This is a genomic window from Kiritimatiellia bacterium, from assembly GCA_026417735.1.
In the GTDB taxonomy this organism is placed as follows: Bacteria; Verrucomicrobiota; Kiritimatiellia; order PWTM01; family PWTM01; genus CAACVY01.
This window is the reverse complement of the sequence record JAOACR010000017.1, coordinates 57,672-115,342: the sequence shown is the minus strand read 5'-3', so window position 1 is coordinate 115,342 and position 57,671 is coordinate 57,672. Positions and strand designations below refer to the sequence as shown.

44 protein-coding genes (2 of these 44 cut by a window edge) are annotated in these 57,671 nt (G+C 69.1%); 31 read left to right on the top strand and 13 right to left on the bottom strand.

Annotated features, from left to right (window positions below):
• The 3 genes in view from thiD to N2652_08790 are tightly spaced (each overlapping or abutting the next) and all read left to right on the top strand, a layout consistent with a single transcriptional unit that may run on beyond the window.
• A protein-coding gene (gene thiD, locus N2652_08800; GenBank protein MCX7819292.1) for a bifunctional hydroxymethylpyrimidine kinase/phosphomethylpyrimidine kinase crosses the window boundary here: on the top strand, positions 1–234 show its final stretch. 735 nt of this gene lie to the left of the window's left edge; only the last 234 of its 969 coding nucleotides appear in the window; its start codon lies beyond the left edge, outside the window; its stop codon occupies positions 232–234.
• Positions 231–1,214 carry a class I mannose-6-phosphate isomerase gene (locus N2652_08795; GenBank protein ID MCX7819291.1) on the top strand — a complete coding sequence of 328 codons (984 nt, stop codon included), beginning with the start codon at positions 231–233 and terminating at the stop codon, positions 1,212–1,214. Before thiD ends, N2652_08795 begins: the two co-directional genes overlap by 4 nt.
• Positions 1,211–2,035: a TIGR02757 family protein gene (locus tag N2652_08790; protein ID MCX7819290.1), complete on the top strand. Its 825-nt coding sequence runs from the start codon at positions 1,211–1,213 to the stop codon at positions 2,033–2,035. Before N2652_08795 ends, N2652_08790 begins: the two co-directional genes overlap by 4 nt.
• Here N2652_08790 and N2652_08785 read toward each other — a convergent pair.
• The gene (locus tag N2652_08785; protein MCX7819289.1) at positions 2,002–2,511 is read right to left on the bottom strand and encodes a hypothetical protein; all 510 of its coding nucleotides are present in this window, start codon (positions 2,509–2,511) and stop codon (positions 2,002–2,004) included. The two genes, N2652_08790 and N2652_08785, sit on opposite strands and share 34 nt — an antisense overlap.
• A gap of 116 nt (positions 2,512–2,627) precedes the next feature.
• Between N2652_08785 and N2652_08780 the strand changes: the two genes are divergently transcribed.
• Positions 2,628–3,857 carry a M23 family metallopeptidase gene (locus tag N2652_08780; GenBank protein ID MCX7819288.1) on the top strand — a complete coding sequence of 410 codons (1,230 nt, stop codon included), beginning with the start codon at positions 2,628–2,630 and terminating at the stop codon, positions 3,855–3,857.
• On the opposite strand, the gene N2652_08775 is transcribed toward N2652_08780, so the two are convergent.
• From N2652_08775 to N2652_08765, 3 genes are read right to left on the bottom strand one after another with little or no spacing between them, the layout of a single operon-like run.
• Entirely contained in the window at positions 3,835–6,222 is a 2,388-nt protein-coding gene (locus N2652_08775; protein MCX7819287.1) for a discoidin domain-containing protein, read from the bottom strand. The genes N2652_08780 and N2652_08775 overlap by 23 nt on opposite strands.
• A complete protein-coding gene (locus N2652_08770) occupies positions 6,219–8,423 on the bottom strand; it encodes a hypothetical protein (protein MCX7819286.1) in 2,205 nt (734 codons plus the stop codon). The genes N2652_08775 and N2652_08770 overlap by 4 nt, the downstream gene beginning before the upstream one ends.
• Positions 8,387–9,430 carry a flippase-like domain-containing protein gene (locus N2652_08765; GenBank protein ID MCX7819285.1) on the bottom strand — a complete coding sequence of 348 codons (1,044 nt, stop codon included), beginning with the start codon at positions 9,428–9,430 and terminating at the stop codon, positions 8,387–8,389. Before N2652_08765 ends, N2652_08770 begins: the two co-directional genes overlap by 37 nt.
• Before the next feature lie 105 nt (positions 9,431–9,535).
• Here N2652_08765 and N2652_08760 point away from each other — a divergent pair, with 105 nt between their 5' ends.
• The 3 genes from N2652_08760 to N2652_08750 are packed head-to-tail and all read left to right on the top strand — an operon-like array spanning position 9,536 to position 13,260.
• On the top strand, positions 9,536–10,468 hold the full coding sequence (locus N2652_08760) for a hypothetical protein (protein ID MCX7819284.1): 933 nt from the start codon (positions 9,536–9,538) through the stop codon (positions 10,466–10,468).
• Positions 10,465–11,538, top strand: coding sequence for a hypothetical protein (locus N2652_08755; GenBank protein ID MCX7819283.1), 1,074 nt, complete (start codon positions 10,465–10,467; stop codon positions 11,536–11,538). Before N2652_08760 ends, N2652_08755 begins: the two co-directional genes overlap by 4 nt.
• A gap of 60 nt (positions 11,539–11,598) precedes the next feature.
• Entirely contained in the window at positions 11,599–13,260 is a 1,662-nt protein-coding gene (locus N2652_08750) for a sulfatase (protein MCX7819282.1), read from the top strand.
• Here the strand turns inward: N2652_08750 and N2652_08745 are convergent.
• Positions 13,254–13,937, bottom strand: a complete 684-nt coding sequence (locus tag N2652_08745) for a hypothetical protein (GenBank protein MCX7819281.1) — start codon at positions 13,935–13,937, stop codon at positions 13,254–13,256. The genes N2652_08750 and N2652_08745 overlap by 7 nt on opposite strands.
• 24 nt (positions 13,938–13,961) lie before the next feature.
• Entirely contained in the window at positions 13,962–14,996 is a 1,035-nt protein-coding gene (floA, locus tag N2652_08740; protein MCX7819280.1) for a flotillin-like protein FloA, read from the bottom strand.
• A 138-nt stretch (positions 14,997–15,134) separates the two neighbouring features.
• On the opposite strand from floA, the gene N2652_08735 reads away from it, so the two are divergent.
• The 3 genes from N2652_08735 to N2652_08725 all read left to right on the top strand — a co-directional run bounded on the left by N2652_08735 (position 15,135) and on the right by N2652_08725 (position 17,672).
• The gene (locus N2652_08735) at positions 15,135–16,277 is read left to right on the top strand and encodes a type III PLP-dependent enzyme (GenBank protein ID MCX7819279.1); all 1,143 of its coding nucleotides are present in this window, start codon (positions 15,135–15,137) and stop codon (positions 16,275–16,277) included.
• Positions 16,278–16,639: 362 nt separating this feature from the next.
• On the top strand, positions 16,640–16,819 hold the full coding sequence (locus N2652_08730; GenBank protein MCX7819278.1) for a hypothetical protein: 180 nt from the start codon (positions 16,640–16,642) through the stop codon (positions 16,817–16,819).
• Between the two features lie 16 nt (positions 16,820–16,835).
• Positions 16,836–17,672: a TatD family hydrolase gene (locus tag N2652_08725; GenBank protein MCX7819277.1), complete on the top strand. Its 837-nt coding sequence runs from the start codon at positions 16,836–16,838 to the stop codon at positions 17,670–17,672.
• An 18-nt stretch (positions 17,673–17,690) separates the two neighbouring features.
• Here the strand turns inward: N2652_08725 and N2652_08720 are convergent, their stop codons facing one another.
• The gene (locus tag N2652_08720) at positions 17,691–19,079 is read right to left on the bottom strand and encodes a Gfo/Idh/MocA family oxidoreductase (protein MCX7819276.1); all 1,389 of its coding nucleotides are present in this window, start codon (positions 19,077–19,079) and stop codon (positions 17,691–17,693) included.
• Between the two features lie 98 nt (positions 19,080–19,177).
• On the bottom strand, positions 19,178–21,076 hold the full coding sequence (locus N2652_08715) for a sugar phosphate isomerase (GenBank protein ID MCX7819275.1): 1,899 nt from the start codon (positions 21,074–21,076) through the stop codon (positions 19,178–19,180).
• Between the two features lie 219 nt (positions 21,077–21,295).
• On the opposite strand from N2652_08715, the gene N2652_08710 reads away from it, so the two are divergent.
• The 7 genes from N2652_08710 to N2652_08680 all read left to right on the top strand — a co-directional run bounded on the left by N2652_08710 (position 21,296) and on the right by N2652_08680 (position 35,474).
• Positions 21,296–24,961, top strand: a complete 3,666-nt coding sequence (locus tag N2652_08710) for a DUF5060 domain-containing protein (protein MCX7819274.1) — start codon at positions 21,296–21,298, stop codon at positions 24,959–24,961.
• The gene (locus N2652_08705) at positions 24,958–27,165 is read left to right on the top strand and encodes a PQQ-binding-like beta-propeller repeat protein (protein MCX7819273.1); all 2,208 of its coding nucleotides are present in this window, start codon (positions 24,958–24,960) and stop codon (positions 27,163–27,165) included. The genes N2652_08710 and N2652_08705 overlap by 4 nt, the downstream gene beginning before the upstream one ends.
• A complete protein-coding gene (locus N2652_08700) occupies positions 27,162–29,957 on the top strand; it encodes a PQQ-like beta-propeller repeat protein (protein MCX7819272.1) in 2,796 nt (931 codons plus the stop codon). Before N2652_08705 ends, N2652_08700 begins: the two co-directional genes overlap by 4 nt.
• 97 nt (positions 29,958–30,054) lie before the next feature.
• Positions 30,055–31,629, top strand: coding sequence for an SPFH domain-containing protein (locus N2652_08695; protein ID MCX7819271.1), 1,575 nt, complete (start codon positions 30,055–30,057; stop codon positions 31,627–31,629).
• Positions 31,626–33,371 carry an SPFH domain-containing protein gene (locus tag N2652_08690; protein MCX7819270.1) on the top strand — a complete coding sequence of 582 codons (1,746 nt, stop codon included), beginning with the start codon at positions 31,626–31,628 and terminating at the stop codon, positions 33,369–33,371. Before N2652_08695 ends, N2652_08690 begins: the two co-directional genes overlap by 4 nt.
• Before the next feature lie 50 nt (positions 33,372–33,421).
• Positions 33,422–34,114: a hypothetical protein gene (locus tag N2652_08685; GenBank protein ID MCX7819269.1), complete on the top strand. Its 693-nt coding sequence runs from the start codon at positions 33,422–33,424 to the stop codon at positions 34,112–34,114.
• Positions 34,115–34,253: 139 nt separating this feature from the next.
• Complete coding sequence (locus N2652_08680) at positions 34,254–35,474, top strand: Gfo/Idh/MocA family oxidoreductase (GenBank protein MCX7819268.1); 1,221 nt, start codon at positions 34,254–34,256, stop codon at positions 35,472–35,474.
• A gap of 191 nt (positions 35,475–35,665) precedes the next feature.
• Here N2652_08680 and N2652_08675 read toward each other — a convergent pair whose 3' ends face one another.
• Positions 35,666–36,649 (bottom strand): CsgG/HfaB family protein, encoded by a 984-nt coding sequence (locus tag N2652_08675; protein MCX7819267.1) that lies wholly within the window; start codon positions 36,647–36,649, stop codon positions 35,666–35,668.
• A 130-nt stretch (positions 36,650–36,779) separates the two neighbouring features.
• Here N2652_08675 and N2652_08670 point away from each other — a divergent pair, with 130 nt between their 5' ends.
• Both N2652_08670 and N2652_08665 read left to right on the top strand, forming a co-directional pair.
• A complete protein-coding gene (locus tag N2652_08670) occupies positions 36,780–38,327 on the top strand; it encodes a sodium-dependent transporter (protein MCX7819266.1) in 1,548 nt (515 codons plus the stop codon).
• Positions 38,324–38,518 carry a hypothetical protein gene (locus tag N2652_08665; GenBank protein MCX7819265.1) on the top strand — a complete coding sequence of 65 codons (195 nt, stop codon included), beginning with the start codon at positions 38,324–38,326 and terminating at the stop codon, positions 38,516–38,518. Before N2652_08670 ends, N2652_08665 begins: the two co-directional genes overlap by 4 nt.
• Here the strand turns inward: N2652_08665 and queG are convergent.
• Entirely contained in the window at positions 38,515–39,603 is a 1,089-nt protein-coding gene (queG, locus tag N2652_08660; protein ID MCX7819264.1) for a tRNA epoxyqueuosine(34) reductase QueG, read from the bottom strand. The genes N2652_08665 and queG overlap by 4 nt on opposite strands.
• 86 nt (positions 39,604–39,689) lie before the next feature.
• Here queG and N2652_08655 point away from each other — a divergent pair, with 86 nt between their 5' ends.
• The 5 genes from N2652_08655 to N2652_08635 all read left to right on the top strand — a co-directional run bounded on the left by N2652_08655 (position 39,690) and on the right by N2652_08635 (position 46,043).
• Positions 39,690–40,988, top strand: a complete 1,299-nt coding sequence (locus N2652_08655; protein MCX7819263.1) for a YdjY domain-containing protein — start codon at positions 39,690–39,692, stop codon at positions 40,986–40,988.
• Positions 40,972–42,297 (top strand): MiaB/RimO family radical SAM methylthiotransferase, encoded by a 1,326-nt coding sequence (locus N2652_08650; protein ID MCX7819262.1) that lies wholly within the window; start codon positions 40,972–40,974, stop codon positions 42,295–42,297. Before N2652_08655 ends, N2652_08650 begins: the two co-directional genes overlap by 17 nt.
• 88 nt (positions 42,298–42,385) lie before the next feature.
• Entirely contained in the window at positions 42,386–43,747 is a 1,362-nt protein-coding gene (gene gcvPA, locus N2652_08645) for an aminomethyl-transferring glycine dehydrogenase subunit GcvPA (protein ID MCX7819261.1), read from the top strand.
• Complete coding sequence (locus N2652_08640) at positions 43,744–44,811, top strand: Gfo/Idh/MocA family oxidoreductase (protein MCX7819260.1); 1,068 nt, start codon at positions 43,744–43,746, stop codon at positions 44,809–44,811. Before gcvPA ends, N2652_08640 begins: the two co-directional genes overlap by 4 nt.
• Positions 44,808–46,043, top strand: a complete 1,236-nt coding sequence (locus tag N2652_08635) for a hypothetical protein (GenBank protein ID MCX7819259.1) — start codon at positions 44,808–44,810, stop codon at positions 46,041–46,043. Before N2652_08640 ends, N2652_08635 begins: the two co-directional genes overlap by 4 nt.
• Positions 46,044–46,122: 79 nt before the next feature.
• Here the strand turns inward: N2652_08635 and N2652_08630 are convergent, their stop codons facing one another.
• From N2652_08630 to N2652_08620, 3 genes are read right to left on the bottom strand one after another with little or no spacing between them, the layout of a single operon-like run.
• A complete protein-coding gene (locus tag N2652_08630) occupies positions 46,123–46,884 on the bottom strand; it encodes a hypothetical protein (GenBank protein MCX7819258.1) in 762 nt (253 codons plus the stop codon).
• Positions 46,881–47,639 (bottom strand): phosphatase PAP2 family protein, encoded by a 759-nt coding sequence (locus N2652_08625; protein MCX7819257.1) that lies wholly within the window; start codon positions 47,637–47,639, stop codon positions 46,881–46,883. The genes N2652_08630 and N2652_08625 overlap by 4 nt, the downstream gene beginning before the upstream one ends.
• Positions 47,636–48,508, bottom strand: a complete 873-nt coding sequence (locus N2652_08620) for a class I SAM-dependent methyltransferase (protein ID MCX7819256.1) — start codon at positions 48,506–48,508, stop codon at positions 47,636–47,638. Before N2652_08620 ends, N2652_08625 begins: the two co-directional genes overlap by 4 nt.
• A gap of 130 nt (positions 48,509–48,638) precedes the next feature.
• On the opposite strand from N2652_08620, the gene N2652_08615 reads away from it, so the two are divergent.
• From N2652_08615 to N2652_08585, 7 genes are all read left to right on the top strand, one after another.
• On the top strand, positions 48,639–49,439 hold the full coding sequence (locus N2652_08615; GenBank protein MCX7819255.1) for a transporter: 801 nt from the start codon (positions 48,639–48,641) through the stop codon (positions 49,437–49,439).
• A gap of 18 nt (positions 49,440–49,457) precedes the next feature.
• Entirely contained in the window at positions 49,458–49,751 is a 294-nt protein-coding gene (locus tag N2652_08610) for a (2Fe-2S) ferredoxin domain-containing protein (GenBank protein ID MCX7819254.1), read from the top strand.
• 2 nt (positions 49,752–49,753) lie between these two features.
• Positions 49,754–52,492 carry an FAD-dependent oxidoreductase gene (locus tag N2652_08605; protein MCX7819253.1) on the top strand — a complete coding sequence of 913 codons (2,739 nt, stop codon included), beginning with the start codon at positions 49,754–49,756 and terminating at the stop codon, positions 52,490–52,492.
• Positions 52,493–52,641: 149 nt separating this feature from the next.
• Positions 52,642–55,116: a tetratricopeptide repeat protein gene (locus N2652_08600; protein MCX7819252.1), complete on the top strand. Its 2,475-nt coding sequence runs from the start codon at positions 52,642–52,644 to the stop codon at positions 55,114–55,116.
• A gap of 123 nt (positions 55,117–55,239) precedes the next feature.
• A complete protein-coding gene (locus tag N2652_08595; GenBank protein ID MCX7819251.1) occupies positions 55,240–55,914 on the top strand; it encodes a CerR family C-terminal domain-containing protein in 675 nt (224 codons plus the stop codon).
• On the top strand, positions 55,911–57,323 hold the full coding sequence (locus N2652_08590; GenBank protein ID MCX7819250.1) for a TolC family protein: 1,413 nt from the start codon (positions 55,911–55,913) through the stop codon (positions 57,321–57,323). The genes N2652_08595 and N2652_08590 overlap by 4 nt, the downstream gene beginning before the upstream one ends.
• Positions 57,320–57,671, top strand: partial view of an efflux RND transporter periplasmic adaptor subunit gene (locus tag N2652_08585; protein ID MCX7819249.1) — the start only. It continues 830 nt past the right edge of the window; only the first 352 of its 1,182 coding nucleotides appear in the window; its start codon is at positions 57,320–57,322; the stop codon falls past the right edge of the window. Before N2652_08590 ends, N2652_08585 begins: the two co-directional genes overlap by 4 nt.

Genomic DNA, 57,671 nt, shown 5'->3' with positions numbered 1-57,671 from the left:
CACACGCATGGCACCGGCTGCACGTTGTCGTCCGCGATCGCGGCGTTTCTTGCGCACGGGCAGTCGCTGGGGCCTGCGGTGGTGCTTGGCAAGGCTTATGTGAACCAGGGGCTGCGGCTCGGCGGCGGGATTGGCCGCGGACGGGGGCCACTCGCGCATCTCGGCTGGCCGCACGATCCCGCCGACCTGCCGGTGGAGGAGGTTTGGGGCGGCGGGGAGGGGCAGGGATCATGAGCGATCGCTTGTGCGAACCGCTGCGATTCCAACCGGTGTATCAGAGCTACATCTGGGGTGGCGACCGAATTGCGCACAAGTACGGGCGCGATCTGCCGCCGGGAATCTATGCGGAATCGTGGGAAGTGTCGGACCGGAGCGAAGGCATGAGCGTGGTCGCCGCCGGCCCGCTGGCGGGGCGGACGCTTCGGGAGCTGATGGAGGCGGATCCGATCGCGATGATCGGGCGCGAAGCGCCGGGTGCACGGTTTCCGCTGCTGGTGAAGCTGATTGACGCGCGCGAGCGGCTGAGTGTGCAGGTGCACCCGGACGACGCGACGGCCGCCCGTTGGGGCGGGGAGCCAAAGACGGAGGCGTGGTACGTGCTCGAGGCGGCGCCCGGCGCCGTCTTGTATGCGGGGTTGCGGCCGGGCACCGACCGGGCAGCATTGGAAGAGGCAGTGCGAACGGGCCGGATCGAGGATTTGCTCAACGTGGTGCCGGTTCGTGCCGGCGATGCGTTGTTCATCCCGGCTGGCCGGGTGCATGCGCTGGGTGCGGGCATTCTGCTGCTGGAGGTGCAGCAGAACTCGAACACCACGTACCGGCTCTATGACTGGGGCCGCGTCGGACATGATGGGCGGCCGCGGGAGACGCACGTCGCGCAGGCCATCCGTGCGATCCGATGGCACGACACGGCCGGCCCGCTGTGCGCCGGCGTGCCGATCGGCGGGCCGCCGGGATGGCAAGGGGTTCGCCTGGTCGCCTGCCCGTACTTTCGGATGGAGCGATGGCGGATCACCGCGCCGGCCCCGGAGCCGGCGGAGCCGATGCGGAGCGCGCGCGTGCTCTTCGTGGAAGCGGGGGCGGTGGAGCTGGCAGGCTCATTTGGGTCGGTGAGTGTGACGGCCGGCGGGACGGTCTTGTGCCCCGCGGCGCTCGAGGGGCTGACGATCGAACCCCGCCCGGCCGCGACGCTGGTGCGCATTGTGGTTGCGTGACTGCACGCCGCGCAGCGTGGCGGGAACGGCGCGGTGGGTGGCGGAGGGAGCTTGAGCGCCATGTGCGGCAGTTCCACCGGCCGGAGCGAGCCGCGTTGGACCCGGTGGGGGTGGTCCGAAGGTATTCGGAGCTTGCGGACCGCGAGGTTGCCGGGCTGCTGGCGGCGTCGCTGGCGTATGGTTCGCTGGCGCAGATCCGGCGTTCCGTTCTCAATGCGCTGGCGCGTCTGGGTGGACGACCTGCCGCGACGCTCGACGCCTGCGCAGACCGGTCGGAGCTGGACGTGCGGTTTGCCGGGTTCCGTCACCGCTGGACCACCGCAGCGGATGTGGTGGAACTGCTCTGGGCGATTCGCGGCGCACGGCGGCGGTGGGGAAGCTTGGAGGCGGCGATGTGCGAGGGAGGAGCCTGTCGCACGCTGCGGGATGCGCTCACACGTTTTCGGGACCGGCTGGTGGTAGAAACCGGCGGCGCGGCGCTGCGTTTGCTTCCGGACCCGCGGCGGGGCTCGCCGTGCAAGCGGCTGCTGTTGTTTCTGCGGTGGATGGTCCGCTGCGATGCAGTGGATCCGGGGGGCTGGTCGCGGCTGTCTCCCGCGCAACTGCTGATTCCGCTCGACGTGCACACCTTTCGCGCCGCGCGCCGGTGGAGACTGACGAGCCGCCGCACCGCCAGCTGGCGCGCTGCGGAAGAGATCACTGCCCGGCTGGCGGACCTGTGTGCGGAAGATCCGGTGCGCTACGACTTCGCGCTCGCGCACGCCGGGGCGGTGGCGCGCCGCACGCGCTACAGGGCCAGGCGGAGCGCCGCGCCCAGATAGACCGTGTCGGAGTCGATCTCCAGATTCTCGTCCTTCAGATCCGCAGTGTCGTGGAAGCGGTACTGAACGGCAACGTCGAGGTGCAGCCCACGCAGCACCTCGATGTCCACGCCCGCACGCAGGCTGAAGAACGGGTCCTCCTGCACCTCGCCGTCCACCATCGTCAGGCCGACGCCGGCGCCCGCGTAGAGACCGCGACCGAGCACGACGTAGGCCTGGCCGCAGTACGCGTCTTCTCCGAAACGTTCCGGCATCAGTTCGGCGTCCACGCCGATGCCGGCCATCGGATTGCGCAGCTGCAGCGAGACGAGATAGGAGAACCCGTTCTCGTCAATCTGCTCGACCTCGATCTCGTCGAGTGCGACCCAGTAGGTGGCGCCGCCGCCGATGCGCAGCTCTGCCCGCTCCTGGGCGGGGAGGACGCTGGCGGCAGCAAGAACGGTGGTGGCGGTGAGGGTGATCAGGTGCCTGCGCATGGTCGATGGTTCCTCCGATTGATGGGCGACACTAAAGATGAGCGCGTCAGTTGTAAAGCACGGTTCGATGAGCGCATTTGACATCGGAAGCCGGCCACGATGACACTGCTGCGCTCATGATGACGATCGAGAAGGGGTGGCGACGCACGAAGGTGGCCGCGCGAAGCCAGGGATGCCTGCCGCTGGAGGTTGCCCGGCGTTGTGCGGGGCGGTGGGAGGTGGCGTGGGGGCAGGACGGAACAGGGCGCCGGATGGGCCGCTGGGCGTTGCTCGGCGTGGTCGGACTGATTGCGGCCGCGGTGCTGGCGCTGGCGTTCGCGCGGCGGGGGCGGCCCCGGCCTGAGTCCGTGCCCGCGCCGTCGCCCGCCGCCGAGGAGGCGGCGATTCCACCGCTCGAATTCGGCCCGCCCTCTCCGCAGACTCGGCTGCTCGAGACGAACGCTCCGGGCGTGTACATGCCGACGGCGTCGGGTCGGTGGGAATCAGCGATGTACGGCTCGGTACGGACGGTTCAGGCGGGCCGGTCGGTGGTGCCCTCGTTCCATGAGGGCGTGGACATTGCGCCGCTGGCGCGGGGGCGCGACGGGCGCGCGCTGGATGATGTGGTGGCGGCGGCGGACGGAACGGTGGCCTACGTGAACCGCCGCGCCGGCAACTCTGATTATGGCCTTTACATTGTGCTGAAGCATCGCGATCCGATCGGGCCGCTGTTCACGCTCTACGCGCATCTTGATGAGATCTCGGAGAATGTGATCGCGGGGCGGTCCGTCGCGCGAGGCGACCGGCTTGGCCGAATGGGGCGGACGCCCGCCACGGTGATCCCCGTGGAGCGATCGCACCTGCATTTCGAGGTGGGCGTGATGTTGAATCCGGAATTTCGTTCGTGGTTTCTGCATCGGCGGCTGACGCCGGACCACGGCGCATTCAACGGCTGGAATCTCGCCGGCATTCCTCCACTGGCCCCGTACGTCGCACAGGCGGAAGGGCGGGCGTTCCGGTTGTTCGACTGGATGGAAGGAGAGAGCCCGGCGTTTGAGGTTGTGGTGCGCGTGCGGCGGCGGCCGTTGTATTTTGACCAATATCCTACGCTCTGGCGCGGTGAGCCTCACCAGGATGGTCCCGTTGTGATTTCCGCCTCGGAGAGCGGTGTGCCGTTGGCCGGTCGGAACGCGACGGCACCCGAGGTGATGCGGCTGGGCGTTCAGCCCTGCCAGGTGCTGTCGGTGGATCCGGAGCGTCTCGGTCGCAATGGGCGGCGGCTCGTGGTGCGGGACAATGGCGACTGGCGGCTCGGTAGCGCGGGGCGACAGTGGCTGGAGATTCTCATCTGGCCGTCGCGGCTGTAGCGGCAGGTGCTGCGCGCAGCAAGAACGTGCCCTGCCAGAACAAGGTTTTGGAGGACGGCGAAGTGGGCCTTGCGCGAAGCCCGAAGATCGCGTACCCCCCTGCGTCGCGCTCCGCGGAGATCTCCAGGCCTTCGGCTTCGAGCAGATGTCGGGTCTCATCCGCCCACGGGGCGGCGACCGCGACGGCACACGGTCGGCGCAGATCAAGATAGCGGTCGAAACCAGCGGGGCGGTAGCGGGGATTCGGTCGGGGGTACACCCGCGGCGCGCCGGGTGCATCAGCCAACTTTGCGCTGAGCCAGCGGTCCGCGGCGAGGAACTCCGGTGGCGGCCGGATGGTGCGGCACGCGGCGATGACTGCAGAGGGGTCCGGCCAACGGATGGCGTTCGGCGAGGTTGGGGCCTCGCGCAAACGGAGTTCCGAGAGCGACCAGGGGGTGCGTGAGCTGGAGGGGGTGGGAAGAATGGTCAGGCGGAGGCGGCGCGTCACCACCGCGGGCCAGCGGCATTCGAGGTGGCCGCGGTATCCGAGCAGGAAGACGCGCGGACCACTCGTCCATGCCGGGACCACGCGGATCGCCGGCTGCCGGACCATCACCCAGTCGGAGCCGTTGGTCGAGATTTCCACGGTGAAGTCACGCGGCAGGTCGATGCCGTGGGGGTCGGTGCCGACGAGGTGGAGGGCCTCCACCGGGCGGGGCTCCGTCAGTTCTATTTCCAGCGAGGCTGCTGCAGCGGAGTTTTCCCGCAGCGAAGTGCCGAGTTGGCCGTCGGTCAGCGCGTCGGTCGCCACGCCGTCGGGGCCGCGGACGGTGATCGAGCTGGCCGGAACGGCCCGACCGGCCGCAGGTGTGGCGTGGATTCGGTGGAACAACACTTGCCGGTGTGCGGGGATTTCGGACCAACTGGCGCCGAGATCACGCAACGCGGCGCGCACGCGCTCCGCGTGCGTCTGCTCCACGAGATAGCCGGACGCATCGTCCGCCTCCGCGAACTCGGCGGAGCGGCGATGGCGTTCGTCCCATGGGTTCACGAAGGCGATCTCGCACTGTGCGGCGAACGTAAAGATCTCGCCGCGATGGCCGACGATGGGCGATCCCAGCACGGTCGCCGAGCGAAGTCCGGCCGCCCGCGCCGCGGCGACAACGGCGTTTCGTTCCGCGATGTGGTCCCGACGCTTCGCGGAGGCGAGCGGCAGTTCGAGGATGAAGCCGAGCGTGTGGTAGGCGGCCCACAGCGCGGCGAGCGCGACCCCCGCGATCCGTTGCGATCGGCGCGAGGCGGCGCAGGGCAGTGCCACGCCCCAGCCGAGCGCGATCGTCCAGAGGGGGATCACATAGCGGGGCACCCTCAGCGCGGCCAGCGTGTGGGGCAGGTACATGACCAAAAATAAGCCGAGCGCCACGGCCGGTGACACGAGACGCCGCCGCTGGCGGGGATCGGGCTCCGTGGCGATGGTGAGGGCGGCCGCGGTGACGGTGGCCGCCAGCATCAGCCCCGCGCCTAACCGCAGCCCGAACGGGGCGTGTGGAAAGAACAGATGGTCCCGTAACGGCCGTCCGAACAGCCCTGCAACGTTCTGCAGGATCCGGCCGGGCGATGGCCGCCATCCAGCCACGTCGGTCAACTTCGCGATGTCGGTGCCCAGAAACAGCGGCGCGGCCGTCGCGAGCGCCAGAGGTGTCGCGGCCAGCCATGGCCAGAGCCATGACCAACGGAATCGGCGGCGAGCGCCGCTGATGGCCAGCACGACCGCAGCCGGCAGCAACCACGCGGCGGAGATGAAATGCGTCCAGGCCGCCAGACCGGCGATCGCGCCCAGCGCGAAGGCGCAGGGCAAAAGGCGCCGGCCATCCAGATCGCGTTCGGCGGCATGCAGCGCCAGTGCGAGGCCGAGCGTGCCCAGCGCAAATGCGATCGGGTAACCGCCGTAGGTGCCCACCGAATAGTGCAGCACGACCCAGCCGGGCAACGCCAGGGGCCAGATTGCCGCGGCGGCGGCGCGGGGACCGGCCCAGAGCCGCAACGCCCACCACGTCGCCGCGATCCATCCGAGGGAAGGCAGAATCGCGGCGAGCGTGAGTGTGACCTCTCCGACGCCGGCCAGCGCGAAGATGACCGCCGCCAGCCACGCCTCGAGGCTTCCGAAGTAGTGCTGGCCATAGAAAAAGAGGGGCCGTTCACCGTCCCGCAGAATGCGGATCGCCATGCAGCCGACGACGGCGCTGTCGAAGGTCGAAGCGTAGGCGAGGGCGCTGTACAGCAACCGGACCGCAAGCGCGGCGGCCAGCGCGGCGATGAGGTGCCACCCTTCCCACCGAGCCCGTGGCTCTCCCGCGCAGGCCGTGGGCGCACCCGCGGTCATCGCGCCCCCTCCTGATCGGGTTTCCGCCCCAACGGCGACCATCTCACGCGGACCCTCCGCACGCCATTCGGTTCGATGCCGAGCCAATCCAGTCCGCCTGGTCCCTGCACTGCGTGCGCACGCGCCGGCGGCTCCGCGATGAGCCCCTCGGACCAACGATATCGCAAGAGCGCCGGTTCCGCTGGCTTGTCCAGCGTGATGTTCAGTCCGTTGACAAGCTCTTCGACCTGGCCGGAATTGCGAAAGAACAAGCCCGGCGGCGGCCGGCGGAGCAGGAATGCGATTTTGCGGCCGTCGCGTCCAAACGAGGCGGCCTCGATAAAGCGGTCCGGATGGCGTCGGAAAAATCGGATCCAGTGGCTGTGGTAGGTGATCACCGCGGCGACGTTGTGCAGGTCCAGAAACTCGAACACCTGGTCATCGGTGCGGCGAAAGGCTTTTGGGGGGTACTCATATTCGCGCTGAGCGGGCGAAAAGTGATAGAAGTCGCAGGCGAGCATCGAGCGGCCGCTGAGAACGGGGAGGTAGGCGACGTGACCGCCGCCGTAGGCGTGGACGGTGGGCCCGGCGAACATCACGCGGGCGCCCGGCGGAACGTGATCTGCGATCCAGCTGGCGAGCGCAGGGAGTTCTTCCCCCATCGCCGCATAGGGTGTGTTGGTGCGGTTGCGGTAGAGCTGCACCGCCTCGTAACCGCCCAGGGTCAGGAGTCCGATCGCCGCGGCGGCGACGATGGTGGCGGTCGGATCGGTGCGGGCGCCCAGCGCGCGGTCGAGCAGCCAGGAGGCCGGTAGCACCGCGAGCATCAGCAGTGGCAGCTCTGCGCGGTGGAGTTGCAGTTGAGGCGAAATCACATCGCCCCATCCGGTCAGCAGGGCCAGCCCGGCCATGCCAATCCACAGCAAACGGCGGGAGGAGCGGTCCGGCCAGAGTGCGGCGCCGGCCAGGCCCAGCGCGACCAGGAGCGGATGGCTCTGGGTCGCGAGTGAAGCGAGTCGGCGCGTGCCGCGGACCAGTTCCGCTGCGATGTTGCGGGTGGTGTGCGTACGTTCGAGGAACTCCCCTACGCCCGCGTGCGCATGGAGCGTCCACGCGAACGGTGCCAGGCAGAGCGCGGCGGCCAGCGTTCCACCGAGAAAGAGGAGAAAGCGCCGGCGGGTGCGCAGTGCCGGCTCCAGCAACAGACCGACCGCGGCCGGCACCGTCATCACGGCGCCCAGTGGCCAGATCATCATGGTCACGAGGGTGCCTGTCCAGGCGGCGGCCAGTGCCGGTCCCGGTCGCGGCGTTCCCAGGATCCGCGCTGCGACGCCGGCCGCCAGCGGAAACGCGGCGGCGGAAATGCCCGCGGGCACAGTGCCGAAGCGCAGCATCCACACATACCAACCGCGGCTCACGCCCAGCGCCAGCAGACCCGCGGATGCGGCACCGAGGGGGCCGGCACCGGCGAGGCGCGCGCCGAGCGCCGCGAACAGCGAAGGCAGAACGATCACCGTGATCGCGACCAGCAGCGTGTAGAACTCGTGCGGCGCGGCGCGAACGCCCGCCAGCCAGAGTGGCAAACCCAGCAAGGCGGCGCCGGTGGAAGCGGGGGAGGTATCCACGTGACCAGCTTCCCAGAAGGGGACCCAGGCGGCCGGCACGGGGAGCGAGCGACGCAGCAGCCAGAGGCGGAACAGAAAAGACGGATGGTCGTCGCGATAGAGCGGGCGGCCCTCCGTCGCCTGGAGCAGACCTGCGGCGGAGAGGGCAACCGCGAGAGCAAGGCCGGTCCAGAGCACGGCGGGGCGCACACGAGCTGGCAGTCGTGGCCAGAGGAGGACGGCCACCAGCGTGATCGCCAGCCAGCGAACCGCGCCGCTGCGCATTGCGCCAGTGAGCGACAACGCCGGGGGCCACCATCGCTGGAAGTATGCGTTCGGCAGGCCGGCGGCCGGCATGGCCAACAGTACGGCGGCGGCGGTCATCAGCCAGGCGAGGCCAACCTCGGCAGGCTCTGCCGCGGCACTGCGTGCGCGGCGGGCGGCGGCCACCGCCAGCGCGACCGCGATCGCACCGGAAACGGCAGCCGAAATTGCGGCGGAACGCGGTGGTTGGCGCGGCTGCGCTGCGGCGACGATCGCGGCCAAAGCGACCGCCGCCGCGAACGCCGGCCTCGTGAAGCTTACGAGGCGCCGGAAGATGGTTCCGAGTGACCCCATCGGTTCGCCTCATCTGCGCGGATCGGCTGATCCCGCGCCAGATACACCGTGCCGCCGATCACGCCGAGCAGGATGAGTTTCAGCCGCAGAAACAACGCCATCACACCCGTGTGCGCGGGCGAGATACCCAGCAGCCCGAAATAAAATACGTACGAGGTTTCCGCGATGCCAAGGCTCCCCAACGTGATCGGTATCATCGCGACGGCGAGCGCGGTGGGCAGCACCGCGAGGATTTCGGCGGGCGACGGAGCCGGCCCGAACGACCGGAACGCCAGCCAGACGTTGAGCGCAGCCAGCCCATAGAAGAGAAGCGTTAGCGCGACCACCTGGGCCAGCACACGGCGGTCGCGGCGCAGCACGCCGAACCCGATCTCGAGCTTCGCGAGGAAGCGGTCCGCACCATTCGCGAAGCGGGCGATGAGGGAAGGCTTGTGGCCGGGCCGGGCCGTCGTCTGCGCCGAGCGCTCGCACCAGTGGCGGAGCTCGGCGCGGAGGCGGCGCGCGCCCACCGATGCGATGGCGACGCCCGCCAGCACGGCCGCCGCACCGGCCGACGGAATCCACACCGCGGGGGTTCGGTAGAGCGCAGGACGCAAACCCGGCGCCGCGACGACCAGTGCCAGCAGCAACAGAATGCCGGTGAAACGCTCCAGAAACACCGCCGCCGCAGCGTGGCCGAAACTGCCGATGCGGCGGCCGGAGTACACCACGCGCACCGCATCGCCCCCCACCATCGATGGCAGCAGGTTGCTGAAGTAATACCCGACCAAATAGTCGCCCAGCAGGGTTCGAAACGGCACCGGCCGGCCCTGGGCTCGGAGGAGCACCCACCATTTCGCGCAACTGGACCCGAGCATCACCGGCACGATCAGCAGCGACAGCAGCACGTAGAGGGGGTCGGTTGCCCGCAGCGCGGCCAGCCAATCGTGACGGCGCATCCAGCGGAACAAAACGATAAAAAATGCGATCGTGACGATCGCCTTCAGCGCACGGGAGAGTGTCTGCATTGCGATTCCGAAAAAAGCTTTTTTATCATAGCCCTTTTTGCAGTGAAAGGGTGCCTTCTCTCGTGTGCGCGTGTGGCGCGCGGATTGCGGCCCATTGGGATCGCCGTGGCGCTGGTCCTTGCGGTCGCGATCGGGCGGCTGGAGCCGTGGCGGGTGGAGCGGCTAGGGTTGTCGCGCGCGGAGCGGCGCCGCGCCGAACAGCTGGCGGGCGAATGTGGGGGCTGGCTGGTGTTTCAGCGGGAGAGCGAGCGGCGTCCCGAATCGATCTGCGTCGCCCGTGTGGGGAGTGGCTTTTCGGTGCAGCTCTCGCCGGGTCGATATCCGCGCTGGTCTGCGGACGGCCGGCAGATTGCGTTTTTCATCGGCTCGACGGTGTGCGTGATGACCGCGGAGGGCCGGTGGCGCCGGGCGGTGGCGGTGGCGCAGGATCCCGAGCCACGGGCGCTTGTGTTTCATCCGTCGGGGCAGGAGATCTGGTTCACGGACGGTGACCGTTTGTGCGCGGCGGAGCTCCGAGAGGGGCGGGTGCGGACGGTGCTGACCAACGTCGTGGTACGCGGGCTGGCATTTTCGCTGGACGGGCGCCGGTTGGCGGTGTCGGTTAGTGGCCATCGGATGTATGCGTTTTCGGTGAACGACGGTGTCGTGGTGACGCCGGGGCGGCCACTGGGACGCGGATGTTCCGCCGCGGTCGCGCCCGAGGGCGACCTCTACACTGATCTTGACGGTCGGCATGTGTGCATCCGATTGCGGCGTTGGGAAAACGACGAGGTGGTGAGGGAGCTGCCTGGCCCCAGCGGCTGGCCGGTGGACAACGAGAGCTGGTCCAACCGCCGCCGGTGGCTGGTCGCTCGCACGGAGGTGCCGGGACCGGTGGACATCTGGGTGTACGACACGACGTCGGGAGCGGCGGTGCGGTTGACGGCGACCGGTGATGCGAACCGCCCGCATCTGTGGGTGGCGCCGTCGGGCGCGGCGCACGGGTGGCTGCGCTGGTGGTGGCGGCGATGGGTGGGGAGCGGCGTGGCGAAGCCATGAGCATGGGGTGGGGGCGGCGGCTGCGGAGCGGGTTCACAGCGGCCGCGGTGGCGCTCGGCGCGCTGGCGGTGGGCGCAGAGCTTGCGTTACGGTGGTGTCTGCCACCGGGGGCAGACCTGATCCCGTTCGACCGCAGCCGGCGGATTTTGGGCGTGGACGATGCGCGGGAGCATCCCTGGGCCCAGGGGGCCTCCAATGTCTGGACGGCGGCGATCATCGGCGATTCGATCGCGATGGGGGTGGGCAATCAGAAATGTCATCGGCTCGCGTTTGTGCTGGAGTGGTTTCTGAACGTCGGCACGTCGGCGCCACCGGCGCGGGTGCGGCTGTACGCGAAGCCGAGCGCAACGTACCAGCAGGTGGATCAAGTCCGCCGCGCCATCGAGGAGGGCGCGTCGCTGGTGGTGCTGGCACTTTCGCTGAATGACACCGAGGACTGGAGCAACCCGGCGGAACTGATGGAACGGCGGGCGGACCTCCGCGGCTGGACGCTGCCGGCCTGGCTGCAACCGGTGGCCCGCCACAGCCGGCTGGTCGGCACTGTCGCTCGCGCCATCGAGCGCCACTGTCGTCTCCGCCAGTATGTGGCCTATTATCGGTTTCTCTATCGCGCCGACTATTCGGGCCTGGCCAAGTTTCGGACGTCTCTGCGGGAGATTCGCGCGGTGGCGGACGCCCGCGGCGTCCCGGTGGTGGCGATGCTGTTTCCGCTGTGGATCACGGATCTGCGACCGGGGCGGTATCCGTTTGCGCCGATGCACGAGGAGGTCACCTCCGCTTGTCGCCAGGCGGGCATTCCGCTGTTGGATCTGTGGCCGGCGATGGCGGCGACCGTGCCCGACCGGCTGGAAGCGATCCCGCTGGTGGATGCGCACGGCAGCGAAGTCGCACACCGGATCGCTGCGGAGGAGCTCTTCTATTTTCTGCTGGAGCGACGGCTGGTGGATACCGCCCGGCGGCCAACCCATGTTCGCGAGCTCGAGCGCCTGCGCGCGTGGGAAAAGAAGCTGCGGGCGCTGGGCCAGCCGTTGGAGAGCCCGTCGGCGTCGCCCCGCGGCGCAGCGCAATAAGACCGCGGATTGTGGAGCCTCGGACGATGCAGTATTAGGAAGCGTCGAGGAGACCGACCAATGAAAAGTCCGACCGCAGGGATCTGGATGTTGAGCGTCGCGGCGGCGGTGGCGGCCCCGGAGCCCCGGCCGAACATTGTCTTCTGTTTCGCCGACGATTGGGGACGGCACGCGGGCTGTTACGCTGCGCTCGACAGCCGGCCGACGTTCAACGAGCTGCTGAAAACGCCGGTGATCGACCGGTTGGCCCGGGAGGGTGTGATCTTCCGCAACGCGTTTGTGAATTCGCCCAGTTGCACACCGTGCCGGAGTGCGCTGCTGGCGGGGCGGTATTTCTGGCAGACCGGCCGCGGTGCGATTCTGCAGGGTGCGGTGTGGGACGCCTCGATCCCGTCGTATCCGCTGCTGCTGCGGGAGGCGGGCTACCACATCGGACAGACGTACAAGGTTTGGTCGCCGGGTACGCCGAACGATGCGCCGTACGGCGGCACCGCCCACGAGTACGAACGGGCGGGCAGCCGATACAACCGCTTCTCGCAGAACGCGACGCGGCTGGTGAAGGCGGGCAAGACCTTCGACGAGGCGAAGGCGGAGCTGTTGGCAGAGGTGCGGGAGAATTTTCGGCAGTATCTCGCCGACCGGAAACCGGGTCAGCCGCTATGCTACTGGTTTGGGCCGACGCTCACGCACCGCGAGTTCGAGCGCGACTCCGGTCGTGCGCTGTGGGGAATTGATCCCGACCGGTTGCGCGGCCGGCTGCCGGCGTTTCTGCCCGACGTGCCCGAGGTCCGCATGGACGTTGCCGACTACATGGGCGAGATCCAAGCGTGGGATGCAGGGGTTGGCGTGATCGTGGAGGAGCTTGAGCGAATCGGTGAGCTCGACCGCACGGTGATCGTGCTCAGCGGCGATCACGGCATGCCCGGCGTGCCGCGCGGTAAATGCAATCTCTACGACTTCGGCTGCGCGGTGGCGCTGATCGCGCGCGGACCGGGCATTCCGGGGGGGCGAGTGGTGGACGACTTTGTGAACCTGATGGACCTGGCGCCGACGTTCCTCGAAATTGGCGGCCTGCCGCCTCCGACGGGAATGACCGCTCGAAGCATTTGGCCGGTGATGACCTCGTCGAAGACGGGGCTGGTGGATGCGACGCGCACCTGGGTCGTCACCGGCCGGGAGCGGCACGTTGCGGGCGCGCGCGAGGGCAACCTGCCGTATCCCCATCGGGCGCTTCGCACGAAAGATTTCCTGTATGTCCGAAACTTTGCGCCCGACCGCTGGCCGATGGGGATGCCGGGCCACGCCCTGGACGAGGGGCGCACGCCGACACTCGAGGAGCTCGAACATGACACGTTCGTGTGTTATGCGGACATGGATGCGAGTCCAACAAAGGCGTGGTTGGTGCTGCACCGGGCGGATCCTGCTTGGTCGCCGTATCTGGAGCTGGCGTTCGGCCGCCGCCCCGCGGAGGAGCTCTATGACCTGCGTGGCGATGCGGATCAGATCCGCAACGTCGCGTCGGAGCCGGCCTACGCGGCGGTGAAGGCGGACATGGCCCGGCGACTGATGGAGATCCTGCGCGAGCAAAACGATCCTCGCGTGACGGAGGATGGCGGGATGTTCGAGCGCCCGCCGTTTACCGACCCGGTGCCGACAACTCGCCCGCGCGCCGCTCGGCAGCGGGAGAACGCATCTCGCCCGGCTGCGAGCACGACTCAGTGATCGGACAACGCGCGGGGCGGTCCCAACACTTCGGCGAGCACGATCGCGTCCTGCCGCGAGCGCGGTTCGCGCAGAAGCCGCCGCACATGATGGGCGCGAGGTCCGGTGCGCCGGACGAGCGCTCCACGTAGCGTCAGCATGCCCCCGAACGACGGCGTGGGGAGAACCGCCCGTGGTACGGCGCCGAAGATCGCCACTTGGAGCGGCGGGGGGGCGGCGGCCGGCACTGCCACGCTGGGCTCGGCCGGCGGCGCCCTGCGTTGTTCCCCGACCGGGGCGGACACGGCTGCCCCTTCGCGTGGCCGGGGGGGCGGCGGCACGACTGAGCGAGGCGGCCGCGGCGGGATGGGTGGGCGTGGTACCGGCGGTGGCCGGGCAGACTCTCGCTCCTTGCGCGCCACCGCCGGGCTGGCCACCCGGCGCGGCCCCGGCCGCGCCTCCGGCGGCTGCGCCGGCACCGGGGGGGGCGCGGGCGGTTCGCCGGATAGCTCTTCCAAAAACCGCCGCAGCTCTTCCTCCGGCTGTGCCGGCGGCGGTGACGGCTCCGCCGGCCGCTGCGGCGAGGGCTTTGATCGGGACATGGTCAGCCGGCCGATACCCCAGAGAATCAGAATGATCAGGCCGATCAGGTTCTCCAGCCCGTCGGCCCGGTTGAACGGCGGCAACGGCGCGCTCATGAGCAGCCCGGTGCGGCGGTCGGCTCAGCCCTCTTTGGGGGCGGACTTGTCGTCCGCGCCACCCGCGATGGACTCGCGCATCGCGGTGTCGGCCATGATGTTCTGGAGCCGGTAGTAGTCGAACACGCCGAGCTTGCCCTCGCGAAACGCCTGGGCGATCGCCAGAGGGATTTGTGCCTGCGCCTCGATGAGCTTGGCCTGCATTTCCTGTACGCGGGCGCGCATTTCCTGTTCGGCGGCGATGGCGGTGGCGCGGCGCCCCTCCGCCTCGGCCTGCCGCAGTTTCTTGTCGGCCTCGGCGCGCTCGGTTTCGAGCAGCGCGCCGACGTTCGCCACCTCCCGCGCGCCGCTCACCCCTGCGACGCTGACGTCGGCGATGTCAATCGAGACGATCTCGAAGGCGGTCTGCGAGTCCAGTCCGCTCTCCAGCACCTTGCGGCTGATGTGATCGGGGTTCTCCAGCACGTCCTTGTAGGTCGCGGAGGAGCCGATCGCGCTCACGATGCCCTGGCCGACGCGCGCGATGATGGTGTCTTCCGTCGCGCCGCCGACGAGGCGCTCGAGGTTCGCGCGCACCGTGACGCGGGCTTTCACCAGCAGACGAATGCCATCCTTCGCCACCGCGTCGAGCATTGTGGTGCCCTTCGAGGGATCCGGGCAGTCAATCACCTTCGGGTTCACGCTCGTGCGCACCGCGTCGTACACGTCGCGGCCGGCCAGATCGATCGCGGCGGCGCGCTTGAACGTGAGGTCGATGTTCGCCTTGTCCGCCGCGATCAGCGCCTGCACGACGTTGATCACGTTGCCACCGGCCAGGTAGTGCGCCTCGAGCTCCTCCGTCGAGACGTTCAGCCCGGCCTTCACCGCCCGGATGCGCGCGTCCACGATCAGCGTGGGCGGTACGCCGCGCAGTTTCATGCCGAGCAGGTTGAACAGGCTCACCCGCGCGCCGGACATTACCGCGCGGACCCAAACCTTGAGGAAGTAGAAAAACAGGCTGATCAGCACGATGCCGAGGATGACCAGCGGAACCACCAGCAGTACGACAATCGGGTTCATCGCGTCGTCCTTCCCTTTGTCGGCCGAACTCTATGCCAGCGGCGACGTCGCTGCAACCGGCGCGGGCTTGATTTTCGCGGCGCGGATCGCATGCTGGCGCGCGGTCCGCATTCGCGGACGGTAGAGAGCGACACCACGATGAATCGGGATCTTCTGCGACGCCTCGCACGGGAGCACGGCACGCCGCTGTTTGTGGTCGATCACGCGCAGTTGCGGCGCAATCTCGCCGAGTTCCGCCGATGGCTGCCGAACGTGCAGCCGTACTACGCGGTGAAGGCGAATAGCCTGCCCGAGGTGGTCCGCACGCTGTACCGCGCCGGCGCGAGCTTCGACGTCGCCTCGCTCGCGGAGTTCAACCTCGTGTACGAGAACATTCGCGATCTCCCTGAGAAGGAGCGGCAGGACTTCATCTGGGACAAAATCGTCTACGCGAACCCGATCAAGGACCCCGTCACGCTGCGCACGCTCGACCCGTACCGGCCGCTGGTCACCTACGACAATGCGGACGAGATCCGGAAGATCGCGAAGCACGCCCCTCACGCGGGTCTGATGCTGCGGCTCCGCGTGCCGAACACCGGTGCGATGGTGGAGCTGTCCTCGAAGTTCGGCTGCGAGCCGGGCGACGCGGTCGGCCTGATCGAGGCCGCCCACGACGCCGGGCTGACGGTGGAGGGGCTGTCCTTCCATGTCGGCAGCCAGACGACAAACTTTCAGAACTATGTGCAGGCGCTGCATCTGGCCGCCGGTGTGCTGCGCGAGGCGCGCGCGCGGGGGTTCTCGAAGATGATCCAGCTCGATATCGGCGGCGGATTCCCCGCACCGTACGACGCGAACGTGCGTCCGTTGCGCGAGCTCGGCCGTCTGCTGCGCGCGGAAATCCGGCGGCTGTTTCCGCGGGACGTCGCGGTGCTCGCAGAGCCTGGCCGCTTCATCGTCGCGACCGCCTGCACCCTGGTCGCCGAGGTGATCGGACGTGCGGTGCGGGACGGAAAACCTTGCTACTACATCAACGATGGCGTGTACCACACCTACTCCGGGATCATTTTTGACCACATGAAGTATCCCGTGCGCGCGTTCCGACGCGGTCCCACGCAGCTGTCCGCGGTGTTTGGTCCAACGTGCGACGCGCTGGACACGATCTCGCTCGCCGAGCCGTTGCCCGCGCTGAAAGTGGGCGACCTGGTCTACACGCCGAACATCGGCGCCTACAGTCATGCGTCGTCCACCTACTTCAATGGGTTTCCGCCCGCGCGGGTCGCGCATGTGAACTATGAGGGGTGATCGGCGGATGAACGGCCGGTGGTTCACAGAAGGGGGGCGGACAGCGGTTCGCGTCCGCGCAGCGCCGGATCCAAGCCTTGGATGGTTCATGGCTGCGCGCCTCCAACGGTTGGAAGACCGTGTGCGGTCGCGGGCGCGGGTCTGCGGGCTCCGGCCGCTGGCGGCGGCGAGCGCCGGCGAGCCTGCGCGAGGGGAGCCGGGGCTCGTTCGCGCACGGCGGTTTCGCTCCGCAACGCCCGGTCGAGCGCAGCGCCGCGTTCGAGAGTTTTTCGACGCCCCGACGCCGGGCGGATCGCGCCGCGCAGCGAGGGCCGTCGCCGCTGCGCTTCGCTGCTGGGGCGCCGGCGCGGAACTGCTGGCGGATGGCGGTGGCCAGCGGCCAGAGTCTGACCGAACCGAACAGTGGGATCGTCCGCAATACGAAGCGGGGCGAGGCGCTGTTCGATGGGGGCCACTCGGGGCGCGACGCCGGCCGGGGGGGACATCTGCCGGTTCAGGTTCATACGGGCGAACTGCCGCGGAGGGAATACCGCGGACCGTAGCTCTCGCCGCCGGACGATGATCGCGGACAACCCTCGGCCGCCGGCCGTCGCGACAGGCGCGCGCTGGTTCGATTCGCACGCGCATGTGGACCACCTCGACGATGCGGCCGCCGAGCAGATGTGCGAACGGGCGGCCGCCGCGGGGGTGGTTGCGATCCTCGCGGTGGGGGGCACGCCGGCGATGAACGCGGCGGCGCTGCGTTTGGCGGCGCGCCGGCCGGCGCAGGTTGCGGCGGCGGTGGGATGGGACCGTTCGCTGGCCGGCGCGGCGCCGTCGCTGGCGGAGCTGCGCGACACCGCGCGGCGGCCTGAGGTGGTCGCGGTGGGGGAGACGGGGCTCGACTACCACTACGGGCGGGAGACCGCCGGCGCGCAGCGCCGGCTGTTCGAGGAGGTGCTGGCGCTGGCGGCGGTGGTGGGCAAGCCCGTCGTTGTGCACAGCCGCGAGGCGGAGGAGGACACGCTCGCGATGCTGCGGCAACACGGGGAGGGCTGGCGCGGCGCCCCGGGGCGGCTGGGCGTGATCCATTGCTTCACCGGCGACTGGCCATTTGCGCGCGCACTGCTCGATCTTGGCTGGCACATTTCGTTCAGCGGCATTGTGACGTTTCGCCACGCGCACGATCTCCGCGAGATCGCGGCGAAGGTGCCGGAGGACCGACTACTGATCGAGACCGACTCCCCGTGGCTCTCGCCCGAGCCTCGCCGCGGCCGGCCGAATGAACCGGCCCGGGTGGTGGACGTGGGCGGCGTGGTGGCTGCCGCCCGGGGGCTGGCCCCCGCGGCGCTGGCCGAGCTCACCTGGCGCAACGCCGCGCGGCTGTTCGGTTGGCCGCCGGCGAGCGGGGGATGAAGCCGGGTCCGCGGCCGGTCAGACCAGCGACCAGGGTGCGCGCATCGGCCGGGACAGCATCGCGGACGCTTCGCTGTCGCCGATGATCTGCTCGCGGACCGGATCCCATTTGAGCTCGGTTCGGCGCAGCCGCAGCAGGATGTTGCCGAGGTGCGCGATGGTGATGCTGCGGTGCCCGACTTCGGCGGGGCAGATGGTTGGGCGGCCGCTGTAAATGCAGTCGATGAAGTTGGCTTCGTGGTCGTTGCTTTCGTAGAGCCGCACCGCCGAGTCGCCGAGCGGCGTGCGGCGGAGTTCCTCCGGATGGCTCTCCAGCACGCCGCGGCTGCAGTAGATCCAACGGCCGTCCTCGCCCTCGAACCTCACGCCGCCGACGCCGCTCTTGGGGTCGGCGACCTCCACAATCATGCGGGTGCCGTTCGCGTAGTCGGCCTCGAACGCGAACGAGGTCGCGGTGTTGTAGAGCGCATCGGGTGGCGGGAACTCTGCGCGGCCAGAGTGGAAGCGGATCGGGCCACTGGCGTCCATGTCGAGGGCCCATTGCACGATGTCGAAGTGGTGGGCGCCGAAATCGGTGACCATTCCGCCGGAATAGTCGTAGTTGTGGCGCCAGTTGAGCGGGTGGAGTGCGGGCCGGTATTCGCGTTCCGGCGCGGGGCCCAGCCACATGTTCCAGTCCAGCCCTTCGGGGACGGGTTCCGGCGCTTGGCGCTGTGCGAGCCCGCTCCAGTCCTTGTGGCCGCCGGGCAGGGAGACGCGCGCCACTCGGACCTTGCCGATCACACCGTTGCGCACCAGTTCGCAGGCCTTGCGGAAGTGCACGCTCGAACGCTGCTGCGAGCCGGTCTGGAATGTCACGCCCGCGGCGCTGACCGCATTCACGATCGCACGGCCTTCCCCGACCGTGAGCGCGAGCGGCTTTTGACAGTAGATGTGTTTGCCGGCGCGGGCGGCTTCGACCGCGATAATCGAGTGCCAGTGGTCCGGCGTCGAGATGTTCACCGCGTCCACCGAAGGGTCGGCGAGAATCTCGCGAAAGTCGGCGGTGACGCGGCAGTAGTTCGTCGTGGCGGGGTCCCGGCCGGCCTGTTTTGCGTAGTGTTCGTTCACGAGCCGTCGCCCGTAGTCGCGGCCGCCTTCGAGTTCGCCCTGGTAGCCATAGTGGCCGGAGAGACGGTTCACATCGCAGACGGCCACCACCTGCACCTTTTCGTTATGCAGAAACTGCCGGCCCGTGGTGTGGGCGATGGTGCCAAATCCGATGCAGGCCAGGTGGATCCGCTCCGAGGGAGCGGGACGGCCCCGCCCAAGCACCGACGCTGGAACGATCAGCGGTGCTGTGACGGCGACCGTGCGACGCAGAAACGTGCGCCGCGTGCAGTCCGCACGAGTCGAAAGGCTATTCATACCCGCATAGTATCGCGCCAGAAAAATCAGTCCAAGCCGAACCACGTTCCCGGCGGGTGGGCGTCCGAATCCGGCGCCGCCGTACCGGCGGGGGAGGCTCAGGGGGGATGGGCGTTCGGCCGTCCGGCGCGCAGTCGCTGCACCGTGTAGGCGGCCGGGGAGACGGTTTTCCGGCGCACCTCGTCCCACGCTTGCATCTCCTCGAGCGTCTCGAACAGCGCGACGCAGGCGGTTTCGTAGTCCACCTCGGCGAGCTCGGCGACCAGGCGGGTGCTGCGGTCGAGAAGTTTCTTGTTCGTTGCGTCGACGTGGGCCATCCAGTTGCTAACCAGCCGGCCCAGGCGCCCCATCGTTGCAGAGGAGACCGCGTTGAGGGCCATTTTCGCGGCCAGATGGCTGTCCAGCGCCAGCGGCGACTCCGTCGTCGCCAGATCAATGTGGATTTGATCGGCGTCCGGGACGCTCGGCTCAGGCCGTCCGATCGTGATCATCCATCGCGATTCGAACGGCGACGTGGCGGTGCGGAAGGCGTTCAGCCATGCGTCCGCCTGCGGGTCCACGATCGCGACCTCACGCCCCACCAGCAGCGCCAGCGCGGCGTTCGGTTGGACCTCGGTTCGCGAGGGATCCGGTTCGTTGCCGATGCGGTAGCTGTAGAGAGCGGCACGGCCGATCCGGGGCGGTGCGGCACGAAGGCGCTCCGGCGCGCCGAGCCGCGCATAGAGTTCAGGGGTCCATTCCAGACATCTCGGCTCGCGCTCCAGGATTTGACGCCAGGCGTCGGGCGTCGCGCGCAAAGGATCCTTCACGAACGCCCAGGGCGCCGGAGAGACCGCATCGTCGGCCGGCCGGAACGGTGGAATTTTGAAGGTCGGCGAGCGTTCGGTCGTGTCGGTGAAGATGTCCAGCAGGTGGTCGCGGGCGAAGTAGGTGATCCGCCCGCCCCGCGCGTAGATGGAAGACTCTAGCTCAACCCACCGCGCCAGCGCGGCGAGGTTGGCTTCGGACCGGAGCTGCCCCAGCAACTGTTCGAAGCGGATCAGCGTGTGCAACGGGTCCGCGGTACGGGCGAGCGAGGGCACGGCCACGCACAGCGCTCGCGTCGCGTCGTCGTTGCGTCGCGCGAGATGATCGGTGAGCGCCGCCTCCAGCGCGGCCCCCACGACGAGCATCTCGATGGTGGTTGCCTGCATCCGGGTCGAACCGGCGACCGCCATCGGGCCGGTGCACAGCTCAATGCAGGTCACCGCGGGGTCGCGGATCAGGCGGCGGGAACGCTCCAGCCGCTCGGCGAGCAGGTCGGCGGGATTGTTGAACACAAAGAACACGCGCGCGCCTCGGGCCAGACCGCGCAGCGCAGTGCCAATCACCGACGAGGTCTCACCACCCTCCGAGATCGCGACCAGCACGTCGCCGGCGCCGATGTCGAGCTCCTCGATCTGTTGCTCGCCAAAGCTGATGAAGTCCTCGAAGGACTCCACCGAGCGAATCAGCGCATAGTCGCCGCCGGTCATGACCGATCGAGTGCCGTCGGCCTGCCGCGCAAATGCATCGCGCAGATGCGGGTGCCGCTCGAACGTCTTGCGCCAGAAGCGCCGCCAGGCCGCGTCCAGCAGGATCGCCAGCCGTCCGGTCGCGCCGCAGCCGCTGAAGACGATGGTGCCGCCGCCGTCGAGCGCACCGGACATTGCGTTCCGCAAGGACGCGAACTCGACCGATCGCATCGCGCGCCGCGCGACCGGCGGCAGATCGTCGTCCACGCTGAGGAGCATGCGGAGGCCCGCGGCGGTGTTGGTCCGAAGGACTTCCGCAAGCCCGTGGGTCTTGGGATGGGGCTGCTCGGTGACGAGAAAGCCGAGATGAAACTGCGTCTGGTTGCGAACGAAATCGAGCGCGCGTTCTCTCGCGGCGTTGCGCTGCGGCACGGGGAGATCGGCCGAGGCGGTGATCGAGGTGCTGAGTGCCGTGCAGACGACGAGTCTGGCTGATGGCCACATCTTCGGGATCTTCGCTCTTCGTCCGACGTCGACCGCTCGCCGCCTGCCTTCGCCGGTGGGCGGTGCGACGAGGAACCCTAGGCGGGATCCGCTGCGGCGGTCAAGCTGCTCGCTCGCCGACGGCGGATGCGAGCAGTGCAGCGGGTGCGCGGCCGGCTTTTGGAAAAAAGGTGGCGGGTCGGCTAGGATGTTATCGGCGGAGTGGAGCCTCGTCACACGATGCGCGCGAGGTGGAGTGTCGGGCTGTGGTGGCTCGTCGTGGCGACGGCGGCGGCGGAGGTGTCCTTCCTGGCGGACTTCGAAGAAGGCGGCCTTGATGGAATGTCGGTGAGGGGAGGGCAGGTGCTGGTGCAGTCGGCGGCCGCCCGGCAGGGGCAGTACGGAGTTTGGCTTCGGAACGGCGAACTGGGCTCGACATGGATTCCGCTGCTGGGTGGGCAACGGTACAAGGCCCAGGTTTGGATCCGCCTTGTTGGCGAGAGCGGTAGCGACTGGGGCGGGATGCGTTTGGAGGTGGTGGACGAGAGCTGGAACACACTCGCACACTCGGGTGCCCTAGAAACTGCCAAACATGGTACGAACTGGCTCAAGTTGTCATTGCCGTTCACGGCATCGGACCGACGAGTGATGGTGCTCGTCGGCTACTTTGGCGGCCCGGGCCGGGTTCAGACCGCGCATGTGGACGACGTGACGATCCGGGCGGTGACCGGTTCGAACCTGCCACCGGTGATCCGATCGGTCGGACTCACGCCGGTGGCGCTGGTGGCGCCGGCGAGTCAGGCCTACGCGCTGGATGCGGACGATGCGGACGGCACGTTGGACCAGGTGGTGTGGGAGTTTGGGGACGGCACGCGCGCATTTGGGGTGGCGGGCCGGAGGACGGTGGGCATCGCCGGCGATTTTGTCGGCCGCGTCACGGTGGTGGACGAGGAGGGGGCGGTCGCTTCGGCGACGTTCTCGTGGTCCTCAGCACGGACGGGCTGGCCGGTGCTCACGCTCGGGCCCGCGCCCCCCGACGGTTCGACGACGACCGCCTCCGCGATCGAGATCGGTGGCACGGCGAGCGGGGCGGTGCGCATTGCGGTGTCCACCGACCGCGGTTACTTTCGCGAGCATGGGGGGACGAATCCCTGGCCGCTGGTGGTGCCGTTGCAGCCGGGGTGGAATCGAATCACCGTGCAGGCGCATGGCGCGGGTGGCGCGGTGGTCACGCGGGAGCGGCGTGTCCGTCGAGTGTTCGGGGAGCCCCTCGCGATCGAGTTCGTCGGGACACCCCCCGCCGCGGCGCAGCGATGGGAAACCGTGGAGATTTTGTTCGACCTTCGCAACTCGGCGGCGACGCATCCGCAATTTCCGCTGCATTCCGCGGCGACGGGCCTGGAATGGATGGACGGGGTCCGCGTGGACGGTGTCTTTCGCCATCCGGATCATCCCGGGCGGGAATGGCGGCGGCCGGCGTTCCGGTGGCAGCGCTATCGGAGGGCGCTGCGGGACGGGGAGGAGTGGATGTATCCGGAGGGTGAACCGGTGTGGTGTGTGCGATTTTCGCCGCCCCACGAGGGTGCCTGGACATGGCGGGTGGAGGCGCGAGAGGCGGCGGGGGATGCGCTCACGGAGTGGCGACCGCTCCTCGTCCGTGCGCCGACCGACCCGCGCAACCGCGGGCCGATCCGCGTTTCGGAGCGGGACCCGCGTTACTTTGAGCACGCCGACGGTACGTACTTCAGCGGGGTGGGGCACGGGATTGGATTCGGCGCGGAGCGGTTCAGCTATGAGGCGGAGGAGCTGTTCGCGCGGATCGGCTCAGCGAACCAGAATCTGATGCGCTGGTGGATCGCGGGCTTGGTGTGGGGTTCGGCCTGGCAGCCGTGGTCGTCGCGAACGCTCCCCTATGAGGGCACCGTGCCGGCGACGGGGCTGGCGCTCGAGTCGGCATTCGGCCACGGGCTGGCGGCCTGGCGGCTCGACGCGACCAATCCGATCATGTTCCAGGGGTTCATGAGCGGACACGCCGGGCTGATGCCGGGCCGCGTCTACCGCGTGCGGGTGCGGTGGCGCACAGAGGGGATCACCGGTCCGCGCGTGCCGGGCTTCGCCCACGGGCTGTGCCTCAAATTTGTCGGATGGCCGGAGCCGGGGCAGACGCACACGCTACCGGCGCTCGTCGGCCCACAGGCGGGCGACTCGCCGTGGCACGTGGCCGCTGCGGAGTTTACCGCGGAGACCCACCTGCTGCCGAATCTGGCGATCATCTGGGAAAATGCAACGGCTGGCCGGGGTTACGTCGATGAGGTCGCGGTGGAGGAGAAACTAGGGCCGACAACGTGGGGACCGAATCTGTTGCGTTCGCCGTTGGCGAACTCGCATTTACAATTCGATGCGCGCCGTGGGGCGGGGATTGAGGTCATCCTGCACGCGGCGCAAGAGCGCGGCATCACGTTCCGGCTGAACATTGGCGAAAAACAGGAGTTCCTGCTGAACCACCTCTCCCCGCAGGGACTGCCGGATCCTCGTGGCGAACGATATTTCGATGCGCAAGCCGGCGCGGTGCGCGAGCTGCACCACGCGCACTGGCGGCATCTCTTCGCGCGATTCGGCGCGTTTCGTTCGATCCATTCATGGGAGCTGGCCAACGAGGTTGCGCCGGGGCCAGGGGCGGCGTTCGATTTGGCCGCTCAGCTTGAGCGCGCTGCCGCCGCCGACGGCAACCCTCACCCGGCCGGAATCTCGACGTGGGCGTCGCTGGCGGAGGCCGCGTGGAACTCCAACGTGGGGCGCGGGATTTCGCACGTGGACTTCCACTGCTATGTGTACGCGACCGGCTGGATCGAACCGAAGGCGGAGCTTCAGCGGGATTCTGCCCGTTTCTTCCGCGAGTATGCGCGAGCGGCGCGCAGCGTGTTCCCCGACCGCCCCGTCGTTTGGGGTGAGATGGGTTTGGATACCGGCGGCGGCAGCTCGGACGATGAGGAGCCGCGGTTGCGCGAGGACGCGGAGGGCATTTGGCTGCACAAGATCGTCTGGGCGCGGACCGGTGAAGGTGGCGTGTATCCGCTCTACTGGTGGACCGACAATATCTTCACGAACGACCTGCATTCGATCTTCGGTCGGTGGCGAGCTTTCATTGAGCCGCTGCCGTTGTGCAACGGCCGCTATCGTGAGGCGGCACCCGTCACCTCCGATGCCCGCCTGCGCGCGGTCGGGCAAAAAGATCTGGTCGTGGGCCGGGCGCATCTGTGGCTGGACCACGCGCAGCACACTTGGCGGGCGGTGGTGGACCGCGTGGCGGTCACCGCGATCACCGGCACCGTCATGGTGGAGATGGACCGCGCGAACGCGGTGTACGATTGCGAGTGGTTCGATCCGTATGCGGGTCGGCCCGTCGGCGCGATTGCGCTCACCAGCGATGCGAACCGCCGGCTCACCTTACCGGTGACCGCGCTTCAGCGCGACCTGGCAGTACGGATTGCCCGGCGACTCGGCGCGGCGGAACGGTGGCGGGTGGAGCATTTCGACACCCCCGAGAATGTCGGCGAGGCCGCGGATGCGGCCGATCCGGACCGGGATGGCCGGCCCAACCTCGAGGAGCGTGCGTTCGGCACCAATCCCCGCCGTCCCGACCGGGGCACAGTTGCGGTGCGCCTCGGCGGCGACCCGCCGCGGCTGACACTGGAGTATGTGCGCCGCGCGCCGCCGCGTGATGTGAGTTTCCGGCATTTGGGAGCGGACGACCTTCGCGGTGTTTGGTCGCCAGATGGTCTCGTGGCGGAGGTGCTCACTGCGGACCCCGGGATCGAGCAGGTGCGCGTGCGCGACGCGGTGCCGCTCGACGAGCGCCCCCGACGTTTTCTGCGGGTGGATGTGGTGTCGGAGCCTGCACCATGAACGGACGGAAGGGCGGAGCTGGCGGGCGGATGCCGCCCGCCACCGGAACAGCTGTGGGTGTGGCGCTCATGGCCGTCTGCGCGATGGCGCAGACGCTGCAGTTGGAACGGACGCCCGCCGGCACCGCGCGGCTGCGCTGGCGCAGCGTGCCGGGAGAGCGGTTTCAGGTGCACCACACGGCGGATCTGCGCCAGCCGTTTGCGGCGCTGTCGGAGGTGCTCAGTGCGACGGCGCCCTCCAACACCTGGGACGATCCGGCAGCGTCGCAGCGGCCGGCGAGTTTTTATCGCTTGGATCTGTTGAACGATCCGGCGCGCTCGAACTGGTGGCAGCACGCTCACGATGCGATGCGCACGGGCTATGCGCCCGCGGCGCCTGCTCATCCATGGCGGTGGGCGTGGCAGTGGAATGGGTCGGATGCGCAGGGGCGGGTGGTGGCGAATAAGATCCTGCTGCCGCGCAACGTGCAGCCGATTGTCGCCGAGGGCCGCGTCTTCATTGCCGCCGGTACCAACGGGCTCATCGCGCTCGATGCGGCCACCGGCGTGGAACTGTGGCGGGTGCAGCTCGGCGGGGCGCTGAATTCGACCCCCGCCTACGATCCGCTGTCCGGCCGGCTTTTTGCGGTTTCCGCAGACGGCCGACTTCACCGGATCCATCCGCAGACGGGGGCGACAGAGCAGTCGATCGTGATCGGTCCGCCCTCCGCGCTGCCGCTGCCGCCTGCGATTGACCGTGGCCATCTCTGGGCGACGATGGGCAACCGCATGATCAGCTACGATACCTGGACGCGGACGATTCGATGGACCTACGTTGCGCCCGCCGCCTTCGAGACGCCGCCGGCGTACTCGCGGCGCCACGAGCTCGTGATCGCGTGTGACTCGCAGTTGTACGTGACCGCGGTATCGGATCGCGATGGCACCACGCGCTGGCGGACAAGGGCGAGCGCGCATACGCCCGAGCCGGGCGTGACGACGTATGCGACCGGCTGGCCGGTCATCGCGGAGGACCATGAGCTGGTGCTGTTGCGCCTGCGGATCGCGTGGGACTACTTGTGGCGGGACATCTTCGAGGTGCCCGACAATAACGTGATCCGCCAGCGGCTCGACGCAACGCCGCTGGCGCGCTGCCACTTCGCGCTGCGGCTCGCCGATGGCGAGCGCGCGTTCGACATCAACAACGGGCTGGGCGGTTTCGGCGATGGCGGCTACATGCCGCTCGGTGGCATGCCGATCGTACGACGGATGCCGGATGGTCGAGAGGTCGCGCTGAACATCATCCGCGGGGACCCGCGGTATGACGCGCGGTGGGACTCGCACTTCGGCGAGATCATGCTCGACAACGAAACCGTGCCGGGTCTGCGCGCGGGCGACGTCCGCTGGATCCGCCACGGCAACGATCCCACTGACGACGCCTTCCTGCTCACCGATGAACAGCCCTTCCTTTCAGCGGCGGGTGACTATCTCTTCGGTTCACACTGGCTCGTCACCTATGCGATCCGACCACTCGACCGCGGACCGCAGTTCGGCAGTTTCACGAACAAGATCAACTCGACGAATCTTTCGTGGCTGATCGTTTCGCAGGGCCGCTGCGGCCCCTGCAGCTTCTCGCCGACGCACTATTGCGCGCTCGGATTGCGCGAAGACCCGGGCTGCGGCCGTCATTACGCGGCGGGGTTCTACGTGTGCTTTGATCAGGGCGAGGTGCACGACCGGTATTGGACCGAGTACGGTTGCGTGGTGGGGCTGCCGGACCGGCTGATCGTCCGCGACACCACGGGCGCGATCGTCTGCCTGGTCAGCGGCGATCCGACCTCTTCGCCGCCGGCCTCTGCGGTTGGGGCGCCGAGCATGGGTGCCGCCGCTGCGCTCGCCGCGGGCGGACCGGTGGCGGCGGCGCAACCGCAGCGTTCGGTCGGGCCGACCGCGATGCTGGCGGGCGAGCTCCGGTACGTGTTCAACAACGGCAAACACATTCTGCTTGCGCTTGAGTTTCCACATCAGGGCACGCCGAAGGTGTTGATCGCGCGGGAGCACTGGCCCTTGTTCGAAGGGCTGGGGACCGACCCCGGGCGGGATCGGGCCGGGCTGTGGCGGGAGGGGGATCGCATCCTCGCGGTTGGCCGGCCGACGTATTACCAGGGAGATCCCGCCATCCGGGTGAGCGACCCGGTGGAGATTCGAGTCGAGCGGTGGGCACGATGAGCGGCAGGGGCGGTCGGAGCAGCCAGCACCGCCGCTGGCGCGGGTTACTTCGCGGGGCGCTCGCGGGCGCGAGCGCGGCTGCCGCGGCCGACTGGCCGATGCTCGGCTTCAACGCGCAGCGCCATGGCGGTACGCCACACGAGGTGCGGCCCCCGTTCCAGCGGGCGTGGTACCGTGTGTTCCCGGACGAGGGGCTGCAGGCCGGTGTTCAACCGGTTGTCGCGGAGGGGCGGTTGTTCATCGGGACTCTTCGCGGGGTGCTCTACGCGCTGGAGTCGCAGACCGGACGGGAACTGTGGACGTTCCGCGCGGGCGGACCGATTCTGCACGCCGCAGCGGTCGCGGAGGGCCGGGTCTTCTTTGGGGGCGCCGACGGCCGGCTGTATGCGGTGGCCGCGGCGGACGGTCGGCACCTCTGGTCGCTGGCGACCGGCGCCGCCATCTGGAATGCACCCGCCGTCCAGGGCGACGTGGTGATCGTCGGCGGACGCGACGGCGTGCTCTACGCGGTGGATGGCGCATCCGGCCGTGTGCGCTGGAGGGCGCCCCTCGGCGCGCCGCTTTTGAACAGTCCGGCCGTGGATCCCGCCCGTGGCCGCGTCTACATCGGCAGCGAGGCGATGTGCGTGCACGCGCTCAGCCTCGCAGACGGCCGCCAGCTCTGGCGCAGTCCGAAACTGCCCGGCGCCTCGATGCGCGGGTATCACCCCGTCATCGCGCCCGACGGTGCAGTGATCGTGACCACACAGCCGGTGATCAGCTACGACCGCATGCAGGAGTTGATGCTCGAGATGGTCCGCGAGGTGTTCGGCGACTTCGCCAGCTGGCGGCACCCCCCCGAAGTGAACGAGCGGCTGCGCGCGGAGAACTTTCGTCAGCTCGCGCGGCCGGACACCTACCGCCGCCAACTGGAGTACCTGCGCCGGCGCCTGACGGAAGAACCGGCCTACCAGACCGTCTTTGTGCTCGATCCGGCGGACGGTCGGCCCCGGTTCGTCGCGCCGATCGTGTCCTCCGAGAGCATGAACGGCCCCGCCGCGCCGCCGCTCGTGATGCCGGATGGCCGCGTGATTGTAAAGTTCCAGGCGCTGTTGCGTAGCCGCTATGGGCACTATTCGCCGTTCTTGAACGTCGGCGTGCTTGACACGGAGACGGGTCACATCACGCCGCTGCTCGACGAGTCGCGCACCTACGGCTGGCACGACAGTCTGTTGCTGGTGCACGACGAGCAGTGCCAGCTCAGCTACGCGGGACGCCTGCTGATCAACGCGCATCAGAGCGACGTGAACGCGTTGGATTTGCAGACGCTTCAGGGCTACACCGAGCCGCTGGCGCTGAACATCCATGAGCCCGCGCCGGGCGAGGCGCTGGCGCTGCGGCTGGCGGCTTGGCGCGGCGAACCGTTGCCCGCCGGTTCGGAATGGCTTAGCCGCGGCACCGCGGTGTACGGCGGCGGTTCAGTATTGGATGTGCCCGTCGTCGTCGCCGGCGAAGGCTTCTACTACCTGCCTTCTCACGAGCTCAACTCCGGCTGTGCCCTCATTGCGTATCGGGCCGTCCCCGGCGCTCCGCCACCCGCCAGGCAACCGGCGCCGCCCGCGCCCCTCTCCGAGGACGAGTGGCAGCAGGTGCAGCGCCTGCCGTGGGATTGGGACACGTTGGGCACGCCACGGCTGAAGAGTCTGCTCGACGCGCTACCCGGCCCGGTGCCGGGCACAACCCGCGCGCCCCTGGCCGCGGAAGCCGCGCGGGCGGTCGAGAGGATCCCGGACGAGGCGTTGGATCCGCTGATTCGCCGGCCTCTGTTCGATCCTGCACGGATGCTAGCGGTGCCCGCTGAAATCGAGCCCCTGCGGCGGCAGCTGAACGAACTGGTTCACGAGCTGCTCGAGCGGCAGTGGCGTCCGCTGGTGATCCCCGCGGGCAAGCATCCCGACGAAGCATTCCGCTACTTCGCCGACCCCGCCGGCACCCTGCTGACGTTGATGCTCGCGCGGCCGTTTCTGGACCCGCCGCTGCGCGATCGGGCGGATGCGCGCGCCGCGGAGCTCGTTCGCGATGGGCTGGACCGCGTCACGCCGGATGCGGGCGAAAGTCGGGTAGCGTACGACGTGCCCTCACGTCTGGTGCGCATTGTCGACGAGACGCCGTGGGATGAGGTGGGCCGGCTCTATCCGCTGTGGTTGTGGAGCCGTACACCGGGCGGGGCGGGGTGGGTCGCGTCGAACTGGCCCGCGCTGCGGGAGCGGCTGCGCGCGGCATCGCCGGCGCCCGAGGACGATTGCGGGAACGGCCGGCTGGCGGGACTGATGGCGTACTGCCGGCTCGCCGAAGCCGCCGGTGACGCCGAAGCAATGTCGGAGGGGATGTCCGCCGCCCGGCGCGCGATGCGGCAGCGCCTGGTGGAGGCGCTCGCCCACCCGCGCGGCGGGCTTTTCCAAGTCGTGCCACCCGGGCGCAGCGTGGTGGCGCGGTGGCGGCGGCTCACGCCGGAGGTCGGCCGGCTGCTGGCGGACCACGCGGCCGACGTCGAGCGCCGGTTGATGGAAACGATGATTGACGGACTGCGGCCGGGTTGGTGGCTGGCGTGGAACGTTGAGCAGCTCTGGCGCAATGAGACACCGACACAGCTGCCGAGCACCCCGCTGGAGATCTTCGCCGCGCGGGCGCTAATTCTGCGCGAACCGCCGTCGCGGCTTGTGGCGGTGCTCGACCTGCCGTGGTGCCGGGCGGACGAGTTCCATATCCAGAAGCTTTGCTGGGTGCTGGTCGGCGCCGCCCGGCCGCGGTGAACGGGTGCGTGGCGACCGGCGGGTGTTGAGATTGTCGCCCGCAGGGGGCGGGGTGTAGAGTGCCGCCCGAGCTGGCCGCGAGGAGCCAGATGCCGTGATGCACATTGACCCGACGTTTGAACCACCACCGCTGCCGCCTCCGATACCTTCGTCTCGCCGCGGGACGCCTGCGCCGCGGCGTTTGCCGAAACCTCCCTGGCGGCTGTTGATGCTGTGGGCGGTGGTGGTGGGGCTGCCACTCTGGATCTGGTTTGGGTGGCGGATCGAGCCCCGACCGGGGCAGGTCGCGGTCCTGATCCGCAAAACGGGCGCGCCGCTGCCGTCGGGCGAGATTCTCGCGATTTCGCCGCGTCACAAGGGCATTCAGCCGGAGGTGCTCCCCGAAGGTCGCTACTTCCGCAATCCGTGGACCTGGAGCTGGGAGTACCATCCGGTCGTCACAATTCCGGCCGGACGGCTCGGTGTGCAGGTCCGGCTGCACGGCCGTGAGCCGGAGAACGGCCGCATCCTCGCCGGGGACGGCGAAAAGGGCATCCTGCCGGAGATCCTTTCACCCGGCACCTACCGCATCAATCCATACGCGATTCACGTCGAGCAGTTCGATGCGATTTCGATCCGGCCCGGCCGGGTGGGGGTGGTGGTGTCGCTGGTGGGCGCCGATCCGCTCGACGTCGCGCTCACCAACGCGAACACGTTCCTGGTGGAGCGCGGGCGCAAAGGAGTGCTCGCGGAGGTGCTCGACCCTGGCACGCACTATCTCAACCCCTACATGTACAACGTCGTCGAAGTGAATCTGCAAAGTCAGCGGTTCGAGATGAGCGGTGAGGACGCGATTTCGTTCCTCACGTCCGACGGGTTCATCGTGGAAGTGGAGGGCACGCTGGAGTTCTCGATCCAGCGGGAGCAGGCGGCGCTGCTGACGCATCAGGTCGGCGACATGGACGATATCGTGAAGAAGCTGATCCTGCCCCGCGCGCGCGGCTTCTCTCGAATCGAGGGCAGCAAGCAGCCCGCGACCAGCTTCATCATGGGTGAGACGCGGCAGCAGTTTCAGAACACCCTCGAAACGCATCTGCGCGAGCGTTGCCGCGACTGGGGCGTCGCGATCAAGTCGGTGTTGATCCGCAACATCCGGGTCCCCGATGAAATCGCCAGCGTGATCCGCGAACGGGAGATCGCGGTGCAGGAGGCTCGGAAGTTCGAGCAGCAGATCGAGCAGGCGCGCTCCAAGGCGGAGCTGACCCGTCAGGAGATGCTCGCGGAACAGAACAAGGCCCGGGTGGATGCGGACACGCAGCGCTTGAAGGCGGTCATCGAGGCGCGGCAGACGCAGTCGGTGAACGTGACGAACGCGCTGCGCGGCCTCGAGGTGGCGACGATCGAGTTGGACGCGGCGCGGTTCCGGGCCGCCGCGATGCTCGCGGAGGCCACCGGGCAGGCCGAGGTGATCCGAATGGACAACGAGGCGCGCGCGGAGGTGCTCCGCCGGCAAGTCGATGCGTTCGGCGGCGGGCTGACGTTCGCGCGCTACACGTTCTACGAGAGCCTCGCCCCCCGGCTCGAAACGCTCATGACCACCGACGATGCGGAGGGGTTTGGCGGCCTGCTGCGGACGCTGCTTTCGCCGCCATTGCCCGCCGGTGGCGGTACGGCGGCGGAGGAGCGCCGATGAAAGCGATGATGAAGGCGCTCGCCGGTCTGGTGGCGATGGTGGCCGCGCTCGCGGGGGCTTACCTGTGGTTCTTCTGTCGGTTCTACGTCGGCCCGGACCAGATGGCTGTGATCACCGCGAAGACCGGCGCGCCGCTGCCGCCGGGCCAGATTCTCGCGAAAAAGGGACAGCGCGGCATTCGCGAAGATGTGCTCGGTGAGGGCCGCTACTTCTACGACCCGTTCCTGTACGAACGAAAAATTATGCCCGTGATTTTCATCCCGCCCGGCAAGGTCGGCGTCGTCACCGCGAAGGTGGGCGAGAATCTGCCGCAGGGGGAGTTCCTCGCGGAGCCGGGGCAGAAAGGCGTCTGGAAGCGAGTGCTCGGACCGGGGAAGTACCGGTTGAACCCGTACGGCTACACGATCGAGGTGGTGGACGCGGTGAGCATCCCGATCGGCTATGTGGGCGTGATCACGTCGCTTTCCGGCACGCCGGCGCCGGCAGGGGAGTTTGCGGGGGCCGGTCAAAAGGGCATCCGGCGCGACGTGCTGCAGCCCGGCCTCTACTACGTGAATCCGAAGCAATACAAGGTGGACGTGCTCGAGATCGGCGTGAACCAGGTTTCGCTGCTCGGCCGGCAGGGGGGCGAGGTGCTGACGAAGCGCGTCGCGATGGACGAGAAGCCCGCCGCGGCGGCGCAGCTCGCACAGAACCTGCTCGCCGAACAGCAGGAGAAGCGCCGCAACTACCTGGCGGAGTCCTCGCTGCTCGGGCTGCGTTCCCGGGCGGCGCCACGCGCGGACCGGCAAGCGGCCGGGCCGCCGTCGGCGGCCGCCGCGCGCGCGGTCCCGGCCGCGGAAGACGCGGTGTTTGTGCTGAACCAGTTCGTCAGCTTCCCCTCCCGCGATGGCTTCGAGATCAGTCTGGATATGACGGTCGAGTTCGAGCTGCTGCCGGATCGCATTGCGGGCATCTTTCGCACCTACGGCGACCTGCCCGCGGTGGTCGAAAAGGCGATCATGCCGCAGATTCTCTCCGTGTCGCGGCTGAAAGGTTCCGCGTACAAGGTGACCGACTTCATCGCGGGCGACGGCCGTGAGAAGTTCCAGATCGACCTCACCGAGGCGCTCTCGAAGGTGCTCGGCGAGCGGGACATTGTCGTGCACAACGCGCTGATCCGCCACGTGAATGTGCCGGAGAACATCTTGACGCCGATCCGCGAGGCGAGCATCGCGAAGGAGCAGGACGAGACGAACAAGGAGAAGCAGAACACTGCGCGCAAACAGGCGCAGCTGAACACTGAGACCGCGATGATCGCGCAGAAGGGGGAGCAGGTTCGACAGGAAACGCAGAAACTGGTCGCGGAGATCCGGGCCGCGCAGGAGCTGGAGGTCGGTCGGATCGCCGCGGAGACTCAGCGGACGGTCGCGGAGATTGAGAGCCGGACGGCCGAGCTGACCGCGCGCCGGCAGGTCACGCTGGGCGAGGCTGCGGCGGAGTCGGTGCGCAAGGTGGAGGGCGAGCGGGCGCGCGGCCAGCAGCTTCGCGTTGCAGCGTTCCGCGACCCGACCGCACTCTCGCTGTGGACGTTTGCGACGCAGCTCTCGACGAATCTCCGGGTGCATGTGATCCATGCGGGCGAGGGTACGCTGTGGACGGACCTTCGGGGCGCGACGCTCGGCGACCTCGGTGGCGCCCGCGTGCTCTCGACGCCCTCCGGCGCGGCACCGCCGGCGTCCGCCGCGCCGGCGGCGCGATGAGGCGGCGGGGCCGCGGGGGGCGCGAATCCGCGCCGACTGGGAGCAAGGGTATGCGGACGGTTCCGGTTTTGAAGGAGCGCGGACACCTCTTGGTGCCCATCGGCGAGCGGCGTGCGCTTGTGGACACGGGGTCGCCCTTCAGTCTTGCGGAAGAGCCGTTTGAGCTGTTTGGGCATTGGCACTGTCCGCCGACCGAGTGCTGGGGTGTAACACCGCGGTTGATGAGCGCGTTGGCCGGTATGCCGATCCACATCGCGATCGGATGCGACATTCTTTGCGCCCATACGATCCGCATCCGCGGGCGGGAGGGACTGCTCGACGAGGGCGACGACGTTCCGGAGGGGCCGATCGGGGAGCCCATGAGCACGCTTAGGGGCACGCCGATCTTTTCACTGCGGCTGGGCGGTCGCCCTGTGCGGGCGCTCTTCGACACCGGTGCCCACATCTCCTACATCCGTCCGGAGATGGTGGCGGGGCAGCCACCGGTGGATGAGCGCTGCGACTTTCACCCGTTCTGCGGGCGTTTCCGCGTTCCGATCTACACAGTTTCCGTCGCGCTCGATGGCGAGCCCCTGATGATGGAGGTCGGTGTGCTGCCCGACCCTCTCCGCATGATGTTCCATGTGGCGACTCAACAGGCCGGCGCCGCTTTGATCGTGGGCACGGCGCTGCTGGATGTGTTCGACTGCACGATCTCCTGGCCGCACCGGCGGATCTCGTGGCGGAGAGCCGTGACCGCCTGACCGGCGGCCCGTGCTGGTTGCGAGGGTCTCGCCGCCGGCCCGGGGGGAAGCGGGGCTCTTCTTGGCCGGCCGAATCGGTTCTGATATAGCTGGTTTGCAGGCCCCTAGCCATGGCCCTCAAGCTGAAAGGAGCGTCCGAATGAACCGCGTGGGAGTACGATTGGACGGCCGCACAGAGTCTGGGTGGGATCGGCGGAGGTTTCTTGCCGGTCTCGGCGCATCGGCTGCCGCCGGCGCGTTTGCGCAGACCGCGCCCAAGATCAAGCTCAGCCTGTTCGGCTGCGGCTCGCGCGGGGTGTGGATCGGCAAATTGTTTCTCGAAAACGGTGGCTATGAGATCGTCAGCGTGGCGGACTACTTTGAGGACCGCGCGCGCGAGGCGGGCTCGCAGCTCGGGGTGCCGCCCGAGCGGTGTTTCACGGGGCTGAACGGCTACCGGCGGGCGCTCGATCTGAAGCCCGATGCGGTCGCGATCGAATCACCGCCCTATTTTCACCCCGAGCAGGCCCGCGCGGCAGTTGAGGCGGGCGCGCACGTGTATCTCGCAAAGCCGGTCGCGGTGGACGTGCCGGGCTGTCACCACGTCGCGGAATCCGCGCGCATCGCCGGCGAAAAGAAACTGTGTTTTCTGGTCGACTTCCAGACGCGGGCGGACCCATTTTACATCGAGGCCATGAAACGCGTGCATGAAGGGGCGATCGGCCGGATCGCGTTTGCGGAGACCTACTATCACTGCGGCCGTCTGAACCTTCGCGGGCCGCCGGGCGACACCCCCGAGGCGCGGCTGCGGAACTGGATGTTCGACATTGCGCTGTCTGGTGACATCATCACCGAACAAAACATCCACACACTGGACGTGCTGAGCTGGGTGATGCGCGGCGTGCCGCCGATCCACGCGTTCGGGACCTGCGGGCGCAAGGTGCGCGTGGACGTGGGTGACTGCAACGACTACTACACCCTCCATTTCCTCTATCCCGACCGGATCGGCGCGACGTTCAGCTCGCGCCAGTTCGAAGGACACGGTTCGAAGCCGGATGGCATCGTCGTGCGCGTGTTCGGCGATCTCGGCGTGCTCGAGACCGCCTACGGCGGCAATGTGCTGATTCGAGGCAAGAACTTCTGGCGCGGTGGCGCGTCGCCGGGCATCTACAAGGATGGCGCGGTCGCGAACATCGCGGAGTTCCGCCGTTGCATTCTCGAACGCGACACCCGCAATCCGACCGTCGAGCCCAGCGTGCACAGCAACTTGCTGACGATCCTCGGACGCGAGGCCGCATGGACGGGCGAGGTGGTGAGCTGGGAGCGGCTGATCAAGTCCGATCGTCGTCTCGAGTTTGATGTGCGCGGGCTGAAGAGCTGAGCCTCTGGCACGACCGCAGTTGCGGCTCCCATTGCTGCGCGCCACGCAGGCGAGGGGCTCCCCACTCGCAGGCACGGGCCTCGAACGGCACATCTTCCGTTTCGGCGGGTCTGGGGCGGAAGAGGCGCGGCGCGCATACCACCCACCCGTGGACGGCCCGCAGGCAGGAGCCACCCGGCCCTGGTGGCCGCTCAGCGTGCCGGTTTCAGTTGGACGGTGACGCCGGTTTCCGGTTTCCGCTCGCCTTCTAGCACCTCGCAATATGCGACCTTGTCGGTCACCTCGACGACTTTCAGGCGGCCGATCGTCTTGCCAGCCGCCCGTTCCAGCACCGCACCGCTGTCCGGGTCGATCAGTACTTCGCCGGGGCGAACCATCACCAGTTCGTGGCCGACCTGCACGCCGTACTCGGCACCGCGGTTGATGATCACGCGACCGTCGTCCGCGGTTTTGATCACGCTGCCCTCGACCGGGAACTCCTCCATTTTCTTGGCAATGAAGGCGGCCGCCTGATTGATGCAGTCCTGCGCGGCCTGACCGAGCGGCGTCTTCACGAAGCCGCCCAAATCGGTGGAGACGCGTCCGACGCTGAGGCCGACGTTCAGGCCGGTGCGCCCGGCCTTGCCGACCACGCGCTGCTGCGCAACGATTTCGCCGGTGGTTGTGTCCACCAGCTTCACGATCACGGCCAGTTGCGCTTCCGCGCGGGTGCCGCCGAGGCGGATGCCCCCCACGCTGATGCCGCCACCGAGGCCCGACTGACCCTCCGACACCTCGGTGATCGCACCGGTCGCAATGTAGCGGGCCGGCCGGATCAGACCCTTTCGCGCGACCTGTGAGGCGGCGGCCCGGCCGCTGGCGGCCAGGTCCTGTTCCAGCAGCACGTCGCCCAGCTGCTCACGTTCCACGAGCACGAAGCGACCGGTATCGCGCAGCGCGGACTCCAGCATGATCGTGAGGTTGTAGCCGATCTCCCAGTGCCCGCGCCATCCGGATTCGTTCCGGAAGTCTTTGCAGCCGATCGCGTGCTTGACGCCCTTGTATTCGCCCAGTGCAGGTTTGGAGGTGCCATCGCGCGTGCGCGCGGGCGGCACGCCGATCTGCGCCCGGGCGGTGGCCGCCCCCAGTCCCAACATCAGCAGGGATCGAAGGTAGCATCTGAGTGGTCGGTTCATCGTCTGCCCTCGTTCTGATAGCTGTTACACCATACGCACGGAATGCAGGCCTGCCAGTGGCCGCTTGCGCCGGCGGCTTGACCGACCGGGGATGAAGCGGCACCATCCCGCCCACCGAAGGGCGGCGACGATGGCGGATCGCGAACGTTGGGCGTCAAGGATCGGCGTGATTCTGGCGATGGCGGGCAACGCCGTCGGGCTCGGCAACTTCCTTCGCTTTCCGGTTCAGGCGGCGCAGAACGGCGGTGGCGCGTTCATGATTCCCTACTTTGTTGCGCTGGTGTTGTTCGGCGTGCCGCTGGCCTGGTGTGAATGGGCAATGGGGCGCATGGGTGGCGCGTACCGGCACGGCAGCGCGCCGGGCGTCTTCGCGCTGTTGTGGCGGCACCCGGCGGCGAAGTACATCGGGGCGCTGGGCGTGTGCCTGCCACTGGGCGTGCTGACGTATTACCTCTACGTCGAGTCGTGGTCGCTGGCCTACTCGATGTTCGCAATGGTGTGGGACCTCTTCGGTGTCCGCTCGATGGACAGCCTGCGTGCGTTTCTGACCGCGTACCAGGGCGGGGGCACGCGGGTGGGGGTCTCGCTGATTGCGTGGGTGTTCTTTCTCATCACGATCGGGGTGAACTACTGGGTAATGACCGGGGGGATCGCGCGGGGGATCGAGCGGCTGGCGCGCGTGGGCATGCCGTTGCTCTTTCTGCTGGCGTTTGTGTTGATGGCACGGGTGTTCACACTCAGCCCGCCGGCCGGCGCGGGGCCGGACCAAACGGTGTTACACGGGCTCGGCTTCGTTTGGAATCCGGAGTTCGCGTCGCTGCGCAGCGGCCGGGTGTGGTTGGCGGCGGCGGGACAGGTATTCTTCACGCTCAGTGTCGGGTTCGGCGCGATCCAGTGTTACGCCAGCTATATGCGCCGGCGCGACGACATCATCGTCACCGGCCTTTCCGCCTCGATGATGAACGAGTTCGTCGAGGTGATCATGGGCGCGAGCATCGCGATTCCGGCCGCGGTGGTGTTTTTCGGCCGGGCGGGTACGGTGGAGATCGCGCGCAGCGGGGCGTTCAACCTCGGCTTCGTCGCGATGCCGGCGATTTTCCAGCAGATGCCCGCGGGCGCGCTGTTCGGGGTGATGTGGTTCTTTCTGCTGTTCATCGCGGGCGTGACCTCGTCGGTCGCGCTCGCGCAGCCGGCGGTCGCATTCCTCGAAGATGAGCTGGGATGGACACACCGCCGCGCGGTGCGTGCGGTGTGGCTGACGCTGCTGGTGCTGGGTCACGTGCCGATCCTCGGGTTTGCGGCCGGTGCGCTCGACGAGGTGGACTTCTGGGCGGGCACGATCGGTCTGGCGCTGTTCGCGCTGATCGAGTGCGTGCTGTTCATGTGGGTGTTCGGAGCCGACCGGGCGTGGACGGAAATCCACGTCGGCGCGGAGGTTCGGCTGCCGGATGCGCTGCGGTGGGTGCTGAAGTATGTGACGCCCACGCTGCTGGCGGTGATCCTGGGCGCGTGGTTGTGGCAGGACGGCTGGGCATATGTGACGATGGCCGGCGTGCCCCCCGCGCAGCGCGCGTGGCGGTGGACGGCGCGCGCGATGCTGCTGCTGCTCTTCGGAGTTACCGCCGCGCTCATCCGGCACGCCTCGCGCCGTGGCGTGCCGGCGGAGGAGCCGCGATGACCCCGGGCGGATGGATATTTTTGATCGCCAGCTGGGCGGCGATCCTGTTCTGGACAGGGTGGTGCTTCTACCGGGTGTTGACGTCGCGTCGGCACTGGCAGAATCCGGAGGACGACATCCGGCATCTTGAGCACGGCGAGTTCGAACCGCCGCGGCGCACCGTCGAGCGGCGGCGCGGTGGCATGCGCTAGAGCTCCGCGGCGGCGTCGCCCGCGGTGAGCCGTCGCAGTGCCCACGCGGCGTGGGGTCGGATAATCGGATCGCTGCAGTCCACGTGTCGCGCGACCGCGGCTCGGATCTCCCCGTCAGCGGGCGCGGAGGCGGCCGCAACCAGCGCGTTGCGAATCCATTGTCTCCACCCGATTCGCCCGATGGCGCTCGCGCCGTACCGGTGCCGGAACTCCTCCGGTGAGAGACTCAGCGCCGCCGACAACAGCGGCGCGTGGAGCTCAGGGTCAAACGCGACGCGCGGTGCGGCCGTGCGGGGCGAGGGGCGGCACCACGGGCAGCATTCCTGACATAGATCGCAGCCGGCGAGCCAACGGCAGGTGAGCGGCCGCAGGTGGAGGGGAATCTCACCCCGACATTCGACCGTCGCCCACGCGATACACCGGCGCGCGTCGAGCGTGTGATCGTCCACCAGCGCGCCGGTGGGGCAGGCGGCGCGACACCGCCGGCAGGTGCCGCAGCCGCGCGCTGTCCGCTGCGCAAGCGTCGGTTCTGGCAGCGGCTCGGCGCCGGTCGGCCGCCACGGCAAGGCGAGCCCGCCGAGGCTCAACCACGAGCCGTCTCCCTCTGCGATCAGCAGGGTGTTCCGCCCGATGAAGCCCAGACCCGCGACCGCGGCCAGCTCCTTCTCCGCGACCGGTGAAGTGTCCACGAACAGGCGTGGCGTGGCCACCAGGCCCGCTGCGCGGCGGATGCGTTCCGCCAGCGGCTGCAACCGTGCGCGCATCTGCGCGTGGTAGTCCGGCCCCCACGCGTAGCGTGCGATGCGTCCGCGCCGCGGGTCCTCCCAGACTGCCGGCGCCGGCGGCTCGACACGGAGCGCAAGAGCCACCATGAGCCAGGCACCGACCTCCGGTGCGGCCGCCGACGGCCGGCATCGAATGGATGCGGTTCGCGCGAGCCACTCCATGTCGGCGTAATGGCCGGCGGCCACCCATTTGGCCCAAACTTGGGGCCGGAGCGGCTCCGCCGGCAGTGCGATACCCGCCGCGTCGAAATGTTCGAGTGCGGCCGAGATCAGCTCGCGGGCACTCGGGCGATGCTGCATGATCCGGGGCCGGACACTTGGTGAACGGCGCCCGTCACGATACGATATTTGAGCTTGCCGCGCGAAGCGGTGTGGACGCCTGCAACATGAACATAGTCCTGCTCATCGCCGCGTTCGGCGCCGTGGCGGAAGCGGCGGACGTGAACCCGCTGTGGCGCGCGCCGTTTGTGACGGCCGACCGCGAGCGCCGAGAGGTGCGGATTGATGCGCGCGCGACCGGCATTCAGGGCGGCACGCTGTGCGAGTTTTTTCTCATCGCGACGAACAGCGGGCACGACTACGAGGCGATCGCCGTCTCGCTGGCGCGTCCGAGCGATGTGCACCGGGCGCTCGAGCACATCGGGCTGCAGCCCGGCCACCCGGTGGATCCGAAAGCGTTGCGCTTCTGGCCGCGCGGCGAACGTGTGATCGCGGAGTTTGAGTGGAGGGATGCGGCGGCGACGGGCGGTGCGCCGGCCCGTGTGCGTTTTGAGGACACGCTTGTGGACACTCGCACCGGCACGACGTTGCCGCGCGAAGGTCTCGTGTTCGTGGGCTCGGCGCGGGTGCCCGCCGCCGCGGGGACCGGCACGGTGTATGCGGCGGATGAGATCGAGCCGTGTTCGATCGCGAGCGCGTTCAACCTTGAGACCACGGTGCTCGACATTCCGCGCCGAGGCAGCCAGAGCGCGCTCTACGACTATCAGATTGCGAACTCGAACCACGTGTGGGCGAAGGGCGAGCCGCTGACGGTGGTGCTGCGCCCCGAGCCGAGGCCTGACGGACGGCCGCGGGTGAGAGACTTCGCGCTGCACATCGGTCTTGCGGAGGGCCGGCCCACGGTGTCGCTCGCCGAGTCGGGCGGTGCCGCCGCTGTTGCGGGCGCGCCGGAGGAGGTCGAGCGGCGGTTGCGCGAGTTGGTGGAGGGAGGATTCGATCCCCATCTGGATGTTCAGGTGCGGCCGGAGGTTCCTGTTCGGGAGCTTCGCGTGATCGGCGAGGCGGTCGCGCGCTTCGCGGAGCTTTCGGGGGTGCGCATCGAGCCGCCGTCGGCCGGGCAGGTGTATTACCGCGCACTGTCTCCTGACCCCTCCCTACGGCGCCGGGAGGAACGGCCGTCGCAGCCCTGGGAGCTGCGGTTGCAGGCGGCGCCGGGCGGCGGGTGGAGCGCGGTGCTGGTGCGCGTGGAGGCGGGGCGGGACATCCTAACGGACGCGCCCACCTTCTTTACCCGAGAGTTTCCTGCGCAAACGCCGGCCGAGTTGCGTGCCCGGTTGGACGCGGAAGGGCCGGGGCTGCCGGTGATTGTTGTATTTGCGCCGGGGGCGATGACGTATGGGGAGATGATGCGGTTCGTCGCGCCACTGATGACGACGCATCCGGTGATCCATGTGTTCGCCGACTGAGCCGATCGCTGCCGCCGCCGCGTCTGCGCCGGCGGGCCGTCGCCCCTTGGTGACCTACGCCGTGCGGGTGCTTGGCTGCAAGGTGAACCAGTGCGAGGCCCGCGAGATCGAGCGCGAGATGGAGCGTCGCGGTCTTCGAGCTGCCGGCGGCGTTGAGCCGGCCGACGTGGTCGTCGTGCACGGGTGTGCGGTGACCGGCGCGGCGTTGGCGGAGTCGCGACGGTGCGTTGCAAAACATGCCCGCGGCCCGGCGGTGGTGATCGCCAGTGGCTGCGCGGCAGCGCTGTTGCCCCGCTCGGTTCATTGCGACGCCGTTGTGCCGGCCGGGCCCGGCTGGTCCGCCGCGCTGGCGCGGGCGTTGGACCGGTTGGTCAGGCCGGCGATGGCGCACGGCTTTGCGGCTGCCCCCCGCCGGTTCACCGGCCACGCGCGGGCATTTGTGAAGGTGCAGGACGGATGCGATCTGGGCTGCAGTTACTGTGTGGTGCCGGCATTGCGTGGACCGCCGCGGGACCGTCCGCTGCCCGAGATTGTGCAGGAAGTGCGGCGGTACGCGGAGGCGGGCCACGCGGAAATCGTGCTCAGCGGTGTCAGCATCGGGCTGTGGGGGCGGGCGGGGGGGGGCGAGCTGGCCGACGTGGTGGCGGCCGCTGCGGGTGTGCCCGGAGTGAGACGGCTGCGCCTGTCTAGCCTGCATCCGGCGGAGGTCACCGACCGACTGCTCGAAGTGATGCGGGTCCATCAGAATGTCGCACCGCATCTGCATCTGCCGCTGCAATCCGGCTCGGACGCGGTGCTCCATCGCATGCGGCGGGGCTATACGGTGGCGGAGTTCCTCGGCGCGGTTCGCCGTGTGCGGGCGGCGCTGGACGAACCGGCACTGACGACGGACCTGATCGTGGGCTTTCCCGGTGAAACGGAGGAGGACTTCGCGACGACGCTGAACCTCTGCCGCGAGGTCGGGTTCAGTCGGATCCACCTCTTTGCGTTTTCGCCGCGGCCCGGCACGCTGGCGGCGGCGATGGCGGACCGCCTGCCAGCGGCAGTGGTGCGGCGGCGCGCAGAGGCGGCCCGGGCGCTCGCGCGCGAACTGGCGGCGACGTGGCACCGTCGTTGGGTGGGGCGCGAGGTCGAACTGCTCGCTGAGAGATGGGAGGCGATGACGGGCGTCGCGCGCGGGCACTGCGCGCGGTATTGCCCGATCGTCGCGCGGTTCGAGCGGGACCCGCGCGAGGGACCCGTCGCAGTACGGGTGGTTGCCGCAGACGAGAGTGGCTTGATCGCGGAACCCGCCGCGCGGGCTGTCTGAGCTGCCGGTGCGGAGCGGGCGTTTGCGCGGTCCGAGCAGGTGGCGCAGAATGAAACGGCTCGCCCTCGCGGACGAGCGGAGTGGCCAGATGAATCCGACGAACTTTGTGCCGACGACCGACGCGCAGCAGCGCGCGATGCTGCAGGCGATCGGCGCCGAGAGCGTGGAGGACCTGTTCGCGGCGATTCCCGCGGAGTTCCAAACGGATGCGTTTGATCTGCCCGACAGCCTCTGCGAGATGGAGATGCTTCGGGAACTGCGCGCGCTGGCGGCGCGGAACTCGACCGACCTCATCAACTTCTGTGGCGCCGGTTTTTATGACCATCACATTCCGGCCGCGGTGGAAACGCTCGCCGCGCGCGGTGAGTTTTTCACCGCCTACACGCCCTATCAGCCCGAAGCTTCGCAGGGGACGCTGCAGGCGATCTACGAGTTTCAGTCTGCGATCGTTCGGCTGACCGGCATGGAGGTGGCGAACGCGTCGCTCTACGACGGCGGAACTGCGCTGTTCGAGGCGATGATGATGGCGCTGCGGGTGACGGAGCGGCCGCTGGTGCTGGTGGACGAGGGGGTGAATCCGATCTACCGCACGATGTTGCGCTCGTACACCCGCAATCTCGAGATCGAGCTGGTGGAGATTCCGACCGCTCGGGGCGCGTCGGACATCGCGGCACTGAGCGCGGCGCTCTCCGAGCGGGTCGCCGCGCTGTTGGTGCAGAACCCGAACTTTTTCGGCGTGGTGGAGGACTACACCGGGCTTGTGGAGGCGGCGCACCGGGTCGGCGCGCTGGTGGTGATGTCGGCATATCCGGTGGCGCTGTCGCTGATCAAAACACCGGGCGAGATGGGGGCGGACATCGCGGTGGGGGAGGGGCAGAGCCTAGGGCTGCCGCTGGCGTTCGGCGGACCCTACCTGGGGTTCATGGCGACGCGCCGTTCGCTGGTGCGGCGTATGCCCGGCCGCATTGTCGGCGCAACGCAGGACGCTCAGGGGCGCCGCGGCTACGTGCTGACGCTGCAGGCGCGCGAACAGCACATCCGGCGCGACAAGGCCACCTCGAACATCTGCACGAACGAGGCGCTCTGCGCGCTGCGGGCGCTGATCCATCTGAGCCTGCTGGGACGGGAGGGGTTCGTCGAGTTGGGGCGCGTGTGCGCTGCGAACGCGGAGTACGCGAGGCGGCGGCTGACCGCGATCCCGGGCGTGCGGCTGCTGGTGGACCGCCCGGTGTTCAACGAGCTGGCGCTGGAGCTACCCCGCGACGCGGCGGAGGTCGTGGGGCGACTGATCGACCGCGGCATTGCGCCGGGCTTCCCGGTGGGCCGTTACTATCCCGGCATGGAGCGGGTGCTGCTCACCGCGTTCACCGAACGGCGAACACGGGAGGAGATTGATCTGCTCGCCGCGCGGCTGCACGCGGCGGTTGCGCCGGCGGGAGGCGGGGCATGAGGGACGCAATCCGGATCGCGGTGATCGGTGCAGGCGCCAACACGCGGCGAATGCATCTGCCACGGTTGCGGGCGATCCCTGGCGTACGGGTGATCGGCGTCGTCAACCGCACGCCGGCATCCTCGGAGCAGGTCGCCCGCGAGTTCGAGATCCCGAAGGTTTACCGCGACTGGCGTGAGGCGGCGGAGGATCCGGAGGCCGATGCGGTGGTGATCGGGACCTGGCCGTCGCTGCACGCGCCGGCGACGATCGCCGCGCTTGGCGCCGGCAAGCACGTGCTGTGCGAAGCGCGAATGGCGATGAACGCGGCGGAAGCCCACGCGATGCTCGCCGCCGCGCGCGCGCGGCCCCAGCTGGTCGCGCAACTGGTGCCCGCGCCGTTCACGCTGGGAGTGGATCCGACGATTCGTCGCTGGCTCGACGAGGGGCGGCTCGGCGAGCTGCGCGCGATCGAGGTCCGCGACAGTTTCGGGTGGGACGATCCCGCCGCGCCGCTCTCGTGGCGACAGGATGCCCGGCGCAGCGGGCTGAACACGATGTGGCTGGGCATTGCGGCGGAAACCGTGATGCGCTGGGTCGGTGCCGCAACACGCGTGATCGCGATGGGGCGCGTGTGGCATCGGACACGGCTCGACGCCGAGGGCCACCGCGTCGCAGTGGAAATTCCCGACCACCTCGAGGTGCTCGCGGAGATGGCGTGCGGCGCACAGCTGTACGTGCGTGAGTCGGGGGTCACCGCTCCGGCGGTCGCGCCGGGCGCCACGCTGTACGGTTCAGCGGGCGCGCTCCGTGTGTACGAGGGGCGTCTGTTTCATGCGCCGCGCGGGCGGGACGATTTCGAGCCGCTGGACGTGCCCGAAAGCGAACGCGGCGGCTGGCGGGTGGAAGAGGAGTTCATCGCGGCGATCCGGGGTGAAGCGCCGGTGAGGCTAACGACATTCGAAGACGGCGTGCGCTACATGGAGTTCACCGAGGCGGTTTGGCGGAGCCTCGCGCAGAGCCGGGCGGTCGCCCTGCCGCTGGCACTCGATGCCGGAGGGGCGCCGGGACCATTGGCGCGATGACAGACCTTTCCGACGACGCCCTCCGGCCGCGCGGCCTCTGGGCGGCTCTGGCGGGCGTGATGGCAATGGCCGCGTTTTTCTCGGTCTACTCCCCCTACGCGCCGGCCGCTTCGACCTGGTCGCCCCCCTGGCCGGCGACACCGGAGGCCGCCCGCCAATCGCCATGGGCAGGCTGGTCCGCGCCGGGGGTCCTGCTTCTCGAGGACAGCCAAAGGGCATGCGTGCGCCTGGTTGCGGGCCACGGGCCCACGCCCTCCGTCGCCTGGACAACCGCCGCGCTTCCAACGCAGCGCACTGTCATGGTCCGGGTTGTCTGGCGGGGGGAAGGTGTTGTTCATGGCGAACAGCGGTACCAAACCGCGCGGGTGACGCTCTGCGTCACCGACGCGGAGGGGCGATGGCGGTACGACGTGCCCCACGTTGCTGCCAGCCTCTACGGGACGCGGGAGTGGCATGAGGCGGGACGCCCGCTGGTCCTGCCCGATTGGGCCACAACGGCCCGGCTAGCGGTCACCCATGGCGGCGTCAGCGGCATCGTGGAGGTGGCCGACCTTTCCGCGGTGCCGTTGTGCAGGCGTGCGGAGGCGCCCTGGATCACCGGCGCATGGTGGACAGTGTGGCTGAGCGGCGCGCTCATCGCGATTTGGCGGCTCCGCCTGCTTCAGCGGCGTGGCGGACGCGCCGTTCTGCTCGTCGGCGCTCTGATCCTCCTCGCGGTGACGATGCCGGAGTCGTGGTTTCACCCGGTGGAGTTGTGGATCGGCGGGCAACCGACGCCAGCGGACCGCATCACCGGTGACGCCGCCGTTCGCAACGCGGCGGTAACTCCGTCTGATCCGCGACCGCCCCCTGCGACGCTGCGCCGGCCGGTTGCGCCCTCTCGCTGGCGCGCAATGATCGCGAACATGGACTTGCACGCGGCCGCTCACCTTGCGCTGTTTGCAGTGCTGGCGCTGGTGACGGCGCGTTGCTTCGGCATCCGGCTGGTCGCGTCAGGGACGCAGTGGCATCGATCTCTGCCGGTGGTCGCCGGTTTGCTCATCTACGGGTTGGCCGCTGAACTGATCCAATGTCTCACGATCACTCGTGGGCCAGGTATCCGGGGCGCGATGATGAACTGGTTGGGCACGGGGCTTGGGCTGTTGATCGCAGAGGCAGCTCAGTGGGGGACTTCGCGCTTCCCTCCCGCTGACTCGCCCGTGGGCCCCTCGCTGCGCCCCCCGCGCCTCTGAAACGTCGGAGAGGCGCCTCGAAAACGGCGCCGCCCGGCTGCAGCGACCGGGCGGCGGCGGTGGAATTCCTTAGTGAGGTTCAGATGGTCGGGCCGACTTTCGGCGCGTCGGCCGCCGGCTCCGTGTTCGGGCGGTCTGCATCGCCCCGCCGGCTGCCACGCTCACGCAGTTCTCGCATCGCGGCCTCGGCGGCCTTCCGTTCCTCGTCGTTGAGCCGGCCATCGCCGTCCTTGTCAAACCGCTCGAGAATCCGGCCACGCAGGCGCTCAGGGATAGGTCCTTGCTGCTGCTGCCAAGCTGCCCATGCGGCCTTGCGCTCCTCCTCGTTGAGCTGGCCGTCGCCATCTTTGTCGAAACGTTGGAGTATTTCGCGGCGTCTGGCCTCCGTTCGCTCACCGCCCTGCGCTTCCCAGGCGGCACGAGCGGCCTTGCGCTCTTCCTCGTTGAGCTGGCCGTCGCCGTCCTTGTCGAACCGCTTGAGCATTTCGCGGCGCATCACTTGTTCGCGCTCGCTGGAGCGGGCTTCCCAGGCGGCACGAGCGGCCTTGCGTTCTTCCTCGTTGAGCTGGCCGTCGCCGTCCTTGTCGAACCGCTTCAGGAGTTCTGCCCACTGGGGTTCCTGCTCGTCTGCTGCGCCGCCGCGGCGCGCTTCTCCCACTGGGGGAACGGGGCGCTCGCGGCGGCCTTCCACAATCTCTCCAGCCTCTCGGCGACGAGCTCGTTCGGCCGCCGGGCGTTCACGTGAAATGCGGCGTTCGGCCGGCCTCTCTTCCGCCCGGCCGATGCCAAACATCACACCGGCCAGCAGGCCGGCCAACAGGATGTCTGGATATCGTCTCATCGCTGATCCTTTCCTGCAGGCCCTTCAGCGAGCTCATCCGAAGCTCCCCGGGCCTCAATTTGCTCAACGGACGGGACGGTGTGTTTATTGTCCAGGTCGGCGGACAGACTGCGGGCCGCGGCGCCAAAGAGCCATCCGAACATCACGCCGAGTCCGCTGCCGACCAGCACGTCGCTCAGGTAGTGGCTCCGGTTCGCAACGCTCGCAGCGGCGACCGTACCTGCGCTGAGCAGCGCGACGCCGCCAACCGGCGGGGCGGCGACGGCCAGCGCGGTGGCGGAGGCAAAGGACGCGCCGCTGTGGCCGGATGGAAAACTCTGGCGGTTCCATTTCAGCGAAGGGCCGGTGAACCGATCTGGCAGTCCCGCCCTCGGTCGGGGACGGCCGAGTGTGACGCGCAACGAGTTCACACCGATGCCGGCCGCCGCGGCCGCCAAGAGTGCCGCAAGTGCGGCACGGCGCCAAGCCGGCTTGTGGCGAATGCGGCCGAGCGCCCACGTGACCGCCACGAAGGCCGCCGTATCATTGAACGCTCCCCACGTGCGGACGTGTCCGGCCCATCGCCGGGCGGCTGGACTGAGCCGGTCGCGCGCCGCCGCGGCGAGCACGGGATCCCAACGCCACGAGGCCAGACCAACCAGCGCCGTCGCGGCCAACATGGTTAGCACCCGAGCGGGGCGCTCACGGGCCAGGGCGGCCGCAGCTTGCAGCAACTGGCGGCCCTCCCTCCCCACCCGGAGGCACAGCTCTTTCACGCTCGGGCCTCCCGGGGTGTCCAGCGGGCCCATGCGCCGCTGGGCAACGGCGGCACGCCCTCCTGACCGGTCAATGTCAACTCGCCGCACGCGATGACTCCATCCAGCTCCTTCAACGCTTGGCGGAGCGCGTTCGCCAGCCCGATGGGCGTCAACCCCGGCGTGTGCGCGGAAAGCAGCACGAAGAGCGGGCGGGCCGCGAGTACGGCGCAGCAGAGGTCCAGCGTTGTCATCAAATCGCGTTCGATCTTATACACCTCGCCACCTGTGCCACGGCCGAACGTCGGTGGGTCGAGCACGATCGCATGATAGCGACGGTCCCGCCGCGCTTCACGACGCAGGAACTTGTGCACGTCATCCACGATCCATCGGACCGGTGCGGTCTCCAGTTGATTCAGCGCGGCGTTTTGGCGCGCCCACTGGACCATGCCGCGGGAGGCGTCCACATGGCACACCTGTGCGCCGGCAGCCAATGCGGCGAGGGTCGCGCCGCCGGAGTAGGCAAAGAGATTGAGCAGTGACGGCGCGCCATGAGGAGAACGCGCACGGGCCTCTCCGATGCACCGTCGGATCCACTGCCACATCTGGCGCTGTTCCGGAAAGATGCCGAGATGGCCGAAGTCCGTGGCGCTCAGCCGGAAGTGGAGACCGTCGAGCGCAATCCGCCACTCGGATGGCAGTCGGGTGCGGACCGTCCAGGCCATGCGGTCGGTGCGGTCAAAGATTGCGTCGGCCGTGGCCCATACGCTCGCGGGACGTGACGGACGCCAGAGCGCCTGCGCGGCGGGGCGGTCGAGCACCACGGTGCCAAAGCGCTCGAGTTTCCGGCCATTGCCGGAGTCGAGAAGCTCGTAACCGTCCGCGGACATGCCGGCCAGCATAGCGCGGCCACGCGGGGGCGGAAACCCGTGGCGGCGCTGCTTGCGGCTTCGAGCGGGCGTGCGGTAGAGTGGGCGACATGGGGCGCGCTCAGCGCGACGCCGAGAGGAGAGTGCGACGATGAAAAAATGCGGGTGGTTGTGGGTGGCGGCGGTGCTGGTGGCCGGCGGTGCGGGAGCGGAACCGATCCGCACGCTCCTCAATCGCGAGGGCCGGGTGCCGGCCGCGCAGGGTTGGGAGGTGGGCCTGGAGTTGGTGTACCAGGAAATCACCGACCCGACGTCGTTCCACTCCGACGACAATCTCGGCGCGTTGATTCCGTACGCGCGGTTCGGCGTGACGCGTGACTTCAGTTTGAATCTCACGGTCCCGGCGGCCCGCTCCGAGATGCTCGACTCGGTCAGCTATGGGCTGGGGGACATCGGGCTGGGAGTGGATCTCGTCGGCTGGCGCGGTGCGCTCGGCTATCCGTATGTGATGCCCTACGCGCGGGTGCTGTTGCCGACGGGCGATGAGGACGAGGGGCTCGGCGCCGGCGAGACCACCGCGCGGTTCGGCATTGCGCTGGGCACCACGGTGGCGGACCACTGGGACTTCGTCGCGGACGGTGCGTTCGTCGCGCGGTCGGAAACCGACAACAGTTTTCAGATCGGCGGGGCGGTGCTGTACAACTTTGTGTACTCCAAGAAGCTCGCCGGGGACCGGCCGAACCTGTATCTGCCCGAGTTCTCGCTGCTCGGGGAGGTGCGGTACGAGTCCTCGACCGTTAGCGAGGGGACCGACCGGACGTGGGCGCTGGGCGGCCTGGTGTACCGGCCGGCGCCGAGATGGCAGCTGAGCGTGTACGCGGGCGCGGAGATGGGCGACGACATTGACAACAATCTCATCCTCGGCGCAAAGACCGCGGTGATGTTCGAGTGATTCTTTGAGGAGGCGCCGATGCGATCGCAGCCGACGCCCTATCGTATTCACATCTGGGTGTGTGTGAACCGGCGGGAGGATGGTTCGAAGGCGTGTGGCAATGAGCTGCAGATGCGGCTCAAGGACGCGCTGAAGGCCGCGGTGGAGGCGCGTGGCTGGAAGGGCCGGGTTCGGGTGTCGCATTCCGGGTGTATGGGCCTTTGTGCGCAGGGGCCGAACGTGATGGTGCACCCGCTCGGCCGGTGGTACTCGGGCGTGACAGAGGCCGACGTGCCCGCGATTCTCGACGACGTCGCGCCGCAGCTCGACTGAGTATGGCTCGACCGCTCGTGCGGGCCATCGCCGGCGGCGCGACGGGGGGCGATGCGATGGAATACGGCCGGCGGCCGAGAATCGTGCGCGCGCTGGTGCGGGCGGGAGCGGTGGCGGCTGCGATCTGTGCCCCCGCAATCGAGCGGACCGACATCGTGTGGCTCGAAGCCGAGCGATTTCAGGATATCGGCGGCTGGACGATCGACGCTCAGTTCCGGCAACTGATGGGCTCGACGTACTTGATCGCGGCCGGCACCGGCGAGCCGGTCGCTGATGCGGTCACGCGGATACGAATCCCCACCGCCGGCCGCTGGCGATTGTGGGTTCGTTGCCTCGACTGGGATGCGACCTCTCCCGGCCGGTTCCGCGTGTGGGTGGGTGAGCGTCCCTCCCCGACGATTTTCGGGACCCAACGCCGCCCGTGGGGATGGGTGGACGGTGGCGAGTTCGATCTGCCCGCGGGCGAGACGACGATCCGGCTACGCGACCTGACCGGATATTACGGCCGCTGCGATGCATTGATGGTTTGCCGCGATCTCGCGTTTGCACCGCCGGACGGCGGCGAGGCGCTCGCGCGACTGCGGGAGTTTTGTACCGGCCCGTATCCCGTGACGACGCAGCGCGCGGATTTCGTGGTGATTGGTGGCGGGTACGGGGGCGTTGCGGCGGCGGTGCAGGCTGCGCGGCTGGGATTGCGAACGGTCTTGGTGCAGAACCGACCGGTGCTGGGGGGCAACGCCAGCCGTGAGATCCGGGTAGGCCCCGGCGGGGCTGCCTCTCACGTGCTGCCATTCCGCGAGCCTGGCATCTGCGAGGAGATTGCGGAGGGCTTTCACCGCGCCGGCGGCGACTGGTCCGCCGCGATGGACCGCATCGTCGCGGCGACGTCCAATCTCACGGTGCTGCTGGACACTGAGGGCGACCGCGCGGTGATGGACGGCCGCCGGATCGTCGCGGTGGAGGCCGAGGACGTCGTCACCGGGGCACGCTACCGACTGGAGGCGCCGTTGTTTGCGGACTGCACAGGAGATGGCACGATCGCGTTCAGCGCGGGCTGCACCTTCCGGCACGGCGAGGAGGCGCGCTCCGAGTATGGTGAGTCACGCGCGCCGGAGCAGGCGACGCGCCACACGATGGGCACCTCGATCCTCCATCATGCGATCCGGATGCCCGACCCGCAGCCCTACAGCCCCCCGCCGTTTGCGGTGAAGTTCAGCGCGGAGCACTTCGTTCAACGGCGGCACAACCTCGTGCAGGGGACCTGGTGGATCGAATACGGCGGGCTGCGCGACACCATCGCGGAGGCCGAGGAGATCCGGGACGAACTGCTACGAGTGATTTTCGGCGCGTTCGACTGGGCCAAAAACCACGATCCGGAGCACCGTGACCGCAATACCCACTACCGCCTCGCACCGGTGCCGATCGTCGCCGGCAAGCGGGAGTCGCGTCGCTTCCTCGGCGATTACGTGCTGACCCAGCAGGACGTGGAGGGAGGGCGCATCTTCGAAGACGCCGTCGCGTATGGCGGCTGGCCGATCGACATTCACCCCCCCGAGGGGATCTACGGCAAGGAGATCCCGCCGGCGATTTTTACGCGTCTGAAACAGCCGTACACGATTCCGTATCGCTGCTTGTACGCGAAGGATGTGCACAACCTGCTGCTGGCGGGGCGGCACATCAGCGTCACGCACGTCGCTCTCGGCTCGACACGCCTGATGCAGACAATTGGCCTGATGGGGCAGGCGGTGGGGGCTGCGGCGGCGCTGTGCCATCGCGATCGTGTCGGTCCGCGGGGCCTTCACCCCCACCGCATCCGCGAACTTCAGCGGCTGTTGGTGAAATGGGATAGCTGGATCCCGGGGATTCCGGACGACGATCCCGCGAATCTCTGCCGCGGCGCACGCGTCCTGGCTTCCAGCGAGCAGGCGGAGGACTTCGAAGTGCTCGAGATCCCCGACGCCGATCCGAAACCGGCGCCGATGACGGTGGACCGGGCAATGGAGATCGCGACCGCGAGCTCCGGCGTGCGGCGGATCGTCCTGCGCCTTTCCGCGGAGGTGCCCGTGGTGGCCGCGCTCGAGCTGAGTTGCACCGGCTCGCCGCCGATGGTGACGAGCACGGCGGTGACCAACCGCGACTTCCGCTGGGTGGCGTTCGAGCTGCCGCAGGCGCTCGAACCGCACGTTTCCTACCGGCTGCAGCTGCGCGCGGCGCGGGGGTTGAGCTGGTGTCTCACCGATCGCACGCGGGGCCGGCGCTGGTACGGACGGCCGGGAGAGTGGACGGAGGCGGTGGGCAGCTATCTGGTGCGGCCGGTGGGCATTCCGCATCGGATGCGAGGCGGCGGCGCCGCCGCGGCGGTGGACGGATGGGGCGTTCCTGAGGGCGACCAGCTTCACCAGTGGCGCAGCGACCGGCGCGCACTGCTGCCCCAGTGGTTGGAGGTGGAGTTTCCGCGGCCCGTGGAACTCAACGTGGTTCACTTGACATGGGACACAGACATCTTCGGTCGCTTCCCGTCGCCCGAGCCTCGCGCCGCCGCGACCGCGAAGGAGTACCGGGTTCTGGCGGAGGTCGGAGGCGGGCAGTGGCGGGAGCTCGTGCACGAGACGGAAAACTGGCGACGTTTTCGTCGTCATGCCTTCGCGCCGGTGATCGCGCGGCGTCTTCGCGTCGAGGTGGCCGCCGCCCGCGGCGCACCGCAGGCCCGGCTGTACGAGATCCGCGCGTATCGCGAGTGATCCGCTGCGCGCGGCGGATCGCCCGCGGCCTCCGGCCTGGTTGAGAGCGAAGAGATGCTGTGGCAGCCTGCGGACCGATGCGACGATTGGCCGGAGCGAGAGGGTGCACCGCAGCCGCGGGTGCACGTCGTCGGCGGCGGTGCGCAGCGGTGGGCGCGGTGGTCACGGCGGCGATGATGTGGGCGGTGGGCGTGGGCGCATCGTCGCCGACCGCTTCGGTGCTCCGCATCGTCTACCCGCTGCCCGGCGCGGTGTTCCCGTGTGACATTGTCGCGCCGGAAGTGCTCTGGAACGACGAATCGCCCGCGACGCGGTGGCGGATCACCTTCCGGTTCGGCGACGATCCCAGTGAGATGCAGTTTGAGTGCGATGGCCGTCGCGCGGAGCCACAGCTCGATCCCATGTGCCTGCGCGAGGACAATGCGCCGGAGCTGCCCGCGCTGATCGCGAGCGCGAAGGGCTGGCGGCCGGCGGAGGCGGAGTGGGCGGTGATCCGGCGGCGGTCGCTGGAGCGCGAGGCGCGGATCGTGGTGGAGGGGGTTGGAACTGCATCTCGAGGCGAAGTGCGGTTTCGAACGTCGCGCGATCCGGTCGGGGCGCCGCTGTTCTATCGCGACGTGCCGCTGATGCCGTCGCGAACCCGCGAGGGGGTGATCCAGCCGATCGCGCCAAACGCGCTGCCGATGATCTGTTGGCGCGTGCGCCGCGTCGACGAGCGGGAGTCGCGCGTGGTGTTGCGCGATCTGCCGACCTGCGCGAACTGCCACTCGTTTGCGGCCGCCGGCCGGCGCCTCGCGCTGGATGTGGACGGGCCGGACGGAGACAAGGGTGCGCACGCGGTGGTGCCACTTGCGGAGCAGGTGGTGGTGGACCGCGACCACGTGTTCAGCTGGAACGCCCCTGCCCGCCGCGAAGGGCGGGGACCCGACTCCTACGGCCTGTTCCCGCAGGTTTCGCCCGACGGCCGCTTGGTCGCCGCCAGTATCCGGGAGGCGCTGTACGTACAGAATTATCCCGATTGGCGGTTTCTGCAGACGTTTTACCCGACCCGGGGCGTGTTGGCGGTCTGCGAGGTGGAGTCCCGCCGGATCTGGACACTGGCCGGAGCAGATGATCCCCGCTACGTGCAGGCGAACCCCGTCTGGAGTCCGGACGGTCGCTGGTTGGTGTTTGCGCGGGCCGAGGCCCGCGATCCCTACGGCCGCGGGCCGGCGGCCCGGTACGCGAACGACCCGAACGAAACACAAATTCGGTTCGATCTCTATCGCATCCCGTTCAACGAGGGGCGCGGCGGCGAGGCGATGCCGCTTGCGGGTGCCTCGCGCAACGGGCGCAGCAACTTCTTCCCAAAGTTCTCGCCCGACGGCCGTTGGATTGTATTCGTGCAGGCGGCCAACGGGATGTTGCTGCGGCCCGATTCGGAGCTGTGGATCGTGCCGGCGGAGGGCGGCGAGGCGCGGCGGATGACCTGCAATCTGGCGCCGATGAACTCGTGGCATTCGTGGTCGCCCAACGGACGGTGGCTGGCCTTCTCGAGCAAGGCGTTTGGCGCCTACACGAAGCTGTTTTTGGCGCACGTGGACGAAGACGGGAATGACGCTGTGCCGGTGCTGCTGGCCGACTGCACGCCGGCGAACCGGGCGGTGAACCTGCCGGAGTTTCTGCCTGCCGGCGCGCCGGCGATCAGCCGCATAGAGATGCCGGCGGTGGACTATCGGCGGCTGATGGAGCGCGCGCTGGCCGCGGTGGAGGCGGGGGAGTACGCGGCCGCGGAAGAGTTCATCCGCGAGTCGCTGGCGCTGAAAGAGGACTTCGCGGAGACGCACGTGGTGCTCGGCTGGCTGAACGAGATGTGCGGGCGGCCGGACGCGGCGGACGCGGCGTTCCGTCGCGCGCTCCAGCTGATGCCCGGCCATCCGCGGGCGCACCGCTACTGGGCGATGGCGCTGAATCGGCGCGGCCGGCCGGCGGAGGCGCTCGGACATCTGCGGGAGGCGTTGGCGGCGGATCCGGAAGATGCGCTCAGTTACCGCTTGCTCGGTGATGCGTTGGTGGCACTGGGGCGCGCGGAGGAGGCGGAGCGCGCCTACCGTGGCGCGATCGCGCGCGCGCCGGGCGGTGCGGAAGCCCACAACAACCTGGCGCTGCTGCTGGCTGCGCGGGGTGACAGCGCCGGAGCCGCCGCACACCTGCGCGAAGCGATCCGGCACCGGCCCGACTTCGCCTCTGCGCTCGCGAACCTTGGCCTGATGCGATTTCGTGACGGCGATGAGTCGGAGGCAGCAGAGCTGCTGCGCCGCGCGGTCGCCGCGGACCCGCGCCACGCGCCGGCGCAGGCCGCCCTCGGATTGCTGCTGGCGACCGCCACCGACCCGCGGGTGCGCAACGGTTCGGAGGCGTTGCGCGCGGCAAGGGCGGCGGTGGAGCTGGCCGGCGACCGCTCGCCCCAGGCGTGGGCGGCGCTGGCCGCGGCGCGCGCGGAGACGGGGGATGCCGCCGGCGCGTTGGAGGCGGCGGCGCGCGCGATGCAGCTGGCGCCGGAGGGCTCGCCGCTTGCGCGGGATCTGCGCGACCGGTTCCTGCCCGCCATTCGCGCCGGTCGGCCAGTACGGGCGTCCCGCTGACTCCCGGACACCGGCTCCGAGCGTTTCCGCGATGGATCCCGAGCCCTCGCCGCGCGGCGCTTGACAAACACATGTTTCAAACGTATGTTTTATTTCATGGGCACCAACCACCCTCGTCGGTCAGTGCGATCGCAAACGGCCCGCGTGGGCGTTCGGGACCGGCTGCTGGCGGCCGCGATCGAGGAGTTTGCGGCGCGCGGGTTCGATGGCGCAAGTGTGCGCCGGATCTGCGCGCGCGCCGGCGCGAACGTCGCAGCGGTGAACTACTACTACGGGTCCAAGGGCGGGCTCTACACCGCGGTCTTTCGGCGTTTGTTGGACGATTACGGTACGCCGCTGCGACGGCTCGCGAACGGGGTGGATTCCGAGACCAGCTGGCGGCGGGCGGTGCGGCGGTGGCTCGAGCTGGCGCTCGGCTGGCTGATGGACGAGCGGGCACCGTGGCGGTGGATCACGCGGCTGGTCGTGCAGGAGCGCGCCTCGCCATCGCCGATGTGCGGCTATCTGATCCGGCACGTGTTCGAACCCGTTCGCGAGTCGTTTGCGGAGCTGGTGCGGATGGGGCTATCGGCGCCCGCGGACGAGGCGGAGGTGCAGCTGTGGGTGAACACCGCCATGGCGCAGCTGCTGTTCTACGCGCAGCGTGAGCCGCCGTGGGGAGAACTGCTGCGGCCGCGCGGTGTCGGCGCGGCGCGCTGGCGCCGCCGGGTGGTCGAGCATATCGCCGCGATGCTCTTCGCGCGGCTGAGCTTCGCCGGTCGGCCCGCTCGGGCTGGTGGCGCGGAGGGGTTGCGATGAAACGGACGGCCGGCCCGGCCGCGGCGATGCTGGTGCTGTCGGTGGCGGCGGGCTGCCACACGCCGCCGGCGGAGATGCGCCATCGCGAGGCGGCGGACTGGGAACGGCGCGCGGCCGCGGCGGTGCGCACCGCGCTCGAGCGCACCGGCGGCCGGCGCTGGACCCTGCGGGACTGCCGCGCGATCGCTCGCGAACAGTCGCTGGAGCTCACGCGGGCCCGGCTCGTTGAGCAGGCGGCGCGAGCGCGAGCGTGGGCGTCCTTCAGCGCGTTTCTGCCGCAGGTGGAGCTCCAGCTGCAGACGGTCTCGATGGACGAACCGCCGCTGCGACGGCTCGGTGAGATGACCGTCGCTTTTCAGGACCAGAGCGTGCGGCAGACGACGTTGCGGATCGTGCAACCGCTCTTTGCGCCGGAGGCGTGGTTGCTCCATGCGGTGGCGCGCCGTGGCGCGAACGCGCAGCGTTTGGCGCGGGAGCGGGCGGGCGAGTGGCTGGATCTGGCGGTCGCGGACCGTTTCGCGCACTGCGCGATCGCGGAGGTCCGGCTGCATGCGGCGCGGCGGGCGCTCGCGAGCGCGACCACGGCGGCCCGGGAAGCGGCGGCGCGGGGACGCAACGGCCTGGCGACCGCCGCCGAGGTCGCCGCCGCGGACGCCGCGGAGGCGGCGCGACGGTTCGAGGTGGCGGCGCTGGAACGCAACCGGCGCGCGGCGCTCGCCCGGCTGCTGGAGACGATGGGGCTGCCGCCGACGATCGAGCCGGAACTGGATGTCGCGTCGCTCACCGGCGGCCCGCCGACACCGGCGGAGACCGCCGCCCAGACCTTGGAGCGGCCGGTGGAGGAATGGCTTTACGACGCGCTGCGCCATCGACGCGATCTGCAGATTGCGGATGAGAACGTGGAGGCCCGCCGGACGGAGATCCTGCGAGCGATCGCGCTCTTTCTGCCGCGGCTATACGGATTCGCGGATCACTACACCACCAGCGACAGCTTTGTGGTCCATGACGAGTACTGGGCGAGCGGCCTGCAGGCGACGCTCTCGCTGTTCAGCGGATTTCGGAACGTTCAGGCGGTACGGATCGCGCGCGCGGAGTGGCGCGAGGCGCGCACGATGCGCGATCTGACTGCGCTGGCAGCGATGGTGCAGGTGATCGAAGCCCGGCGTGCGCTCGCGGACGCGCTGGACCAGTGGCGGCTGACCACTCGTGTGGCGGAGGCGGCGCGGCTGGCGGCGGCGGAGGCGGAGTCGGCGTACGCGAACGGCCGAGCCGCCCTCTCGGTGCGGGACCGCGCTCGCGCCGCGCTTGTGGATGCGGAGGCGGCGGTGGAGGTCGCGGAGACCGCGCTGGCGCTGGCCGTGGAGGTGTTCCGCGACGTGGTGGGCGCCCGGGCGGAGGATCGGCAATGAGATCGGTGCGTTTTGGGCGGTTCAAGTGGCGTTGTGCGGCCGCGCTACTGGCTGTGGCCGCCAGCGGTTGCGGACGGCGGGCGGTGGAAGAAGCGGCGGAGCCGCCGGTGCTGGTGGGCACCGTGCGCCCCGTCCGGCACCGCTTTCGGGAGACGGTGCGGGCGCAGGGCGTCGTACGAGCGAAAGACGTCGTGCGCGTCGCCGCGCGCGTGCCGGGGACGATTGAGGCGATGTGGGTGGAGGAGGGCGCCGAGGTGGCGGCGGGGCAGAAGCTTTTTCAGATCGATCGGGAAACGCTGGAGCATCAGGTGCGCATCGCGGAAGACGCGGTGCGGGTGGCGGTCGCCG

What these genes read in the sequence shown, in the direction of transcription:
- N2652_08795 (MCX7819291.1), top strand. Translation starts at nt 231, where the DNA reads ATGAGCGATCGCTTGTGCGAACCGCTGCGATTCCAACCGGTGTATCAG.
- N2652_08785 (MCX7819289.1), bottom strand. Translation starts at nt 2,511, where the DNA reads ATGCGCAGGCACCTGATCACCCTCACCGCCACCACCGTTCTTGCTGCC.
- N2652_08780 (MCX7819288.1), top strand. Translation starts at nt 2,628, where the DNA reads ATGATGACGATCGAGAAGGGGTGGCGACGCACGAAGGTGGCCGCGCGA.
- N2652_08775 (MCX7819287.1), bottom strand. Translation starts at nt 6,222, where the DNA reads ATGACCGCGGGTGCGCCCACGGCCTGCGCGGGAGAGCCACGGGCTCGG.
- N2652_08770 (MCX7819286.1), bottom strand. Translation starts at nt 8,423, where the DNA reads ATGGGGTCACTCGGAACCATCTTCCGGCGCCTCGTAAGCTTCACGAGG.
- N2652_08765 (MCX7819285.1), bottom strand. Translation starts at nt 9,430, where the DNA reads ATGCAGACACTCTCCCGTGCGCTGAAGGCGATCGTCACGATCGCATTT.
- N2652_08755 (MCX7819283.1), top strand. Translation starts at nt 10,465, where the DNA reads ATGAGCATGGGGTGGGGGCGGCGGCTGCGGAGCGGGTTCACAGCGGCC.
- N2652_08750 (MCX7819282.1), top strand. Translation starts at nt 11,599, where the DNA reads ATGAAAAGTCCGACCGCAGGGATCTGGATGTTGAGCGTCGCGGCGGCG.
- N2652_08745 (MCX7819281.1), bottom strand. Translation starts at nt 13,937, where the DNA reads ATGAGCGCGCCGTTGCCGCCGTTCAACCGGGCCGACGGGCTGGAGAAC.
- floA (MCX7819280.1), bottom strand. Translation starts at nt 14,996, where the DNA reads ATGAACCCGATTGTCGTACTGCTGGTGGTTCCGCTGGTCATCCTCGGC.
- N2652_08735 (MCX7819279.1), top strand. Translation starts at nt 15,135, where the DNA reads ATGAATCGGGATCTTCTGCGACGCCTCGCACGGGAGCACGGCACGCCG.
- N2652_08730 (MCX7819278.1), top strand. Translation starts at nt 16,640, where the DNA reads ATGGCGGTGGCCAGCGGCCAGAGTCTGACCGAACCGAACAGTGGGATC.
- N2652_08725 (MCX7819277.1), top strand. Translation starts at nt 16,836, where the DNA reads ATGATCGCGGACAACCCTCGGCCGCCGGCCGTCGCGACAGGCGCGCGC.
- N2652_08720 (MCX7819276.1), bottom strand. Translation starts at nt 19,079, where the DNA reads ATGAATAGCCTTTCGACTCGTGCGGACTGCACGCGGCGCACGTTTCTG.
- N2652_08715 (MCX7819275.1), bottom strand. Translation starts at nt 21,076, where the DNA reads ATGTGGCCATCAGCCAGACTCGTCGTCTGCACGGCACTCAGCACCTCG.
- N2652_08710 (MCX7819274.1), top strand. Translation starts at nt 21,296, where the DNA reads ATGCGCGCGAGGTGGAGTGTCGGGCTGTGGTGGCTCGTCGTGGCGACG.
- N2652_08705 (MCX7819273.1), top strand. Translation starts at nt 24,958, where the DNA reads ATGAACGGACGGAAGGGCGGAGCTGGCGGGCGGATGCCGCCCGCCACC.
- N2652_08700 (MCX7819272.1), top strand. Translation starts at nt 27,162, where the DNA reads ATGAGCGGCAGGGGCGGTCGGAGCAGCCAGCACCGCCGCTGGCGCGGG.
- N2652_08695 (MCX7819271.1), top strand. Translation starts at nt 30,055, where the DNA reads ATGCACATTGACCCGACGTTTGAACCACCACCGCTGCCGCCTCCGATA.
- N2652_08690 (MCX7819270.1), top strand. Translation starts at nt 31,626, where the DNA reads ATGAAAGCGATGATGAAGGCGCTCGCCGGTCTGGTGGCGATGGTGGCC.
- N2652_08685 (MCX7819269.1), top strand. Translation starts at nt 33,422, where the DNA reads ATGCGGACGGTTCCGGTTTTGAAGGAGCGCGGACACCTCTTGGTGCCC.
- N2652_08680 (MCX7819268.1), top strand. Translation starts at nt 34,254, where the DNA reads ATGAACCGCGTGGGAGTACGATTGGACGGCCGCACAGAGTCTGGGTGG.
- N2652_08675 (MCX7819267.1), bottom strand. Translation starts at nt 36,649, where the DNA reads ATGAACCGACCACTCAGATGCTACCTTCGATCCCTGCTGATGTTGGGA.
- N2652_08670 (MCX7819266.1), top strand. Translation starts at nt 36,780, where the DNA reads ATGGCGGATCGCGAACGTTGGGCGTCAAGGATCGGCGTGATTCTGGCG.
- N2652_08665 (MCX7819265.1), top strand. Translation starts at nt 38,324, where the DNA reads ATGACCCCGGGCGGATGGATATTTTTGATCGCCAGCTGGGCGGCGATC.
- queG (MCX7819264.1), bottom strand. Translation starts at nt 39,603, where the DNA reads ATGCAGCATCGCCCGAGTGCCCGCGAGCTGATCTCGGCCGCACTCGAA.
- N2652_08655 (MCX7819263.1), top strand. Translation starts at nt 39,690, where the DNA reads ATGAACATAGTCCTGCTCATCGCCGCGTTCGGCGCCGTGGCGGAAGCG.
- N2652_08650 (MCX7819262.1), top strand. Translation starts at nt 40,972, where the DNA reads ATGTGTTCGCCGACTGAGCCGATCGCTGCCGCCGCCGCGTCTGCGCCG.
- gcvPA (MCX7819261.1), top strand. Translation starts at nt 42,386, where the DNA reads ATGAATCCGACGAACTTTGTGCCGACGACCGACGCGCAGCAGCGCGCG.
- N2652_08640 (MCX7819260.1), top strand. Translation starts at nt 43,744, where the DNA reads ATGAGGGACGCAATCCGGATCGCGGTGATCGGTGCAGGCGCCAACACG.
- N2652_08635 (MCX7819259.1), top strand. Translation starts at nt 44,808, where the DNA reads ATGACAGACCTTTCCGACGACGCCCTCCGGCCGCGCGGCCTCTGGGCG.
- N2652_08630 (MCX7819258.1), bottom strand. Translation starts at nt 46,884, where the DNA reads ATGAGACGATATCCAGACATCCTGTTGGCCGGCCTGCTGGCCGGTGTG.
- N2652_08620 (MCX7819256.1), bottom strand. Translation starts at nt 48,508, where the DNA reads ATGTCCGCGGACGGTTACGAGCTTCTCGACTCCGGCAATGGCCGGAAA.
- N2652_08615 (MCX7819255.1), top strand. Translation starts at nt 48,639, where the DNA reads ATGAAAAAATGCGGGTGGTTGTGGGTGGCGGCGGTGCTGGTGGCCGGC.
- N2652_08610 (MCX7819254.1), top strand. Translation starts at nt 49,458, where the DNA reads ATGCGATCGCAGCCGACGCCCTATCGTATTCACATCTGGGTGTGTGTG.
- N2652_08605 (MCX7819253.1), top strand. Translation starts at nt 49,754, where the DNA reads ATGGCTCGACCGCTCGTGCGGGCCATCGCCGGCGGCGCGACGGGGGGC.
- N2652_08590 (MCX7819250.1), top strand. Translation starts at nt 55,911, where the DNA reads ATGAAACGGACGGCCGGCCCGGCCGCGGCGATGCTGGTGCTGTCGGTG.